This window comes from Synechococcus sp. 65AY6A5 (assembly GCF_002760415.1).
Taxonomy (GTDB): Bacteria; Cyanobacteriota; Cyanobacteriia; order Thermostichales; family Thermostichaceae; genus Thermostichus.
The window spans coordinates 1794974-1849802 of sequence record NZ_AXUW01000001.1; the positions used below are offsets into that span (position 1 = coordinate 1794974).

The 54829-nt window shown below is 59.7% G+C and carries 54 protein-coding genes, 2 pseudogenes, 1 CRISPR repeat array and 1 riboswitch (1 of these 58 only partly in view); of the genes and pseudogenes, 32 read left to right on the plus strand and 24 right to left on the minus strand.

Annotation, left to right across the window (positions count from 1 at the left end; translation table 11 throughout):
* Positions 1-1096: nucleoside recognition domain-containing protein (locus tag SYN65AY6A5_RS08575; protein WP_276307412.1), on the plus strand; the 1096-nt coding region annotated here is incomplete at its 5' end.
* 339 nt (positions 1097-1435) lie between these two features.
* Here the strand turns inward: SYN65AY6A5_RS08575 and SYN65AY6A5_RS08585 are convergent.
* From SYN65AY6A5_RS08585 to cobA, 3 genes are all read right to left on the minus strand, one after another.
* Positions 1436-2047, minus strand: a complete 612-nt coding sequence (locus tag SYN65AY6A5_RS08585) for a DUF1614 domain-containing protein (RefSeq protein WP_240527735.1) — start codon at positions 2045-2047, stop codon at positions 1436-1438.
* Positions 2048-2098: 51 nt separating this feature from the next.
* Positions 2099-2282: direct repeats of the CRISPR family, unit length 31 nt; unit sequence GTCGCTTCCCTTCGGGGAAGTGGAATTAATG.
* 7 nt (positions 2283-2289) lie between these two features.
* Entirely contained in the window at positions 2290-3114 is an 825-nt protein-coding gene (gene menB / locus SYN65AY6A5_RS08590; RefSeq protein ID WP_011432215.1) for a 1,4-dihydroxy-2-naphthoyl-CoA synthase, read from the minus strand.
* 117 nt (positions 3115-3231) lie between these two features.
* Positions 3232-4734: a uroporphyrinogen-III C-methyltransferase gene (gene cobA / locus SYN65AY6A5_RS08595; RefSeq protein ID WP_099812435.1), complete on the minus strand. Its 1503-nt coding sequence runs from the start codon at positions 4732-4734 to the stop codon at positions 3232-3234.
* A gap of 175 nt (positions 4735-4909) precedes the next feature.
* Between cobA and SYN65AY6A5_RS08600 the strand changes: the two genes are divergently transcribed.
* Positions 4910-5920: an ABC transporter substrate-binding protein gene (locus SYN65AY6A5_RS08600; protein WP_099884247.1), complete on the plus strand. Its 1011-nt coding sequence runs from the start codon at positions 4910-4912 to the stop codon at positions 5918-5920.
* Here SYN65AY6A5_RS08600 and SYN65AY6A5_RS08605 read toward each other — a convergent pair.
* On the minus strand, positions 5917-6444 hold the full coding sequence (locus SYN65AY6A5_RS08605; protein WP_099812440.1) for a phycobilisome rod-core linker polypeptide: 528 nt from the start codon (positions 6442-6444) through the stop codon (positions 5917-5919). The two genes, SYN65AY6A5_RS08600 and SYN65AY6A5_RS08605, sit on opposite strands and share 4 nt — an antisense overlap.
* 610 nt (positions 6445-7054) lie before the next feature.
* Between SYN65AY6A5_RS08605 and SYN65AY6A5_RS08610 the strand changes: the two genes are divergently transcribed.
* The 6 genes from SYN65AY6A5_RS08610 to SYN65AY6A5_RS08635 all read left to right on the plus strand — a co-directional run bounded on the left by SYN65AY6A5_RS08610 (position 7055) and on the right by SYN65AY6A5_RS08635 (position 11027).
* Positions 7055-7540, plus strand: coding sequence for a 2Fe-2S iron-sulfur cluster-binding protein (locus SYN65AY6A5_RS08610; RefSeq protein ID WP_099812441.1), 486 nt, complete (start codon positions 7055-7057; stop codon positions 7538-7540).
* A gap of 172 nt (positions 7541-7712) precedes the next feature.
* Positions 7713-8396, plus strand: coding sequence for a V4R domain-containing protein (locus SYN65AY6A5_RS08615; protein ID WP_011429429.1), 684 nt, complete (start codon positions 7713-7715; stop codon positions 8394-8396).
* A gap of 408 nt (positions 8397-8804) precedes the next feature.
* Complete coding sequence (locus SYN65AY6A5_RS14040) at positions 8805-9329, plus strand: hypothetical protein (protein ID WP_168173316.1); 525 nt, start codon at positions 8805-8807, stop codon at positions 9327-9329.
* A 31-nt stretch (positions 9330-9360) separates the two neighbouring features.
* The gene (locus SYN65AY6A5_RS08625) at positions 9361-9831 is read left to right on the plus strand and encodes a phycobilisome protein (RefSeq protein WP_240527736.1); all 471 of its coding nucleotides are present in this window, start codon (positions 9361-9363) and stop codon (positions 9829-9831) included.
* A 16-nt stretch (positions 9832-9847) separates the two neighbouring features.
* On the plus strand, positions 9848-10537 hold the full coding sequence (locus tag SYN65AY6A5_RS08630; RefSeq protein WP_099812444.1) for a V4R domain-containing protein: 690 nt from the start codon (positions 9848-9850) through the stop codon (positions 10535-10537).
* Positions 10538-10847: 310 nt separating this feature from the next.
* Positions 10848-11027, plus strand: a complete 180-nt coding sequence (locus SYN65AY6A5_RS08635; protein WP_011429425.1) for a hypothetical protein — start codon at positions 10848-10850, stop codon at positions 11025-11027.
* A 194-nt stretch (positions 11028-11221) separates the two neighbouring features.
* Here the strand turns inward: SYN65AY6A5_RS08635 and SYN65AY6A5_RS08640 are convergent, their stop codons facing one another.
* The gene (locus SYN65AY6A5_RS08640; protein WP_099812445.1) at positions 11222-12802 is read right to left on the minus strand and encodes an NAD(P)H-quinone oxidoreductase subunit 4; all 1581 of its coding nucleotides are present in this window, start codon (positions 12800-12802) and stop codon (positions 11222-11224) included.
* 220 nt (positions 12803-13022) lie between these two features.
* Positions 13023-14024: a pyruvate dehydrogenase (acetyl-transferring) E1 component subunit alpha gene (gene pdhA / locus SYN65AY6A5_RS08645; protein WP_099812446.1), complete on the minus strand. Its 1002-nt coding sequence runs from the start codon at positions 14022-14024 to the stop codon at positions 13023-13025.
* Between the two features lie 319 nt (positions 14025-14343).
* Here pdhA and SYN65AY6A5_RS08650 point away from each other — a divergent pair, with 319 nt between their 5' ends.
* Positions 14344-15165 (plus strand): phosphatidate cytidylyltransferase, encoded by an 822-nt coding sequence (locus SYN65AY6A5_RS08650; RefSeq protein ID WP_011429420.1) that lies wholly within the window; start codon positions 14344-14346, stop codon positions 15163-15165.
* 139 nt (positions 15166-15304) lie between these two features.
* On the opposite strand, the gene SYN65AY6A5_RS08655 is transcribed toward SYN65AY6A5_RS08650, so the two are convergent.
* Complete coding sequence (locus SYN65AY6A5_RS08655) at positions 15305-15766, minus strand: copper chaperone Copz family protein (protein ID WP_049749709.1); 462 nt, start codon at positions 15764-15766, stop codon at positions 15305-15307.
* Positions 15763-16185 carry a heavy metal-responsive transcriptional regulator gene (locus tag SYN65AY6A5_RS08660; protein ID WP_011429417.1) on the minus strand — a complete coding sequence of 141 codons (423 nt, stop codon included), beginning with the start codon at positions 16183-16185 and terminating at the stop codon, positions 15763-15765. The genes SYN65AY6A5_RS08655 and SYN65AY6A5_RS08660 overlap by 4 nt, the downstream gene beginning before the upstream one ends.
* Before the next feature lie 153 nt (positions 16186-16338).
* On the opposite strand from SYN65AY6A5_RS08660, the gene SYN65AY6A5_RS08665 reads away from it, so the two are divergent.
* The gene (locus tag SYN65AY6A5_RS08665; RefSeq protein WP_099884249.1) at positions 16339-19077 is read left to right on the plus strand and encodes a valine--tRNA ligase; all 2739 of its coding nucleotides are present in this window, start codon (positions 16339-16341) and stop codon (positions 19075-19077) included.
* Positions 19078-19331: 254 nt separating this feature from the next.
* Entirely contained in the window at positions 19332-19646 is a 315-nt protein-coding gene (locus SYN65AY6A5_RS08670; protein WP_011429415.1) for an RNA-binding protein, read from the plus strand.
* Between the two features lie 91 nt (positions 19647-19737).
* On the opposite strand, the gene cobN is transcribed toward SYN65AY6A5_RS08670, so the two are convergent.
* The 5 genes and pseudogenes from cobN to SYN65AY6A5_RS08690 all read right to left on the minus strand — a co-directional run bounded on the left by cobN (position 19738) and on the right by SYN65AY6A5_RS08690 (position 24242).
* The gene (gene cobN / locus SYN65AY6A5_RS08675; protein WP_099884251.1) at positions 19738-21942 is read right to left on the minus strand and encodes a cobaltochelatase subunit CobN; all 2205 of its coding nucleotides are present in this window, start codon (positions 21940-21942) and stop codon (positions 19738-19740) included.
* A gap of 389 nt (positions 21943-22331) precedes the next feature.
* The gene (locus SYN65AY6A5_RS14445) at positions 22332-22481 is read right to left on the minus strand and encodes an SBBP repeat-containing protein (RefSeq protein WP_228375497.1); all 150 of its coding nucleotides are present in this window, start codon (positions 22479-22481) and stop codon (positions 22332-22334) included.
* A gap of 24 nt (positions 22482-22505) precedes the next feature.
* Positions 22506-22881, minus strand: a pseudogene (locus SYN65AY6A5_RS08680) (hypothetical protein); the annotation flags it as partial.
* Positions 22872-23219: a hypothetical protein gene (locus SYN65AY6A5_RS14150; RefSeq protein ID WP_206336911.1), complete on the minus strand. Its 348-nt coding sequence runs from the start codon at positions 23217-23219 to the stop codon at positions 22872-22874. The gene SYN65AY6A5_RS14150 and the pseudogene SYN65AY6A5_RS08680, both read right to left, overlap by 10 nt.
* A gap of 489 nt (positions 23220-23708) precedes the next feature.
* Positions 23709-24242, minus strand: coding sequence for a DUF4079 domain-containing protein (locus SYN65AY6A5_RS08690; RefSeq protein ID WP_011429413.1), 534 nt, complete (start codon positions 24240-24242; stop codon positions 23709-23711).
* Between the two features lie 189 nt (positions 24243-24431).
* Here SYN65AY6A5_RS08690 and SYN65AY6A5_RS08695 point away from each other — a divergent pair, with 189 nt between their 5' ends.
* The 5 genes from SYN65AY6A5_RS08695 (at position 24432) to SYN65AY6A5_RS08715 (ending at position 30965) form a co-directional block, all read left to right on the plus strand.
* Positions 24432-24923 carry a phycobilisome linker polypeptide gene (locus SYN65AY6A5_RS08695; protein WP_099812449.1) on the plus strand — a complete coding sequence of 164 codons (492 nt, stop codon included), beginning with the start codon at positions 24432-24434 and terminating at the stop codon, positions 24921-24923.
* Positions 24924-25111: 188 nt separating this feature from the next.
* Positions 25112-27475 (plus strand): polysaccharide deacetylase family protein, encoded by a 2364-nt coding sequence (locus tag SYN65AY6A5_RS08700; protein ID WP_240531019.1) that lies wholly within the window; start codon positions 25112-25114, stop codon positions 27473-27475.
* A 323-nt stretch (positions 27476-27798) separates the two neighbouring features.
* The gene (gene hisIE, locus SYN65AY6A5_RS08705; protein WP_099813255.1) at positions 27799-28431 is read left to right on the plus strand and encodes a bifunctional phosphoribosyl-AMP cyclohydrolase/phosphoribosyl-ATP diphosphatase HisIE; all 633 of its coding nucleotides are present in this window, start codon (positions 27799-27801) and stop codon (positions 28429-28431) included.
* Positions 28391-29059 (plus strand): DUF1997 domain-containing protein, encoded by a 669-nt coding sequence (locus SYN65AY6A5_RS08710; protein WP_228375414.1) that lies wholly within the window; start codon positions 28391-28393, stop codon positions 29057-29059. Before hisIE ends, SYN65AY6A5_RS08710 begins: the two co-directional genes overlap by 41 nt.
* Positions 29060-29104: 45 nt before the next feature.
* Positions 29105-29205, plus strand: a riboswitch (Fluoride riboswitch).
* 119 nt (positions 29206-29324) lie between these two features.
* Entirely contained in the window at positions 29325-30965 is a 1641-nt protein-coding gene (locus SYN65AY6A5_RS08715) for a cation:proton antiporter (RefSeq protein WP_041438822.1), read from the plus strand.
* Between the two features lie 72 nt (positions 30966-31037).
* Here SYN65AY6A5_RS08715 and SYN65AY6A5_RS14155 read toward each other — a convergent pair whose 3' ends face one another.
* Positions 31038-31394, minus strand: a complete 357-nt coding sequence (locus SYN65AY6A5_RS14155; protein WP_049749708.1) for an IS200/IS605 family accessory protein TnpB-related protein — start codon at positions 31392-31394, stop codon at positions 31038-31040.
* A gap of 42 nt (positions 31395-31436) precedes the next feature.
* Positions 31437-31646: a transposase gene (locus tag SYN65AY6A5_RS14795; protein WP_206336864.1), complete on the minus strand. Its 210-nt coding sequence runs from the start codon at positions 31644-31646 to the stop codon at positions 31437-31439.
* Between the two features lie 280 nt (positions 31647-31926).
* Between SYN65AY6A5_RS14795 and SYN65AY6A5_RS08725 the strand changes: the two are divergent.
* Positions 31927-32058: pseudogene (locus SYN65AY6A5_RS08725) on the plus strand (IS200/IS605 family transposase); the annotation flags it as partial.
* Positions 32059-32283: 225 nt separating this feature from the next.
* Here the strand turns inward: SYN65AY6A5_RS08725 and gshA are convergent.
* Positions 32284-33420, minus strand: coding sequence for a glutamate--cysteine ligase (gene gshA / locus SYN65AY6A5_RS08730; RefSeq protein ID WP_099884253.1), 1137 nt, complete (start codon positions 33418-33420; stop codon positions 32284-32286).
* Positions 33421-33550: 130 nt separating this feature from the next.
* Between gshA and SYN65AY6A5_RS08735 the strand changes: the two genes are divergently transcribed.
* The 6 genes from SYN65AY6A5_RS08735 (at position 33551) to SYN65AY6A5_RS08760 (ending at position 39344) form a co-directional block, all read left to right on the plus strand.
* On the plus strand, positions 33551-34990 hold the full coding sequence (locus SYN65AY6A5_RS08735) for an NAD(P)/FAD-dependent oxidoreductase (protein ID WP_011429406.1): 1440 nt from the start codon (positions 33551-33553) through the stop codon (positions 34988-34990).
* On the plus strand, positions 34987-36264 hold the full coding sequence (locus SYN65AY6A5_RS08740) for a hypothetical protein (protein WP_011429405.1): 1278 nt from the start codon (positions 34987-34989) through the stop codon (positions 36262-36264). The genes SYN65AY6A5_RS08735 and SYN65AY6A5_RS08740 overlap by 4 nt, the downstream gene beginning before the upstream one ends.
* Before the next feature lie 108 nt (positions 36265-36372).
* Entirely contained in the window at positions 36373-36774 is a 402-nt protein-coding gene (locus SYN65AY6A5_RS08745; RefSeq protein WP_240530346.1) for a hypothetical protein, read from the plus strand.
* 117 nt (positions 36775-36891) lie between these two features.
* The gene (locus SYN65AY6A5_RS08750) at positions 36892-38193 is read left to right on the plus strand and encodes a gamma-glutamyl-phosphate reductase (RefSeq protein WP_011429403.1); all 1302 of its coding nucleotides are present in this window, start codon (positions 36892-36894) and stop codon (positions 38191-38193) included.
* A 132-nt stretch (positions 38194-38325) separates the two neighbouring features.
* Positions 38326-38967: a hypothetical protein gene (locus tag SYN65AY6A5_RS08755; RefSeq protein ID WP_011429402.1), complete on the plus strand. Its 642-nt coding sequence runs from the start codon at positions 38326-38328 to the stop codon at positions 38965-38967.
* A 2-nt stretch (positions 38968-38969) separates the two neighbouring features.
* The gene (locus SYN65AY6A5_RS08760) at positions 38970-39344 is read left to right on the plus strand and encodes a DUF3493 domain-containing protein (RefSeq protein WP_011429401.1); all 375 of its coding nucleotides are present in this window, start codon (positions 38970-38972) and stop codon (positions 39342-39344) included.
* Positions 39345-39363: 19 nt separating this feature from the next.
* On the opposite strand, the gene SYN65AY6A5_RS08765 is transcribed toward SYN65AY6A5_RS08760, so the two are convergent.
* Positions 39364-39741 (minus strand): hypothetical protein, encoded by a 378-nt coding sequence (locus tag SYN65AY6A5_RS08765; RefSeq protein ID WP_011429400.1) that lies wholly within the window; start codon positions 39739-39741, stop codon positions 39364-39366.
* Between the two features lie 238 nt (positions 39742-39979).
* Between SYN65AY6A5_RS08765 and psaC the strand changes: the two genes are divergently transcribed.
* Positions 39980-40228 carry a photosystem I iron-sulfur center protein PsaC gene (psaC, locus tag SYN65AY6A5_RS08770; RefSeq protein ID WP_011429399.1) on the plus strand — a complete coding sequence of 83 codons (249 nt, stop codon included), beginning with the start codon at positions 39980-39982 and terminating at the stop codon, positions 40226-40228.
* Between the two features lie 160 nt (positions 40229-40388).
* Here psaC and nadD read toward each other — a convergent pair whose 3' ends face one another.
* Entirely contained in the window at positions 40389-41012 is a 624-nt protein-coding gene (gene nadD, locus SYN65AY6A5_RS08775) for a nicotinate-nucleotide adenylyltransferase (RefSeq protein ID WP_099812452.1), read from the minus strand.
* The gene (ruvA, locus tag SYN65AY6A5_RS08780; protein ID WP_011429397.1) at positions 41009-41623 is read right to left on the minus strand and encodes a Holliday junction branch migration protein RuvA; all 615 of its coding nucleotides are present in this window, start codon (positions 41621-41623) and stop codon (positions 41009-41011) included. Before ruvA ends, nadD begins: the two co-directional genes overlap by 4 nt.
* A 116-nt stretch (positions 41624-41739) precedes the next feature.
* Between ruvA and SYN65AY6A5_RS08785 the strand changes: the two genes are divergently transcribed.
* Positions 41740-42675 carry an alpha/beta fold hydrolase gene (locus tag SYN65AY6A5_RS08785; RefSeq protein ID WP_011429396.1) on the plus strand — a complete coding sequence of 312 codons (936 nt, stop codon included), beginning with the start codon at positions 41740-41742 and terminating at the stop codon, positions 42673-42675.
* Between the two features lie 9 nt (positions 42676-42684).
* Here SYN65AY6A5_RS08785 and SYN65AY6A5_RS08790 read toward each other — a convergent pair whose 3' ends face one another.
* The gene (locus SYN65AY6A5_RS08790; protein ID WP_099812453.1) at positions 42685-43221 is read right to left on the minus strand and encodes an HNH endonuclease; all 537 of its coding nucleotides are present in this window, start codon (positions 43219-43221) and stop codon (positions 42685-42687) included.
* Positions 43222-43690: 469 nt separating this feature from the next.
* Between SYN65AY6A5_RS08790 and SYN65AY6A5_RS08795 the strand changes: the two genes are divergently transcribed.
* Complete coding sequence (locus SYN65AY6A5_RS08795) at positions 43691-44008, plus strand: metallophosphoesterase (RefSeq protein ID WP_240527739.1); 318 nt, start codon at positions 43691-43693, stop codon at positions 44006-44008.
* 36 nt (positions 44009-44044) lie between these two features.
* On the opposite strand, the gene SYN65AY6A5_RS08800 is transcribed toward SYN65AY6A5_RS08795, so the two are convergent.
* The gene (locus tag SYN65AY6A5_RS08800) at positions 44045-44959 is read right to left on the minus strand and encodes a cation diffusion facilitator family transporter (RefSeq protein WP_011429393.1); all 915 of its coding nucleotides are present in this window, start codon (positions 44957-44959) and stop codon (positions 44045-44047) included.
* Between the two features lie 141 nt (positions 44960-45100).
* On the opposite strand from SYN65AY6A5_RS08800, the gene SYN65AY6A5_RS08805 reads away from it, so the two are divergent.
* The 3 genes from SYN65AY6A5_RS08805 to SYN65AY6A5_RS08815 all read left to right on the plus strand — a co-directional run bounded on the left by SYN65AY6A5_RS08805 (position 45101) and on the right by SYN65AY6A5_RS08815 (position 48484).
* Positions 45101-46519 carry a UDP-glucose/GDP-mannose dehydrogenase family protein gene (locus SYN65AY6A5_RS08805; protein WP_099884255.1) on the plus strand — a complete coding sequence of 473 codons (1419 nt, stop codon included), beginning with the start codon at positions 45101-45103 and terminating at the stop codon, positions 46517-46519.
* Positions 46516-47463: a UDP-glucuronic acid decarboxylase family protein gene (locus tag SYN65AY6A5_RS08810; protein ID WP_099812455.1), complete on the plus strand. Its 948-nt coding sequence runs from the start codon at positions 46516-46518 to the stop codon at positions 47461-47463. Before SYN65AY6A5_RS08805 ends, SYN65AY6A5_RS08810 begins: the two co-directional genes overlap by 4 nt.
* A 139-nt stretch (positions 47464-47602) precedes the next feature.
* Positions 47603-48484: a GGDEF domain-containing protein gene (locus tag SYN65AY6A5_RS08815; RefSeq protein ID WP_240531020.1), complete on the plus strand. Its 882-nt coding sequence runs from the start codon at positions 47603-47605 to the stop codon at positions 48482-48484.
* Between the two features lie 3 nt (positions 48485-48487).
* Here SYN65AY6A5_RS08815 and gcvH read toward each other — a convergent pair whose 3' ends face one another.
* Both gcvH and SYN65AY6A5_RS08825 read right to left on the minus strand, forming a co-directional pair.
* Positions 48488-48877: a glycine cleavage system protein GcvH gene (gene gcvH / locus SYN65AY6A5_RS08820; protein ID WP_099812456.1), complete on the minus strand. Its 390-nt coding sequence runs from the start codon at positions 48875-48877 to the stop codon at positions 48488-48490.
* A 78-nt stretch (positions 48878-48955) separates the two neighbouring features.
* Positions 48956-49861 (minus strand): alpha/beta hydrolase, encoded by a 906-nt coding sequence (locus tag SYN65AY6A5_RS08825; protein WP_099812457.1) that lies wholly within the window; start codon positions 49859-49861, stop codon positions 48956-48958.
* A 119-nt stretch (positions 49862-49980) separates the two neighbouring features.
* Here SYN65AY6A5_RS08825 and SYN65AY6A5_RS08830 point away from each other — a divergent pair, with 119 nt between their 5' ends.
* Positions 49981-50913 carry an NAD(P)H-dependent glycerol-3-phosphate dehydrogenase gene (locus SYN65AY6A5_RS08830; RefSeq protein ID WP_011429387.1) on the plus strand — a complete coding sequence of 311 codons (933 nt, stop codon included), beginning with the start codon at positions 49981-49983 and terminating at the stop codon, positions 50911-50913.
* Positions 50914-51224: 311 nt separating this feature from the next.
* Entirely contained in the window at positions 51225-51590 is a 366-nt protein-coding gene (locus SYN65AY6A5_RS08835; RefSeq protein WP_099812459.1) for a response regulator, read from the plus strand.
* An 81-nt stretch (positions 51591-51671) separates the two neighbouring features.
* Here SYN65AY6A5_RS08835 and SYN65AY6A5_RS08840 read toward each other — a convergent pair whose 3' ends face one another.
* A complete protein-coding gene (locus SYN65AY6A5_RS08840; protein ID WP_011429385.1) occupies positions 51672-52724 on the minus strand; it encodes a VOC family protein in 1053 nt (350 codons plus the stop codon).
* A gap of 397 nt (positions 52725-53121) precedes the next feature.
* Between SYN65AY6A5_RS08840 and pflB the strand changes: the two genes are divergently transcribed.
* On the plus strand, positions 53122-54829 hold the 5' portion of the coding sequence (gene pflB, locus SYN65AY6A5_RS08845) for a formate C-acetyltransferase (RefSeq protein WP_206336814.1). 599 nt of this gene lie beyond the right edge of the window; the window shows 1708 of its 2307 coding nt (coding positions 1-1708); the start codon lies at positions 53122-53124; its stop codon lies beyond the right edge, outside the window.

Genomic DNA, 54829 nt, shown 5'->3' on the forward strand with positions numbered 1-54829 from the left:
CGCCATTATGGCGACCCGTACCCTGGAAAATCGGCGGGATCGGTTGATGACGATTCTGATGAACCCGTTTATGTCCTGCGGGGCGCGGCTGTCCGTGTATGCCCTGTTTGGGGCGGCGTTTTTTCCGAAAAATGCCCAAAATGTGGTGTTTCTGCTTTACCTGATTGGTATTGGGGCGGCGGTGTTTACGGGTTTGGTGATGAAAAGCACCCTGCTACAGGGGATAGCGGCTCCCTTCATTATGGAATTGCCGCCCTACCATTTGCCCACGCTCAAGGGGGTAGCCATCCACGCCTGGGGACGGTTGCAAGCGTTTATTACCAAAGCGGGGCGGATGATTATCGTGATGGTGGTGATTTTGGGCTTTTTAAATTCGGTGGGAACGGATGGTTCCTTTGGGAAACAGGACAGTACCGATTCCCTGCTCAGTGCGGTTGGGCGGCAGATTACGCCGGTATTTGCACCGATGGGCGTGCGACCGGAGAATTGGCCGGCAACGGTGGGGATATTTACCGGGACGTTTGCCAAGGAGGTGATGGTGGGAACCATGAATTCCCTCTATGGGCAGTTGGCGCAGGCGGAAGCGGCAGATAGTGGGGAACCACCGGCGGCATTTGACCTGTGGGGTGGTCTCCAGGAAGCAGTTGCCAGCATTCCCCAAAATTTTGCCGCCCTAGGGGAGCAGTTGCTGGACCCGCTGGGGATGGGGGTAGTCCGCAGGAGTGGGGATGAGGAGGCAGTGGCGGAGGAGTTGGGGGTGCAGACGACTACCTTTGGGCAGATGGCTTCCCGCTTTGGCAGTACTACGGCGGCGATTGCGTTTCTGCTGTTTGTCCTGCTGTATTTCCCCTGTGTGTCGGCAACGGCGGCGGTTTATCGGGAAACCAATCTGGGCTGGACGGTGTTTATCGCTTGTTGGACAACCGGGCTAGCCTATTGGGTTGCCACCTTTTATTACCAGTTCATGACTTTTAATGAACACCCCGCACGTTCCCTGTTGTGGGTATTGGGACTCATGCTGGTACAGTTGGGGGTTTTGTGGGGATTGCGTGCCGTCAGTAGCCCCCGTTTGCGGCGGGTACCCTCCGGGAGGTAAGGGATGCTCTTGCAAGACCTACAACGTTATCTGCAAACGCACCGGCAAGTTTCGTTGACCAAATTATGTCAACACTGGCAAATGGATGCGGATGCCCTGCGTCCGATCCTGGATGTATTAATTCGCAAAGGGCGGGTGCGCCCCGTACACCAGCGGAAGTGTGGGGGCTGTCACTCCTGCGCCTCAACGGATTTAGAACTGTACGAGTGGGTAGAAAAACCATCTTAATGGGGGATCAATTTTAGGGATAAGTCGTGTTGTTCAGAACGTTTTTCAGAATAAATTACGAGCCAACCGAATGTACCAATTAAGTGAATTGTTGGAATTTCTGAGTAATTTCTAAGTCAGCAAAACGGCGAATAAACCGCACAGCGCAATACCATCAAAAACCCCAGCCCCACCAATACTAAGAATGCCTGGAGTCATCCGCTCAATTTGGGGCAGGTGTAACAGGTCAGCCCCAATTAGTGTTGCCAATACACCGCCAGCAAAGGCAATCGGTGCTGCCACAACATCAGACCCCGCCGTTAATAGCACAGAAGTCATCGCCGCCGTTAGGGGAGCAATCAAGGCATTCATTTGAATCCCAATCCCCGGCACCACCTGGACAGAATAATAACTAACTATTGTCACCACAGCCGTGACAAGCACAATCAAAATTGGCGAAACACAGGTAAACTGATAAATGGCCAATAGGGTTGGAATCAGACCACCCCCGACATTCAACGCCACAATCGTTTTCTGTTCAATTCGCCTTAAGGGAATACCCCAAAAGAAGCGCATCGTCCACAATCGATCCAAATCAGGTACCATAGCTACTTTGGAAACTCTCTCATAAAGGGGGATATTAATCGTACTCTCAATAATTACTAGGGTCAGCAGCACAAGAGATAGGTTAGGAGAAAATTCGAGCTTTGCAACAGCAACTTGAACCGCATCTAGGGTAACCACCAACCAGAGAAACGGGAAGGCTAAGAGCAGGAGTAAAAAGAGTAGATAGGCAGTCGCTTCCCTTCGGGGAAGTGGAATTAATGGAAACTCTGGTCGTACAGCCGCTGAATCGCACAGCACAGGCGGGTCGCTTCCCTTCGGGGAAGTGGAATTAATGGAAACCCTCCTGTTTCCCCCAGAACAACAAAATTGGGGGCAAGTCGCTTCCCTTCGGGGAAGTGGAATTAATGAAAACAAACAAACTATGGCAGCCAGGGAAACTGGCGAAAGTTAGGTGGGCGCTTTTCCAAAAAGGCGCGTTTGCCCTCAGCAGCTTCTTCGGTCATGTAGAACAGCAACGTCGCATCTCCGGCCAGCTCCTGCAGCCCCACCTGCCCATCGCAGTCGGCATTGAAGGCGGCTTTGAGGCAGCGGATGGCCAAGGGGCTGTGCTGGAGAATCTCTTGCGCCCAGCGGATCCCTTCAGCTTCCAGCTCTTCCACCGGCACCACGGCATTGACCAGACCCATCTCCAGGGCTTGGGCTGCGGTGTATTGGCGGCAGAGGAACCAAATCTCGCGGGCTTTTTTTTGCCCCACCACTCGCGCCAGGTAGGCGGCCCCAAAGCCCCCATCGAAGCTGCCCACCCTAGGGCCGGTTTGCCCAAAGATGGCATTATCGGCGGCAATGGTCAGGTCGCAGATGAGATGCAAAACATGGCCACCCCCAATGGCGTAGCCTGCCACTAGGGCAATCACCACCTTGGGCAAAGAGCGGATGATGCGCTGCAGATCCAGCACATTGAGACGAGGGATCCCGGCCTCATCCAGGTAACCGGCCTCGCCCCGTACGCTTTGATCCCCGCCGGCGCAGAAGGCATACTTCCCATCGGTATGGGGCCCGGCGCCTGTTAAGAGCACTACTCCAATCCTGGGATCCTCTCGCACATCGGCAAACGCATCAATCAGCTCGGCAATGGTCTTGGGGCGGAAGGCGTTGCGCTTGTGGGGACGGTTGATGGTGATCTTGGCAATGCCATCCGTTTTTTCGTAAAGAATGTCTTCGTAGAGCTTGGCCGTCTGCCACATGGTGTCTGGGTGTATCTATTGGGATGCCGGGCCAGGAGAGTTCCGTTTGGCTGATGGGGGCTCACTATGAGGAGCACCTGGGTACTCTGCACCGCTACCGCGAACGGCCTGAAAAGGCTAGGTAGAACGGTTGGTCGCTTGGATGAGGGCTTCCACCAATCCTTCCAAAGTATACTCCTGGGCTGCGATGTCCACTCGACCAAATGCAGCCTTGCAGGTTGCGGCCGTCTTGGGGCCAATGGCGGCAATCTGCACGGGTGGATCCCAGATCTCAGGGCCTAGCCCTGCCTGCTGGATCAAGTGGGCAAAATGCTGTACTGTCTTGGAGCTGGCAAAGGTGAGGATGTCCACCTGGTGGGCTTTAAGAGCTTCCAGGACCTGGGGATCCGCTGCTGCTGGACAGGCGGACTGATAGGCGGCCACCTCCACCACCTCTGCTCCTCGCTGCCGCAACCCCTGTACCAGCTCCTCCCGCCCTCCTGACTCAACGCGGGGAAAGAGGATGCGCTGCCCCTGCACTGGCTGCGGCCAAATGGGTAGCAGGGCTTCGGCCACAAACTCGGAGGGCATCAGATCCGGGCGAATGCCGTACTGGGCCAGCACGGAAGCGGTTTTGGATCCCACCACCGCCACTTGCAGGGAGTGGAGTGCTCGGCTATCTCGCCCCTGCCGCTGCAGCCGCTCAAAGAAAGCCTGCACTCCATTGGCAGAGGTCAGCAGCAGCCAGTCGAATTGTTCCAGGTTGGCAATGGCTGTATCCAAGGGATCCCAGCTCGTGGGCGGCTGGATCACCAGGGTCGGCATCTCCAGCACCCGCGCCCCCTGGGCCTGCAGCAACTCACAAAAAGCTGGTGATTGCCCCTCAGAACGGGTAACCAGCACCGTCTTGCCTGCCAGGGGAGCCGGCGGAGGCAAAGGAGGGATCCCCGGCAAAAAGTCCTGCCGCAGCCGGATCACCTCCCCGACCACCAGCAGACCCGGCAACTTCGCCTGACCCGCCTCCTGCTGCAGCTCCGCCAAGGTGCCCACCCACACCTGTTGCTCTGCCTGCCCCGCTCCCCAGATCACAGCCACCGGTCGGTCTGCCGGGATCCCAGACTCCACCAGCCGTGCGCCAATGTGCTGTCGCTGCCGGGATCCCATCAAAATCACCAAAGTATCCAACTGGGCCAGGGCGCTCCAGGGCAAGGCCTCCAGCTCGTGGGCAGTCAGCACGGCAAAAACGCGGCTTAAGTGCTTATCGGTCAGGGGGATCCCTGCCCAAAAGGGGCCAGCCAGCGCCGAAGACAGCCCCGGCCAAATCTCAAACGGACAGCCCGCCTCCCTAAGGGCTTGGATCTCCTCGCGAGCGCGGCCAAAGATCAAGGGATCCCCTGACTTGAGGTGAACCACCTGTTTGCCTTCTCGGCAGCGCTGGATGAGCCAGTGGATGCCCTCCTGGAGGCTTCCTGGCCCAGAGCGTCGCCACACCTGCGCCTGCGGCGGCAACTCTGCCAACAAGCGCTCATCCACCAGCTCGTCGATCCAGATAGCCTCAGCCTGCCGTAGGATCTCCAGTGCTCCCTGCGTCAGGCCCGCCCGCCCGCCCAGCCCCGCGCCCACCAGATACACCTTGCCCATGCCCTACCCCTTGGAATGTCGATCTTGCCCCTTGTAAGAAGGGGATCCCGCTTGCTTTGCAAATATAAATCGAAGACGCCTCCCAACAGCTCCTCTTCCAAGGGGTGGCCAGCCTGAGGAAAAACTGGTCTACTTGCGAGATACTGAAAGCGTGGCCGCCTGAGGATCCCTGCCTATGTCCGGTGTAACTCCAGAGCCTTGGCCGCGGCGGCGTTTTTTGGCCAGTGGAGCTGCTCTGCTAGCAGTAGGAGCGGGCTCCCGCCCCTCTTCGGCCAGATCCCGGCCCTTGCGACTGGTCACCAACTGGTACGCCCAGGCCGAACACGGCGGCTTTTACCAAGCCCTGGCCACCGGCATCTACGCCGACTACGGTCTGCAGGTGGAAATCCGCATGGGGGGAACGGCGGTTAACGTGCTGCAACTGCTAGCCGGGGGAGCGGCAGATTTTGTGCTCGGCGGCAGCCCCGACGCTCTGGCGGCTCTGCAAGCTGGGATCCCTGTTCTCACCGTGGCCGCCTTTTTCCAGAAGGATCCCCAGTGTCTTTTGGCCCATCCGGGGGTGGGCATCGAGCGCCTAGAAGACCTGCGGGGCAAGCCCATCTGGGTCTCTCCAGGGGCCAACCTCACCTACTGGCCTTTCTTGCGGGCCAAGTTTGGCTTTACCGACGAGCAGAAGCGCCCCTACAACCTCAGCCTCACGCCCTTCTTGCTGGACAAGTCTTCTGCCCAGCAGGGCTATGTGACCTCCGAGCCCTTCCGCGTGCGCCAGGAGGGGGGCTTTGATCCCGTCGTTTTTCTGCTGGCCGACTACGGCTATTCCCCTTATGCTACCACCCTGGAGACCACCCGCCCCTTTGCCGAACGACACCCTGAGGAGGTGCGAAAATTTGTGGCCGCCTCCATCCAGGGCTGGCAGAGCTACCTAGAGGATCCCCGCCCCGGCAATCGCCTCATCCGCCAAGACAACCCCAACATGAGCGAGGCCCTCCTGGCCTACGCCCACCAAGCCCTAAAAGACTACGGCCTTCTCACCAGTGGAGATGCCGCCACGCTGGGGATCGGCGCCATGACCCACCAGCGCTGGCAAACCTACTTTCAGGAGATGGTGGCCCTGGGGATCGGCGCAGCGGGTCTGGAGGTTCGCCAAGCCTATACCCTCGACTTCCTCCCCGGCCCCACTGCCTAAGGGATCCCCACTTCCATCGCCGCCAAACTGTGCAAAAGCGGGGATCCCTGCATCCCCAGCTCATGGCGCCGGTGCATTTGGTTTGTCAGCAAGTAGGCCAAAGGTGGGTGGCCGCTCAGCCGTTGGCGGGGGTGGGGCAGATGGTCGTTGCCGAACTGGTGGCGGTATTCCTCCGAGTCGATAAAGGCATTGACCATGGCTTGAAAGCCCTGGCGCACCAGAATGTTGTGATAGGCCGCCACCTCCTCCCTGCTGGCCGGCGCCCGTCCCAAAAAGTGCTTAAAAGCCTGCTCCACACAGCGGGTGTTGCAGCCGGCACTGAAAAAGAGCTGCCGGTAGAGCCGGGATCCCCCAATTTGGCGAACCAAGCGCTTGATCCCAATTCGGCCCCGCAAGAAGTCCTGCTCGATCTTCTCCAGCTCTCCCGCCTTCTCGTGCTGGTAGGGCTGGCGTTCCAAAAGCTGTTGGTAGGCAGCCCGCAACAGGTTTTGCAACGTTTGCGGATCCCGCTGGCGTGGTTCCATGGCAATAGCTCCCAATCGACAGAACTGACAAAAACAGACAAAACGAGGGGCTACTTTAAAGAAATGGCCAAGAGAGTAGCGAATGGCTCAATACGCTTTTACGGCAAACTTCAGCACATCCTTCTGTAACAAAATTGCCAATAAAAGACCGTGAAGGTTCTACTTAAGATTTACCTTGCCGACAGAACGACCGGGGGAGATCTGCGATAAATATTTACGAAAGGGTTGTCATTTTCTCCAATTTACGTGATTTCACTTTGTAACTTTCTAGCCGATAAAAAAAATTCCGTGTTTATTCGTAGTTAAGTATTATGACACTTCCATAAGTATTATGACACTTCCATCCAGAATAACCTGCTCCAGATAGATCCAGAATATAAGTTAAGTAAAGAATGCAGTCTCTCCCAGGGTCACAGGTGCAGGGCTCATCATTTGAAGTGCTCTGGTGAAGTGCTCTGGTTTGATTGACTGGGGACTCAGGTGTTGCTGTAGACCTGCAAGGGGGCTGCAGGGGAAGGGATCAATCAATTTTTGTGATTGGTTTGCGTTGCTTATGCAGTAGATCCTGCCCGCCGGGGTTTTTTGTCTGCCCTTAATGTGGATCCCGTCTATGGTTAAACAAATCCGGCTAGAGCCTTTATCTCGTGTCTCGGAGGTCGATACCTACAGCAATCTTCTGTCGGCCATTTTGTCGGAGGAGCTGCAGGTTTCGCGGGAATGTAACGGTCGCGGCCTCTGCGCCACCTGTCATGTTTACGTCAAAGAGGGAATGGAAAGCCTCACTCCCATCACCCCCCGCGAGGCGAAAACCCTGGAGACAATCACCAGCGCCCGCAGCAATTCCCGGCTGGCCTGTCAGGCGCGGGTGGTGGCCGATGGGGTGGTGGTGGAGCTGCCGCCGGGGATGTACGTGAACTCGCTCAGGGATATCGAAGTGCTCATCGGTCGGCGGGCCGAACAAGATCTGCTCCACCCGCGGACGGGGCGCGTTTTGGTGGAGCAGGGCAAGATCATCACTCGCTCCACCGTCAAGCAACTGGAAAACGAAGATTTTCGCATCATCGGCAGCACCCTTGCCCAGACCAGCGAGGCCTAAGGGATCGCGGCAGCTTAGCTAGGCCGCTGCGGGGGCGCAATCCCCGTGGCTCACAGGCAAAAAAGGCCAGGCTAGAGGCTCAATAGATTGAATTTCAACAAGAAGGCAGCCCATCAAAGCTAGGGACTTTTCCGATTACTTTGCCGTCTAGATTGCTCCTTAGGAGAAAGCCATGGTTAGCACCACCACTCGATCGGATCCCCGTCCCGCAGTCACCATGCCGGTGGGCCGCGACAAGCACGCTCACTACAGCTACCGCGATTTCTTCCGCTTTAACCGAGAGCAAGGCACGATTATCGACTGGAATAACACCCAAAACCTGCTGCTTAGCGAAGACTTCATTGTCGGCCTGCAGGCCGGCCTAGAGCGGGAAGTGGGCGATGCCTCTGCGGCGGTGATGTACACCATCGGCAAGGAGTGGGGCGTCCGCGATGCCCAGCACTTTTCCCAGTGGTACGAGCGGGAGTACGGGGTTGGGGTCAAGCAGTCCAACCTTTTGTTTTTGCTGGAGACCTGGTGGTGGCCCTTTACGGCGCAAGGGTGGGGCAAGTGGGAGGTGGAAACCGAATCCAAACAAAAAGGGTTCTTGTTCATCAACCTGTTTGACTCGATGGTGGCCCGCACCCTGGGCGACGTGGGCAAACCGGTTTGTCACCTCTATGCCGGGCTGTTTGCCGGATTTTTCTCTGCCATGACCTCCCGTGAGCTGGCCTGCATCGAGATCCAGTGCTACGCAATGGGCGAAACCTACTGCAAGTTTTTGCTGGGCAGCCAAGAGCGCATCGATGCCGCCAATTTCTGGATGAGCGAAGGGGCCAGCGCCCGTGAGATCGAGCAGCGTTTGCGCCAACTGTGAGGCCTGCCTGTGGCTTTTGCAGTCCCTCTCTTCGGCATTGTGGGGAGGATGCCTATGCTTACTTCCAACCTCAACCCCAATCTGGACTTAGGGCAACCGCTAGCAGTTTTTTTGCAAGGGTTGAATTGGGATAACCGTCCCTCAGTCCAGACCTTTTTCTCCTCAGAAGTGTTGCCGGAGTTCGGCGCGTCCCTGCTTTTGGCCCAGTCGGTGTTTTTGCCGGCTGCAATTGGTCGGGCATCTGCCTGCGCCCAGAGCTGCCGCCAGAGGATCCCTTTACCCTTGAGGATTTTGCCGCTTTGTTTGGCGGAGCTTTGCTTTAGCCCTGCTTGGCCCCAACTTAGGCCTTGCTTCCTCGAGCCGCTCGATCTTTTGACTCGTATCGCGTTTTTTAAGGAGACCTCACCCATGAACGACCTTCGCCCTTGGCCGGAGCGCATTGCCGATCGAGAAGGGGATTACCTGACACCCGACGATCTGCAAGATCTCATCCGCTACGCCCTCTCGTTTCCAGAGCGGCTGGATCTCTACCAAGTCTTGCAACAACAAGAGCGGGCGTGGATCGAGCAGGTTCTGCAACAGCACGGGTACACCGGCGGGGCAGAATCCTCTCTTACCCCCGCTCAGCGCCTCTTGGCCCGGCAACTGGCCTTCTGCCTGCGCTCCCTGGGCTTGAGCCTGTTGCTGGGGGATCCCACCCCTCTGCAGCAGGGGACCCTTGGCGCGATGGAACAGTATTTGGGGCTGCCGCAGGCGCTGGATCAACTAGGTGCAGTGGTGCAGGGATCCCTGTCAGCAGAGCAATGGGAACTGCTTGCCCCCTACTGGCAACTCCTGCGGGCTACTGGGGATCCCTCTTCTGCCCCTTTGCCTAAAGCCAAGGCAGAAGGGGCCTCGGAACCGGCACCTACCCTGATGGAAATGTTCGCGTAAGACCAGCCAACGGAGGCTCCCGATGATGCTGATGAATTCAAGCGTGGCCGAGCTGATGCAGCAAAGCGAGGGTCGCTATCTGCGCCCAGATGAGTTGAAAACCCTACACGCCTACGTGGAAGGGATCCCCAAACGAGTCCGCCTGTATCAAGTCCTGCAGGCCAAGGAGCAGGAGCTGGTGGATTGGGTGATGGAAAAGTTCCAACAGATGATGCCGAATTTGCCCCGCCAACATGGGCACCTGGCCTGGGAGCGCTGCCGCCGCGACCTGATCATGGTGTGGCGCTACTGCTGCCTGGCTATGCTGCTCAATGACGAGGATTACCTGCGGGATAAGTTGCTCTACTGGCTGGAGACGATCCTGAAATCTTTCAAGATGCGCGACCAGTGCCAGCCCGCCTACAAGTTGATGCTCGACTCCCTCAGCGCTGTTTTCGGCCCCGAAGAGAGCGAGTCCATCCGCCCCTACGTGCTCTTGGCCAAGTCGATGCTGGTCAACTAGAGTCCAGAGGACAGCCATGACCACCCTGCAAGAGCTCCTGCAAGACCAGATCCTGCCCGGCCACTGCTTCAGCCCTGCCTACTACATCCGCCCCGACATCCACAGCGGCCTGCTCTACAGCCGGGGAGGATACCGCCTGGCGGCCTTTCCCATGCCCCTCTTGGAAGCCATCTACGCCGGCTTGCGCTACGAAACCGGCCAAGCCACCCGCGTCATCCTCTACAACTGTGGTCGCGAGTGGGGAGAGGCGTTTTTCCGCCGCATTGAAGACGAACTCTCCCGCTACTACCAACAGCCGTTGCAGGAATTGCCGATGGGGATCTTCCTCGATGCCCTCAGCGATCTCTGGGCCACCCACGGCTGGGGCCGCCTGGAGCTGGATTTTTCCGCCGCCGACCGCGGCCTGGTTCAAGCCAAGATCCGCAACTCCGGCTTTGCCCTGGCTGCTCGTGCCAGCCTTAGGCCGGAGGAACTGTCTGCGCGGCGGGAGCCGGCTGGCCATCTGGAGGCGGGCATGCTGGCCGGCCTCTTCTCCTTGCTCTCGGAACGGGATCTAGTCTGTGTGCAGACCACCTGCGAGTCCCTGGGGGCCGACCTCAACCGCTTCCTCATCGGCACCGCCCAGCGCCTGCACAATTGTGAAGAATGGGTGCGCAAAGGCTTCTCCCACGAGGAGATTTGGGATCGGCTGGCCGCCGGTTCCTAGGGAGGGATCCCTGCTGAAGACCCATGTTTCCAGGCTGGCAGAGAAGGAGAGAATTGAATTTTTCTGGGTCTTAAGACTTGTAAAGACAAAGACAAATCTCCCTGCTCAATCTTTCATCTTTTGCAAAGTTTTTTGGGCTCCTCGGCCAGTAGGTCCTCAACTGAGCAGCCGTCGAGATCCCAATTGCTAAGAAAGTTAGCTGTCCTTAGGGATCCCTGCGTAATATATTTTTTCACACGCTCCCCTACAAATTCGCCATCCTAAATATTAGCTATTCCAAGTCTTGAGCAGTTGCGAAGGGGGAGAGGCAATGAATGCTCAGCAACGGAGCCAAATCATCGCTTCGGAGTGGATGATCGACAGCCAAAATCCGGTTCATTCCATTTCCCGGCTGAAGCGGCGGGCAACTTACTCCGACGTTACCCTTTGGTGGCTGGTGGTGCAGCTCAATCTGAGCGAGCACAACTCCATTCATTCTGATCCTCGCTAGGATTGACAGCCCAAGGAGAGTCGGTTAGAAGGGAATTCCAGCCCAAAACATCCTCACTCACGAGTCCAACTCGAAAGTTAAAGCAAGCTAAAAAAACAAAAGAAGAGCTGAAACTTGAGGTAAGCAACTTCTCAAGCAACAGCTCTTCCGTTCAAGGCGAGACCAATAGAGAGAAGCGGGGATCCCGATGCTCCCTAATCTGTCGGGGGCAAAGCCGCCACCTGAGCCGGTTGCACCGGCAGGAGGGGCCGTTGCACAATTTCCGTCGGCAGGGCACTGCGCAACTGAGCAGCTACCGCCACCGTTGTAACGTCGTAGGTTTGGGTAGCCAGCCGCGGGTAGAGGCCAATGCCGAGAATCGGCAACAGCAGACAGAGAGCCACCGCCATTTCTCGCGGGCGCAGATCGCCCAGGTAGTCTTCCAACACCAAGCCGGGATCCTGAGCCCCATAGAACACCTGCCGCAGCATAGAGAGCAAGTAAATGGGCGTCAGAATAATGCCCACTGCCGCCAGCAGAGCAATTCCTGCCTTGAAGGTCGGCGCATAGGCATCGCTGGTGATCAAGCCCAAGAACACCGTCAGCTCGCCCACAAATCCGCTCATTCCGGGTAGCGCCAACGAGGCCAGGGATCCTGCTGTAAACAGGGCAAAGGCCTTCGGCATTTGCTTAGCCAACCCGCCCAACTTGTCGAGGGCAAGGGTGTGGGTGCGCTCGTAGGTGATCCCCGTCAGGAAGAACAAAACCGCAGCGATCAGACCGTGGGAGATCATCTGCAAGAGGGCGCCGTTGAGACCTAGCTCCGTAAAAGCGGCAATGCCGATCAAGACAAAGCCCATATGGGCAATGGAGGAATAGGCCAAGCGCCGCTTGAGGTAGTTTTGCCCCAGGGCGGCCAGGGCTCCGTAGACGATGTTCACTGCCCCCAGCACCGCCAGCACTGGCGCGAAGTACACATGCGCCTCCGACAAGATGCCCACGTTTAGGCGGATCAGGCCGTAGCCCCCCATCTTGAGCAGCACCCCGGCCAGGATCATGGAAATGGGCGCCGAGGCTTCGCTATGAGCATCCGGCAGCCAGGTGTGCAGCGGAAAGACCGGCAGCTTCACCCCAAAGGCAATTAGGAAAGCTGCATACGCCAAGATCTGGAGAGCCAGCGGATAGGACTTGGCCCCCAGCTCTGCCATCTCCAAGCTAAAGCCCTCGCTGCCAAAGGCCATCGCCAGGGATCCCACCAGAATGAAAATAGAGGCGGCAGCGGTGTAGAGGATAAACTTGGTGGCGGCGTACTGGCGCTGTGGCCCACCCCAGATGGCAATCAGGAGATAAACGGGCACCAGCTCGATCTCCCACATCAAGAAAAACAGGAGCAGATCCTGCGCCAAGAACACGCCCACCTGGGCGCCGTACATCAGCAGCAGCAGGAAGAAAAACAAACGCGGCTTGTGGGTGAGATTCCAAGCCGCCACGATCGCCAAAGTCGTAATCAAGCCCGACAGCAGCACCAGCGGGAAGGAGAGGCCATCCACCGCCAGCGACCAGTGGAACCCAATCTGGGGAACCCAGGCGTAGCGCTCCGCCAGTTGCAGCGAAAAATCCCGCAGGTCGTAGCGCTGCCCGAAGACATAGACCATCAGGCCCAAATCCAAAGCCCCCACAGCGAGGGCATACCAACGCGCCCAGCGGCTCTGGGGGAGCAGGGGGATCCCAAAGGCTGCCAGCAGCGGCAAGAGCACCAGGGCCGACAGCCAGGGAAACTCAAGAGAATTGCTCATGACCGGGAATAAATACTCATGCTCGATACCCCAATGATATGAAGCTATGTAAACAAATGGAAAGCGATTTTTACAGATCTGCGCTCTTGCGCAGATCTGGAGAAGGTTTCTCTGAGGCTAAGCCGGGAGGATTGCCAAGGGAGCGGCGATGGCAGCCCGGGTGGAAAGTTGCGCGGAGTTGGGCCCCCGCACTCCCTCGACACTGGGAACCAAGCAGGATCTACTCGTCTTCAGCGAAAACGAAGCGGTGCAACTCGTCCAGGGTAGGCTCAGGGCTTTCCAGCGCGAAAAGGACGGCATCCTCAATCACGGCGCTCACCTTTTCCTGAATGGCCTGGAAGTCCGCTTCAGTCATCAAGTTGTGTTCCAAGGCGTAGCGCTCCAGTCGTTTGATGGGATCCCGCTGCCGCCAGAATTCTTTTTCTTCCGGGCTGCGCAGCTCGTCGGGGTCGGCCAAAGAGTGGCCGCGGAAGCGATAGGTGAGGCACTCCAGCAAGGTGGGGCCTTCCCCGGCGCGGGCACGGGCAATGGCCTGCTGGGCTGCCTCCCGCACCGCCAGCACGTCCATACCGTCTACTTGGTAGCCGGGCATGCCAAAGGCGGGGCCCTTGAGGTAGATGTCGGTTACCGAAGTGGCACGCCTGTGGGCCATGCCAATAGCCCAGAAGTTGTTCTCCACCACGTAGACGATGGGCAACTTCCAGAGGGCGGCCATGTTGAGGCATTCATAGAACTGGCCGTTGTTGCAGGCCCCATCCCCAAAAAAGCAGACGGTCACCTGGTCGGTGCCGCGGTACTTGGCCGAAAACGCTGCTCCCGTCGCCACCGGGATCCCTTCGGCCACAAAGGCATAGCCCCCCAAAAAGTTGTGCTCTGCCGAAAACAGGTGCATCGAGCCGCCGCGGCCCTTGCTGCAGCCGGTAGCCTTGCCAAAGAGCTCCGCCATCACTGCTCGTGGGGGAATCCCGGTGCTAAGGGCATGCACGTGATCCCGGTAGGTGCTGCAGACGTAGTCGGTGGGCTTGAGCGCCTTGATCACCCCCGTGGACACAGCCTCCTGCCCGTTGTACAGGTGCACAAAGCCGAACATCTTGCCCTTGTAGTACATCTCGGCGCACTTGTCCTCAAACAGGCGGCCCAGCACCATGTCTTCGTAGAGCATGCGGGCTTCTTCGGCAGAGATGCGAGCGCTAGCCACGGGGGACGTCAGTTCCTGAACCATGCTGGAATCGGGTCGAGGGTAACCAATTTTTGCAGCTTTTCAATTATCCCATGCTCCGCGACATCTGAAGCCCCCAACCCAGGGATAGGTAGGGATCCCAGTTCCAGAGAGGGGTTCCTCTGGGATCAAGAAGAGTAAACTGGAAGGCTAGGGCAAGAGGCATTTTCGTTGCAGCAGCCGCAGCAGGACTTCATCGCGCAGACGCAAATCCTAAACACCAAGAGCGCAAGGCTGAGGGCTGCTTCTGCCTTCGGCGTGGACTTTGACCTGGAGCCGCGGGCAGGAGGTCTTTGGCCAACCAACGTGACGGGGTGTGCCTATGGGAGCCCGTTGGGTTAGCGGTTTTGCGGCGGTCCTGTTTGCCCTGACGGTTACCCTGCTAGGGGGCTGGTACTTCACAGCAGCCATGGGGCTGATCATTTTCCTGGCCCAACTGGAGTTCTTCCGCCTGGTGCAGGCCAAGGGCAATGCGCCGGCCATGCGCACCACCATGTTGTCTAGCCAGGTGCTGGTGTTTTTGCAGCAGGCAAAGCCGGAATGGACCAGCCCTGCTTTTATTGTGGCGGGATCCATCATCTGTTTTTATTTGCTCTTTAAGCCCAAGGTGGCCACCATTGCCGACATTGCCACTTCGATTTTGGGGTTGTTTTACTGTGCGCTGTTGCCCAGCTTTTGGATCCGGGTCAGGGCCCTGTCTTTTTCCCAAGAGCTTGGGGAAGGACTGTGGATTACGCTGCTGGCCATCGGCTGTGTCATAGCAGCGGATGTGGCCGCCTATCTCTGTGGGCGGACCTTTGGGCGCACCAAGCTCTCCATCCTCAGCCCCAAGAAGACGGTGGAAGGGGCCGTAGCGGGGATTGCCGCCAGCATGGCCCTGGCTGTGGCGGGAGCCTACTACCTCAAGTGGCCGTGGAGCTGGCTGAGCGGCGGGGTGTTGGGGTTTTTAATTGGGCTGACCAGCCTGCTGGGGGATCTGACCGAATCGCTGATGAAGCGAGATGCCGGCGTCAAGGATTCCGGGGATCTCATCCCCGGCCACGGCGGCATTTTGGATCGGGGAGATAGCTACGTCTTTACCGGGCCCCTGGTGTTTTACTTTATGCAATGCCTGGAGTGGCTTAGCGCCTATTTCAATCGTTGACATACTTTAGCCGCATCTCTCAGGGCTGAGGGTATTGCGATAGCAGCGCGGAGCTGTGGGTCGGCGGCAAAACTCTCAACTGGGTTTGAGATAGCTAGAGTTGCGGGCAGAGGTCCGAGTTATTTTGTTCCTGAGCTTTTCATTGTTGCACTTCAGAGATAAACTGCCTAACATTTTCCAGACAGCAAAACCCCTGCGGGTTGTTGACCTGGCAGCCGCAGCGCTTGGCTTTGATGTGGGCGGCAATTTCCTCCAGAATGGCCTGGGGCGTTTTGGATCCCTTCAGCTCTTGCCGGATGCGCTGGCGCGTCCAGCCAAAACAGTAGCAGACGGGCACGTCCTCGCCACTTTCTTTTTGAAAGACTGGAACCTTGAGGTCGTCAACCCCAAAGCTCTGACCTTGCTCAGAAAAATAAACAACAGGACAAATGGGATCCCGACAAAACGCATAGCTGCTGTCGGCATCCAATTGTGCCAAAGCTGGAGGAGATAGCAGGCTCTTCAGGGTAATCAGTTGAATTGAGATCCCCTGCTCCCCACTTCTTGGGCACAAGGGCTGCCAAGCACTAGCAGAAAATGGTACAAGGGGTTCTCTTGTCATGAGTTATCAAGCTGTTGTTGAAAGATGGCGCAAGAAGAGCTTTTCTCTTGCTCAGAAAATTTTTGTTGACACTTTTCAATGAGTGTTGACAACTCCCCTCTGAGTTCCTGCAGATGGGCAATTGACTTATCGATTTGTCTGAGCTTTTCGGTTAGCTTTACGTACACCTGCCAACAGGGCAAAGCCTGCCCATTCTCCTGAAGCAAGAGCAGTTCCTTGATCTCGGCTAGGGTAAGTCCCAAAGCCTTGGCGCGGGCGATGAAAGCCAGCCGCTCCAGCTCAGGCTCCCCGTAGAGGCGATAGCCCCCCTCCGTCCTGCGCGGCTTGGGAATGAGCCCCAGGCGCTCGTAGAAGTAGAGGGTTTGGGGGGTGATGCCCAGTTTCTCGGCTACCTGACCCACCCGCAGCAGTTCAGACATGCCCGGTTGATTCCCTCTCTCCAGAAGCTCTCTCAGCCTAAACCCTATAGCTAACTACAAGGTCAAGAGGGATCCCTAGCAAGAGCCCGCCGGCTTAAAGTAAGCCTGCTAACCTATAGGGTAGTCCTTTAACAAGCCTGGCCTGGATTCTGCATGACTGCTGCACCTTCCCTCGCCCACCTGCCCAGCCAGTACAACCCCTTTGAGACCGAGCCGAAGTGGCAGCGCTTTTGGGAGGAAAAGGGGTTTTACGTAGCGGATCCCAAGGCGCCGGGAGAAGCCTTCAGCATGGTGCTGCCCCCGCCCAATGTCACCGGCAGCCTACACATGGGCCATGCCTTTGCCTTTACCCTGCCCGATGTGGTGGTGCGCTACAAGCGCATGCGCGGCTACAACGTCCTCTGGCTGCCGGGCACGGATCACGCCAGCATTGCCGTGCACACCATCCTGGAAAACCAACTGCGCCAGGAGGGCAAGAGCCGCTTTGAGCTGGGCCGCGAGGCTTTTCTGGAGCGGGCCTGGGCCTGGAAGGAGCAATCGCAGGGCACCATCAAAAGCCAACTGCGGCGGCTGGGCCTGTCGCTGGACTGGACGCGGGATCGCTTTACCCTCGACGAGGGCCTGAGCCGGGCAGTTACGGAAGCCTTTGTCCGCCTCTACGAAGCAGGGCTGATCTATCGGGGCGAGTATCTGGTCAACTGGTGTCCGGCCACCCAGTCAGCAGTCTCCGACATCGAGGTGGACAACAAAGAGGTCAAGGGCCACCTCTGGCATTTCCGCTACCCCTTGGCTGCCGATCCCGGCCAGTACCTGGTGGTGGCCACCACTCGCCCGGAGACGATGCTAGGGGATACAGCCGTGGCGGTCCACCCCCAAGACGAGCGCTACCGCCATCTCATCGGCCAGTTTGTGCGGCTGCCCATCAAGGATCGCCTCATCCCCATCATCGCCGACGAGTATGTGGATCCCACCTTTGGGTCTGGCTGCGTCAAGGTCACCCCGGCCCACGACCCCAACGACTTTGAGATGGGCCGGCGCCACCAGTTGCCCTTGATCAACATTCTCAACAAGGACGGCACCCTCAACGAGAACGGGGATCCCTTCACCGGCCTGGATCGCTTTGTGGCCCGCGAGAAGGTGGTGCAGTGGTTTGCTGAGCACGGCCTGCTGGAGAAGGTGGAGGAGTACACCCACAGCGTGCCCTACAGCGACCGCGGGGGTGTGCCCATTGAGCCGCTGCTCTCCATTCAGTGGTTTTGCGATGTTTCCGGGATGGCGGCCCGCTGCTTGCAGGAGGAGCGGGAACACCACAACCCCCGCTTTATTCCGGAGCGCTGGACCAAGGTTTACACGGGCTGGCTGGAGAAGCTGCGCCCCTGGTGTATCTCGCGGCAACTGTGGTGGGGGCACCAGATCCCGGCCTGGTATCCGGTCATCGACGGCCAGCTCCCTGAGGATCCGCAGGCTTTTGTGGTGGCCCGCAACGCCGAAGAGGCGTGGGCCAAGGCGCGGGAGAAGTTCGGCCCCGACGTGGAGCGGCTGGAGCGGGATCCCGATGTGTTGGACACCTGGTTTAGCTCGGCGCTGTGGCCTTTTTCCACGCTGGGCTGGCCGGAGGAGACGGAGGACTTCAAGCGCTACTACCCCACCTCCCTGATGTCTACGGGCTTCGACATCATCTTCTTCTGGGTGGCCCGCATGGCCATGATGGGAGTGCAGTTTACCGGCCAGATCCCCTTCAAAGATGTCTACATCAACGGCCTGGTGCGGGACGAGCACGGGGCGAAAATGTCCAAGTCCAAGGGCAACGGCATCGATCCCATCGAGCTTTTGGACAAGTACGGCACCGATGCCCTGCGCTACGCTCTGGTCAGGGAAGTGGTGGGGGCCGGGCAGGATATCCGCTTGGCTTACGACCGCAAAACCGGCGAGAGCGCCAGCGTCGAGGCGGCCCGCAACTTTGCCAACAAGATCTGGAACGCCTCCCGCTTTGTGCTGCTGAACCTAGAGGGGCAAACCCCCGCCCAACTGGGATCCCCGGCTCCGGAGGCGCTGGAGCTGGCCGATCGCTGGATCCTGTCGCGGCTGCACTCCACGGCCACCCAGGTTATTGAAGAGCTGGAAGCCTACGGCCTGGGCGAGGGGGCGCGGCTCTTGTACTCCCTGATTTGGGACGACTTTTGTGACTGGTACATCGAGCTGGCTAAACCCCGGCTGCGGGGAGAAGACCTCGCTTCCAAGCGCACGGCGCAGCAGGTATTGGCCACCGTGCTGGAGACCATTCTGCGGCTGCTGCACCCCTGGATGCCCCACGTCACCGAAGAAGTCTGGCAACTCCTCACCCAGGCCAACCAAGCCACCTCCATCTCCGTCCAGCCCTATCCCACCCCCGACCCCAGCTGGGTTAACCCGCAACTGGAGCGGGAGTTTGGCCTGGTGATCCAGACCATCAGCAGCCTGCGCAACCTGCGGGCAGAGGCTGGCCTTAAGCCGCATCAGACCATCGCCGCCTTTCTGGTTACCGCCGATCCGGACGAGCAGCGGATCCTCACCACCGCCCAGGCCTACATCCGCGAGCTGGCCAAGGTGGAGTCCTTAGAAATCACGGGATCCCTGGCCAGGGATCCCAAGCAGGTGGCGGCTGCCGTAGTGGGCACAGTGCAGGTGCTGGTGCCCCTGGCAGGGCTGGTGGATGTGGAGGCGCTGCGGGCCAAGGTGCAAAAAGATCTGGCCAAGCTGGAAAAAGAAGCCCAAGGGATCCGCGCCCGCCTGGAGAACCCCAATTTCCTCAGCCGGGCCAACCCCGAAGTGGTGCAGGCCAGCCGCGAGCAACTGGCGGAGCTGGAGGCCCAGATGCAGCTTTTGCAAGCCCGCATGGAAAAGTTGGGCTAGAGCAGTGGGGAGCGCTCTCCTTGGCGGCTCTTGCCCTGGGCAGCCGACTTTCGTAGCCTCGAGCTTAATGGCACCGGCTATTTTTGCGAAATTGCAGTGGCCATTCCCCATCTCTGTGTTACGATAAGGCTTAGCTCGAGATAAATGTCGGTTGTAGCGTTCGGTTCTTCCGGTCTGGACGGGTTTTCACGTTTTGTATTGGCAGACGGCTCTCCGAATATCTCGCTTGTTCCTCTCTCTTTCGGAGATCGTCGATGTCGATTTATGTAGGTAACCTTTCCTTTAAGGTGACGGAAGCGGAATTGACCGCTGTGTTTGCCGAGTACGGTTCTGTGAAGCGGGTGCAGATCCCCACCGACCGCGAGACGGGCCGCATCCGCGGCTTTGGGTTTGTGGAAATGAGCTCTGAGGCCGAAGAGCAGGCTGCCATTGCCGCTCTGGATGGCGCGGAATGGATGGGCCGCGACCTCAAGGTCAACAAGGCTCGCCCGCGGGAAGAACGCCCCACCTCCGGTTTCCGCTCTGGTAACGGCGGCGAGCGGCGGCGCAACTTCCAATCTCGCTATTAACTCGCTATTAAAACGTCAACCCCTCACCCCCGGCCCCTCTCCCAGAGGGAGAGGGGGGTTGGGGATCGAGACAACGAGCCTTTTCTTGCAACTAAGCCGGCGGTTTGTCCGGCCAGGGCTCTGTCAGGTCAACGGCTAGGGGATCCCAGTCCCAGCCCCAGTCGCGGGCAATGGCCTGGGTGAGGCCCAACTGGCCAGCGCCCGGGTAGCGGGCCAGGGCCAACAGGAGATCCACCAGTTGCTCGCCAGTGGGGGTGCGGCCAAAAATGTGCAGCCCATCCCGGATCTGGGATTCTTTGAGCTCGCAGAGGTAGCCATCGAGGCGGCCCCAGTCTTCCTCTTTCTCCAGGTTGAACTGCCAGTCCAGCTGCTCTCGGCGAACCAGCTCTTGGATCTGGGCGCGAATCAGGGGGCAGCGGCCCGGATCCATCTGCTGGGCCTCGTAGTACTCGTCCATCAGCCGCTCCAACTCTGCCAAGGGGCCGTAGAGCTCGGCGCGGGTCAGGGGCGGGGTGAGGTGGTCGAGGATCACCGCTTGGGCCCGCCGCTTGGCCTGGGATCCTTCGCCGGGGTCGTTGACGATGAAAGGATAGAAGTGGGGCAGAGGCCCTAGGGCAATTTCTGGGTAGCAGGTGGCGGAAAGGGCGGATCCCTTGCCGGGCAGCCACTCCAGGTTGCCGTGCTTGCCCACATGCACCACCGCGTGGACGCCGAACACCTGGCGCAGCCACAGGTAAAAGGCCAGGTACTCGTGGGGTGGCACCAGATCCGGAGCGTGGTAGTTCAAAGAGGGATCCCGGTCGTAGCCCCGCGGCGGCTGGATCCCGACAAAAACGTGCTCCAACTGCAGGCCGACAATGGGGATGTCGTGGGCAGGCGGATCCCCCCACTGCCGCAGCAGATCGCCTTGGACAGCGGCAGGCAACTGGGCAAACCACTCCCGATAGAGGGCAGCCGGCAGCACCTGCCGCGCCGGGCGTAGGGATCCCAGCGGATCATAGGTTTGGCCCTGGGTTAGCCAGCGGATGAGCTCATCTCCGCTCTGGGGCAGTGGACAGGCGCGGTAGCGGGCTTGCGCCAGGGCTTTGAGGATCTCGACGCAGCTTGCCGGTGTATCCAACCCTACCCCATTGGCCAGCCGCCCATCCCGGCTGGGGTAGTTGGCCAAAATCAAGGCCAGACGGCGCTGCTCGGCAGGGGTGCGCCGCAGCTTTACCCAGTTGGCCGCCAGCTCGGCCACAAACGCCACCCGATCCGGCACGGCCTCATAGGCCATGATCTCCGTCTGCAGGCGGGGATCCCACTGTTGAACCGTCTTGAACGAGATGGCCCGGCTGAGGATGCGCCCGTCCACCTCTGGCAGCACCACGTTCATGGCCAGATCCCGCGCCCCCAAGCCTCGCGTGGCGTTCTCCCAGCGCTCCCGCGACCCGCTGCTCAAGACCACCTGCACAACCGGCACATCCAGCTCCTGCCAAAGGCGAACATCGGGCTGCTCGCTCTCCAGCCGAGCGAGGGAAAAACTGGTGGTGTTCAACAAAAGTTCAATTTGGCCGCCGAAGTGCTCCCGCATGGCCTGGGGCAAGTCCGGCTCCTGCAGGCTGTAGGTATAAAGACACAGCGGCTGCAACCCCCGCTCCTGCAGGGCTTCGGCCAGGGCATCTATGGGCTGCGTATTCCCCGCCAAAACATGGGCCCGGTAGAGCAGGATCCCTACCTTGGGGGCGTGGGGATCCCTGGGCAGGGGGGGATAGTAGATCCCCAGGCGGGGCAGCACCTGCGGCTCCGGCACGGCGTACTCCTGCCCCAGGAACTCCCTGGCCAAGAGTTTCAAGCAGGCCGCCACATTGGCCGCCCCCCCTTCCAGCCAGTACTGCCACACCCGGTCTGCCACCGCTAGGGGCACGGTGGAGTGGCTGACCAAATCCCAGTCGGGGCGGTCATCCCCAGGGATCACAATCAGGGTGGATCCCGCTGCTGCCGCTACCTCTTTGGCCACCTCCAGGCCATAGCTCCAGTAGGCCCTTCCCCCCAAAAGGCGAAGGAGCACCACCTGGGCCCGCCGCAACACTTTCTCGGCGTAGTCGTCGATGCTCAGGGGCTGTTGCAACTGCAGCAAATTGGCCGCCCGCACCGCTGGAAAATCAGCCGGCAGCAGCCGCATCGCCGCGCTCAAGGCCGTCAGATCCGTGTCGGCTGCCGACAGGACAACGATGGGGGCCGGATCCTGCTCCAGGAAAACGACCCCGCCTTGCGAAGGATCCCATCCCCCTGGCAAAGCGGCTATCCGATGCATAGAGCCAGCGCCAAGCGCTCCGCCAGTAACTTCTCCTCAGCGTACACCTCAGCTTAGCGACCGTACTTAAGCACAAAAGCAGCCTGCCCGCCGGCGCTGGTCTGGCCGGGGAAAGTTCCCTGGTTGACACTCCCACCCAGGGGATTCTTACGCAGCCCAAAATGGACTCGCGAAGGCGCTGTCAAGACGCCCCTAGACAGTCCTTTGAGGCATAACCTCAAAGTTCTGCTTACTTCGGACTTAAGTTCCTCCAGGTTAGTTATTGCCGCGCGGGTTTTGCACCGCAGTAGGTTGTTTTCCTGGAGAAGCTCTGTACTAACTATAACAAAGAAACAACTAAAGTTGCTCAAGGGCTTTTCCGCCCCGCACTCAAGTACGGGGCTACCAAGCTATCCTCTTGTGTACTTGCGCAAGAAAACATCGCTGCTCCCCGCCGAGCTTTGGCCAAAAAAGTTTCCCTCGGTTACCCCTGCCACCCAAACATTTCCCTGGGCATCAATCGCGATGGCGCGGGCTTCGTCAGAGGAAGGGGTGCCCAACTGGCGCAGCCAAGGGCCGCGACCACACCCAAAACCTAAGCCGACACAAGCTAAGCCGCCCAGAACTGCTCTAGCCAGTGCCTGTCTCCTGCTCATAGGCCCTCTTTTCCGAGCTACTCCCCGTTTCATTCCCTCCCACACCCCTGTCTGGTCGAGGGCAATCAAATCCTCCGCTGGAATATCCCTGACTTCTTGACTATAAGCTAGTCGTTCTCTTTGCACCTCTTCTTCTTGGTCTCTCGCACTGCGGTAAGTCTTTTTTTAGAGTCATTCCTTGCTTTTTCAAGAGATTGTGTATCGTGACGGTACTCACATCAATCGCTAAGCCCTCCCGCAAGAGTTCTTGATACTGCCACAGGTAGAAGTCTGGTTGTTCCGCAATAATTGCCATCACTTTCTTGAGAATCTTCCCTCAAAGCGATCCCCGCCCGGAAGGGCTAGGAAGAGCTGAAAATCCTCTTCCCTACCATTGTGGGAGGTAGCTGTCATTAGCAAGAAATGGCGCGTTAGCTGGGAGAGCAACTTACCTAGCTTATAGCGCTTGGTTTCCTTGACTTCTCCGCCGAAAAAAGAGGCCGAGAGCTTGTGAGCCTCATTGACAGCAATCAAATCCCAATCTGTTGCCTTCAGCTTTTCTTGCAGCGCCTCATCTCGGCTCAGTTTATCCAGCCGGGCAATCAGCAAAGGGATCTCTTGAAACAAATTTCCCGTTCGCGCAGCTTCAATCCGCTGCAGCACTAGGCTGCCAGGACAGACAATGAGACAACGGTGCAGATTGCCGCGAATCAAGAGCCCCGCCATAACTCTCTTGCCGGCGCCGGGATCTTCAGCCAGCAAAAAGCGCAGCGGCTGCCGCGTCAGCATTTTTTCATAGACGGCGCTAATCTGGTAGGGCAGAGGTTCCGCCAGGGAGGTATGAACTGGAAGTAGGGGATTGAAAAGTGGGCTAGACGAATTCGTTAGGCTTCGGAAACCAGCGGGAACAGAGCCTCATCTCCCTTGAAGTTCCAGAAAAATCCCTCGGCTACAACTTCTGGGGCCGTCTCTTTGTCCCGAAACACTCCCCCGACTAAAGTCGGGGGATTCCTACGCAGTCCACAAGCGGACTCATCAAGTCGTTGTCAAGACGCCCCTACACAGTTCTCTAGGGCAAAGCCCTAAGGTTCTGCTTACTTCGCTGAGCAACGCCCCCACCCCAGGCACTGGAAGGAAGAAAGCCGGGATCGCCTACAGAGATAGGCCCAGCTTCAGTCCCAGCAAAGCATGGGCGAAGAGCACGCAGAGGATGAGGCTGCCTAAGTAGGCATGGGTGGTGCGCAGGGCCTCGCGGTTGCCCCCAAAGCCACTTAGGGACAGGGCACCGTTGGCTGCCAACAGCAGCAACACCAGGGATCCCGTCCAAAAATGGGGGCTGCTCAGCAGGGGCTGGCCCTGCATGACCAAGGAGAGAAGGCCGCCGGTGTAGCCTAGGGCAATGAAGGTGGCCATCCAAGGGGCCAGCTTGCGGTGATCCCAAAGCGGCTTTTGGGCCGATTCCGGCAGGGATCCCTCGGCTGCTAGGCGCAAGACCCGCCCCCGCCAGCCGGTCAGGCCGACAAAGCTGCCCATGACCACTACTACAATGCCCATCATCAAAGGATGTCCCCATTGCACGATTGGCTGGGGCAGGTTGAAGCCGGCAAAAAACTGGGCCACCGGCTGCAAGGCAGCCGTCAACCTCTCCGAAGTTGCCGACAGATCGGGCAGAGCCACACTCAGCATAGGGATCCCTCCACCTTCGGGACAACTACAACTTCTTAACAAATCTACAACAAACCCACTTTCGATGACAGATGCCGGCGGGAAGCTTCAGGGGGTGCAGCCGCAACGGTAAAATGTCTAGCGGTGAAGCCGTGGTCGGCCACAGATCTTCGGCTGCCGCCTGCTGATGAGCAAAACGGAGTTATTCACATGGCCAAGTTGTTGTTGGGGGATCAGTCCTTTGAAGTTGAGCTGCTGACGGATGTGCCCACCAATTGGCCTGGAATTAAAGTCATGTCCAAGGGCGCCAAACTGGATATCCCAGCAGGAACAGTGGTGAGGGTGGAGTCGGAAGATGACCATGTAACCGGCTCTTACAAGGTGGTTTATCGTCTGGCTCCCGCCTATCCTCGCAGTTGGCGGCTGCTTCTGGAGCGGGAGAGTGCCGCTGCACCGCAAGCGGAAGCGGCTCCAGCGACCAAACCTGCTCAGGTTGCCCCTTCGGCAGCCTCGTCCCTGCCCAACAGCGACAAGATCTTCACCATCAAGGTAGCCGGTCTGGTGGGAGGGGGCGTGCGCAAAAGCGTTGTCGAGTACAAAGTGCCCTTCAGCCGCCTTTCTCAAGAAGTAAAGCGGATTACCCAAAGGGGGGGCAAGATCGTCAGCATTACGGAGTCCAATTTGTTGAGCAACCTCGACTAACTTGCCTGGAAGGCATCTGGGGCGGTGGGCTTTGGCTCTGCTGCCACTTCTATGGGCTGGGGTGCTACCTGGGCGAGGAAAGGGATCCCTGGGCGTTTTGGAGGGAACCACGGGCAAGGGCTTCCCTATCCCCAACCAGGAGATGGGGGTGGTAGGCTGACGTTGGTTTTGCCGGTGAGGAGGAGGACATGACGTCTCGACAGCCGCCGACGCGCCGGGGCGGCCATCCAGTTCCTAGGGCAAAAAGGGGATCCCCCTTCCTGGGCCGAAGTCTTTCTAGCTCTGCGCAGCGACCGCCAACCCAGTTGCGCTTCCGGCTGCTCCGCTTCTTGGCTTTGTTGACCACAGTGCTGGGATTTGGGACGGGAGCCCTGGTGGCCTGGGCCACTGCCCATCCTGCTTGGGTGAGCCGCCTGTCGGGGCTGCTGCCACCCCCAGCCGAGTTGCCAGCGCCTCGGGCCGAGGCCAAGGCAGCCCGACAGCGCCCGCCCCTCCCCCAACAGCCGCAACTGCAGCGGGATCCCTTTGCGTTGGATCCCTTGGCCAGCCTCTCCTACGTGCCCGCCATCATGTATCATGATGTGGTGGCCGGCCGCAAAGAGGTTTGGTTTGACACCACGGCGGCGGAGCTGCGACAGCACTTTGAAGCCATCAAGCAGGCGGGGCTGATTCCCATCCACATCGACCAGCTTTACAAACACCTGCGAGATGGGGATCCCTTGCCGGAAAAGGCCATTTTGCTCACCTTTGACGACGCCTACCTTGGGCTTTACGAAAACGCCTACCCGCTTTTGAAGGAGTACAACTACCCCGCCACCTACTTTGTGCAGACCGGCTTTGTCGGCGTGCCCACCAGCAAAGATCACTTCACCTGGGATCAGATGCGGGAGATGGATGCCAGCGGGTTGATCGACTTTGCTGCCCACACCGTCAACCATCCCCCTGACCTACGGGTGCTAGACGATGCCCGCCTGCGGCGAGAGGTGTTTGACTGCAAGACCAAGCTGGAAGAGGAGCTGGGCCACCCCATCCACTACTTCGCCTATCCGGAAGGCAATCGGGACGAGCGGGTAAAGCAATACCTGGCCGAGGCGGGTTACTGGATGGCCTTTACGATGGATCCCGGCTTTACGGGACAGTCGCCCAACTTGCTGGAGGTACGGCGCTTTAACCAGTTTCGCATCACCGAGGCCATCATCGGCGCCCGCACCTTCACCCTCAGCCGCAGCCCCGACTACTGGCTGGATGTGACTCAGCCCCTGGCCCCGACCGATGAGGTCATTGACGGGGTGAGGATCCTCACCATCCGCGGCGGACGGGCAGCCACGGTGCACGCGGAGCGGCGCTACGAGGTGAGAACCTTGGCCCAGCGCTACCAGGCCGATGCCGGCATCAACGGCAGCTTCTTCTCCATTCCTTGGATCAACTCCGCCAGCAACGTCATGGTGGGACCGGTGATGGCCGCCAACCACAAGACGTTCATCCCCGGTCGCCCCGAAGACGACAAGGTGGTGCGCGGTCGCCCCCTGGTGCTGCTGGGCAGGGATCGGCTGCGCTTTGTGCCTTTTGATCCCGACACGATGACTCAGCTCGACAACCTTCGCCAGCTCATGCCGGATGTCACGGACCTGTTTGTGGCGGGCTTGTGGCTGGTCAAGGATGGCCGGGCCCTTTCGCCAGCGGAGATTGACTCGTTTCGCCTCTCTAGCGCCGCCGAGTTCCGACCCCGCGCCTTTTTTGGGGTGGACGACCAGGATCAGGTGGTAATCGGAGTTACCAAAACCCACGTCAACGCCGCCATCCTGGCTAGCCTATTGCCCAAAATCGGGATCCGCGAGGCGGTGCTGCTGGACTCTGGCTTTAGCACTTCGTTGGTTTACCGAGGAGAAATTCTGGCCACTGGCCATGCCGGCCCCAACCAGCCCAGCCGCCCGGTGCCCCATGCCATTTTGCTCTACGACCTAACCCGTTTGTGGAGGGAGGATCCCCAGCAGCAGGCAAGCGCCAACTCTCCCGGCAGCCGGCTGGAGGGGCTGGTGCAGTTGCTCCCCAGCGGCGACCAGGAAGTGGCCAAGGCGCAGCTGGAGAGCATCCTGGCCGGCCAGCGCACCCTCAAGCGGGGGGAGCGGGGCCCGGCCGTGGTGGCGGTGCAACTGGGCTTAAGCCGCCTGGCCGCTCAGCAGGGACGGCTGGATCTGCTCCCCTCTGGCCCCGATGGGGTGTATGGCAATGAGGTGGCCCAGGCAGTGGCAGAGTTGCTGTTGACCGATCGCGTCAGCGGGACGGAGTCCTTAGCTGGGGGCGGTGAGACGGGATCCCCGCAAACAACCCCCACTCCCCTGGTGGCGGGAACGGCAACCCTGTCCCGATCGCGTCCGTGGGACGGAGTCCTTAGGGTGGATGCCATCGATGCTCAACTGCTGCAACGCTTACTGGAGCGGGTTAATCTCGCCCCAGCCTCTGTGTTGGTGGATACCCGTCTGGAGCGGCCAACTTGGCCTCTGGAGCGCAAGCCGACCCGGAAGCTGCTGCCGAGAGCGGCTCTGGATTGACATACTCCCCACAGCCATAGCTGCAAAGAGTTGGTGAGCGCAGCGATTTAACCTCAAGCTGAGGCCAAAGCCAGGCTAGGCCCCCCTGGTTTGCAGGGTGAAGTTTCTCCCGGCAGAAGCCAGGCTGGTCGCGACTGTTGCGCGTGAAAGTGGCCGAGCGGGGTTGGGATCTGGGGGGAGTGAGAGATATCCTTTCTGGGGCGAGTTCTGCTATCCTGCTTTCAGGAATCTTTAACCTTTCTGATTTTCTGCCGCCTTTGATGGTTGTTGCTTTGGCCTCTCTTGCTTCAGCAAATCTGCCCCGCACTCTTCTGCCGGCGGAAATCGCCCATCTAGACAACCTCAGCTACAACGAACAGGGTTTGATCCCGGCCATCGTGCAGGACTACCTGGACGGGACGGTGCTGATGATGGCCTGGATGAACCGCGAGTCGCTGCAGAAGACTCTGGAAACGGGCCGCACCTGGTTCTGGAGCCGCTCCCGCCAGGCGCTGTGGCCCAAGGGGGAAACTTCTGGCCACGTGCAGTGGGTCAAGCAAATCCGCTACGACTGCGACAGCGACGCGCTGGTTATCTTGGTGGAGCAGGTGGGAGAGGCGGCCTGCCACACAGGGGCGCGAAGCTGCTTCTTCCGCACTCTCCCCGAGAAGGAAGGGGATCCCATGCCGGCCGCCGATACCCTGTCGCAGGTGTTTGCCGTGGTCAAGGCCCGCCAGGCGGATCCCCGGCCCGATTCCTACACCAGCAGCCTGCTGGCCAAGGGAGACAACGCCATCCTGAAAAAACTCGGCGAGGAGACGGCTGAAGTGGTGATGGCGGCAAAAGAGGGAGACAAGGCAGCCCTGGCCCGCGAGGTGGCGGATCTCTGGTACCACTGCCTCGTGGCTCTTGCTCATCATCAGGTGGATATTCGGGATGTCTATCGCCAGCTCCAAGCCCGCCGTTCCCCTCAGTGAAGGTGCTCTGTCCGAGGAGGGGGAGCTGCCTTTGGAGGAGATGGAGCAACCCCCCGCCAAGACCTACCTAGATTTACAGGCTGCGCGACGGGGCCAGGTGGATCTGGAAACCGACCGGGAGACTTTGGCCCGTTACCTGCGCGGCCATGGCCAGTGGATCCAGCGCTGCTTCCGGCCACTCCAGGTGGAGCCCCTCTCTGCCGAAATCTATAGGCTGCAGTTTTTCCGCATGGGCGGGCTGGGGTTTGAGCTGGAGCCCAGCTTTGGGGTGAAGATCTGGCCAGAGGAAGATTACCTGTTTCGGCTGACTTCCATTGAGCTGCCGGGGGATGCCGCCCTGCCCTACTGGGTGGATTGTCGGGCCAGCTTCCGGCTGGAAGAACTACCGGGATCCCTGGCCACCACCCGCGTCCACTGGGATCTCCAGCTGAATATCCGGCTGCATTTGCCCAAGTTTTTGCAGGTTCTGCCGCGCAAGTTGGTTCAGAAAGTGGGCAGCCAGGTGGTGCAGCAGGTTACCCGCGGCCTCAGCGATCGCTTTACCCACAATGTCTGCAGCGATTTCTATGGCTCCATTGGCCGTTCCCATCACCCCTATCGCTTGGTTGCGGTGGAAGATGGGGCGTGATATGGTAAGGGGCACATGTGTTGCGGGCAGGCTGCTTGGTCCTTCCCGGCAACGGGCGATGGGGTTCGCCGCAACCGCCTCAGGCAGATCCTAGGGATAAAGTTTCTCTAAGACTTAGAGCTGGGGCTGATGACTCCTACTCTTCTGGGCAGATCCAGGGGGTGGGAGTCTTTGATGTTGAGTTCTCACCCCGCAGAAACGCGAACGGCTTTTTCTCCCTGGGCTGCCCTTCAACACGCGGACGGCGAGGAGAGAGGTTTTGTTGATGCTGGGCAGTTGGCTGTGGATCTTGGGGATGGGCTTTTTTGTCGGCCAGATCCTGGGCCGGCTGGGAATGCCGCCGCTAGTGGGGATGATCCTGGTCGGGATCCTGTTGCAAGAGGTCTTGTCCCCAGAGCTGTTGGCGGCAGCCGGGGATCTGCGCTTGGTGGCCGTCACGATTATCCTGATGAAGGCCGGGCTGGGGCTGGATCGGGAAAAGCTGGCCCAGCAGGGATCCGTGGCGCTGCGGCTGGGGTTTTTGCCGGCAGCCTGTGAGGCGCTGGCGGTGGCGCTCTTGAGCCGCTGGATCCTGGGGTTGGACTGGGCGACGGGGCTGCTTTTGGGCTGTGTAATCGGGGCGGAGTCGCCGGCGGTGATCGTGCCGGGGATGTTGCGCCTCAAGAGCTTGGGCTGGGGGGTGGCCAAAGGGATCCCGGACGCCATTTTGACCGGCAGCGCCCTTTCCGACGTGCTGCTGCTGTTGGGCTTTAGCCTGTTGCTGAGCTTTTTGGGGCAGGGATCTCCAGAGGGCCTTCGCCTGTTCGGCCTGGAGCTGTCGCCGCTGCAGTGGCTGCCGTTCCAGGTGGGGATGGAGATCCTGCTGGGGGTGGTCATCGGCTACCTGGGGGCGCGGCTTTTGGTGGCGCTCCTGGTGCAGCAGAACTGGACGCGCAACAGCACGCAAGAGGTGTTGCTGGCAGCCTGCCTGGCGCTGGGCCTGGTGTTGGCGTCGCAGGTGTGGCCCTATTTTTCCGGCTACCCGGCGGTGATGGCCCTGGGGTTTTTTCTCGTCCAACTGGATGGGCCGCTGGCGCGGCGGCTGCGGCTTGGGTTCGACGCCCTCTGGACGGTGGCGGAGATCGTGCTGTTTGTCCTGCTGGGGGCCTCTTTGGATCTGCAGGTACTGGGATCCCTGCTCTTGCCCGGCTTGCTGCTTTTGACCCTGAGCCTGCTGTTGGGCCGGGGCCTGGGCTGGTGGCTTTCCACGGTAGGGAGCAACTGGAACTGGCGGGAGCGGCTCTTTTTGCTGCCGGGCAACATGGCCAAGGCCACGGTGCAGGCGGCCATCGGCGGCATCCCCTTGGCCCAAGGGATCCCTGGCGGAGAGACCATCCTGGCCATAGCGGCCTTGTCGATTCTGGCCACAGCACCCCTAGGGGCTTGGCTGACCCAGGTCTTTGCTCCTCGCCTGCTGGAAAAAGGGGAGGTGGATCCCACCAAGGTGGGCAGCCAGGGCAAGGTGAGCTTCTTGGCAGCCGTCGATACTTCTCCCTTGGCCGAGGCAGTGCTGCGCAAGGCAGCGGATCTGGCGCGGCGGCTGGACGGGGAAGTGATTGTGCTCCATGTTACCGACGAGCCGCAGGGGAAGAGAGTAGAACAGTTGCGGCAGCTGGCCCAGCGCCTCTTGGCCGACATTCGCCACGAATTTTGCCTGGCCTCCGGGCCTTTGGCAGAGACCATCGTGGGCCTAGCCCAGGAGCGTCAGGTTACCGATATAGTCATGGGCAAGCGGGGCCAGCGCGGCTGGGAGCAAGTATTGCTGGGATCCACTTCGCAAGCGGTGTTGGAGACCAGCCCCATCCCGGTGATTTTGGTGGAAGAAGAGGAGTTCGGGAAAGCCAGAATTGACACTCCCACCGCCTAAAGGCGGGGGATTCTTACGCAGTCCACAAAAGAACCCGTAACGGCGTTGTCAAAGCGCCTCTAGACAGTTCCTTCACGCAAAGCCCCAAGGTTCTGCTGACTTTCTTAAGTAGGTTGGTGGCAGCATTCGCCTCAGCCTAGAGGGTCTCCACCCGTCGGGTTTTTCACCATAATTAGGTAGCTCATCTCCATCTAGGAAGCTTGCCTGCGAGCTGTACGCCTCCTCTACCTCAATAAACTCCATGCCATAATGCTGACATAATTGCGCAATACGCTCCTTGAACCGACCTGTTGGAATGAAAACAAAGTTTTGGTTAAAGCCGCATTCTTGTTTTTGTTCTTTGTTCCAACCAAAGACGATTCTCCCAATTGAGTGGTGTAAACAGAAGTCAATGACCTTGCGCGCAGCTTTGTGGATTGCATCCCGCATCCGCCGGTTTCTTTTTTCCGTAATTCGACCAAGCTTTTGCAATCAAAACCCCGGCAGCTTGTGAGTCTTGAGCCTAGCCAGCTCCTTGTTGTACCCCTGGTTAAAGGACTTGACTTTGCGGCCGTCAATGATGAAGCTATGTCCTAAGTTGCTAACGCACGTAAGCCAGTTGTTGACTCCGTGGTCAATTGCTAAAGCTTTTCTCGGATCCAGCGATTGAGGTCGAGCAGGCTTGGCATAGACCCACTTCAGCTACAGACTTGCAGGTCTGTTGCGCGGCGGAAACATACATTGCGATGAAGTGCTTGCTTTGGGTTCTCCCCATCTCAGCGCAAAGCTCACCATAGCTTGCCCATCGCTTCGTTTTGAAATAGACTTGTCTCGCATAGTACAAAGCACAGTTGCTTATTAGACTGTTGACACACTAATAGGGGGACTAGCTCTCTGTTCCTGACTATAACCTGCTGACAGCCGTACTCCATCATTGTTGGCAAGCGGCATGACAACCGCAGTCTGACATGGGCAAGCGATAGTGCGAGAGGAAAGTCAACGGTACAATCACTACAACCATGGTGTGGGGCTAGCGGTTGTTTATCTTATTTTTTGGCTAAAGAGAAGGAAAGAGGTCTTGGTAGGAGAAGTCAGGAAGAGGTTGTTTGAGCTATGAAACTATATCAACGACCCCCATCATGGGTAAGCGACCAAAGTCGCTAGCGGGCTTTTCCGCCCCGCACTCAAGTGCGGGGCTACCAAGCTATCCTTTTGTGTGGCTCGGCAAGCCCTAGGGGAAGTGGTGGAGCCTGTCTAGGCGAATCTAAGTCAGGTTTGAACTGGGGATCTGGTGGGGGGCAGGCACCGGACTGAGAAGCGCCCACCGTTGGGCAAAGGCTTAGCCAACAAGCTGGCAGAGGGTCTCTTGTCTTTCTCGGTCTTGTTCGGCCAGCTCCTGAATGGCCCGTTGGTACACCTGGGCGGGTGTGGATCCCTGGTCGACCTGCTTCAGCCAGCGCTGGGCCTCGTTGCCCTGTTGGAGCAGAGTTTGCAGGGGAGCCAAAAAGCAGCCCAGGCCCTGGGGTTGGCCGAGGCGCCACGCTTCGGTCAGCAGCTCTTCAATCCACTCCTGGGCCACCCGTTCTCGGCCCGTGCGCCAATCGACCAGACGGGCTCGCAAGGACTCGCGAGCAGCGGCCTGCTCGTTGGCCTCGCAAAGGCTCTCCAGCTCCGTCGGTGTCAAAGGCCCCCGCAAGGGATCCAGCGCTTCTGGCTGGGCCAGCAACTGCCAGAGACGGGCCTCTACCAAGGCAGTGATGGCCAGGGTCATCACCGGATCTGCCACCAGGTCGCAGATGCGCAGCTCCACCCGGTTGAGATGGTAGGGCCGCTCTGGGCCGTTGGGCCGCACAGAGGCCCAGAGGTGGCGCACATTCTGCATCGTGCCCAGGGCCAGTTGCTCCCGCATCCAGGCGATGTAATGGGCGTGATCCCGGAAGAAGGGCACCTGGGCCGGCGTTTTGGGAAACACCTGCCAACGGCTGGAATGGTAGCCTGTCACCTGGCCGTCCAGAAACGGAGAAGAAGCGCTCAGGGCCAAGTACAGGGGAGCTTCCGCCCGCAGCAAACGGCAGGCAAGAAAAATGGCCTCGCTATCCGGCAGGCCAACATTGATGTGGATGCTGGCGGTCACCACCCGCGTGCCGTAGGTGCGCTCGATGTAGTCGTGGTAGGGGTTGTCCGGATCCGAGCGCTCAAAGTGGTCGCTGCCGCCCAAAGCCAGCGTGCTCCCCGGCAACAGGGTGTAGGGGCCAAGGCGGCGCAAAAATTGCCGCAGTTGCAGCCGAGGCCGCAGCAGGGCACAGAGCAGATCCTCGTAGCGGCGAAGGGGCGGGGTGATGTACTCCACGTTGCGCCGATCTGGTTCTCGCATGAACCCCGGCAAGGCCCGGCAGATGCGCTCCGACAGCCCCACCACTTCCCCGGCGGCGGTGCCGGTGTACATTTCTACCTCAAAGCCCTTGGTCAACAGCACAGGCCAGCCTCCAGCCGCAGCCTCCTCAGTCTAACCTCTACCCATTTTCCCAGGGTTGTGTAGGAAAGGGTTTCTCGCACTACCGTACAATGTCGGCAACGCTTGAAGACGATCGTGGGGAAGGGGCGGCGTGCGGGATCCCATCTACATTCTGGGAGCAGGGCCGGCGGGCATGGCGGCTGCCTACCGCTTGACCCAACTGGGCTTCCCTGTGGTGGTAGTGGAACGGGAAGACAGGGTTGGGGGCTTGGCCAAAAGCATTTGCTACCGGGGGTTCATTCTCGACTATGGCCCGCACCGCTTTTTTACCAAGATCCCAGCGGTGCTGGAGCTGTGGAACCAGGTTTTGGGATCCGAACAAGTGACTGTCCGGCGGCTTACCCGCATCTACTACCGCAAGCACTATTTTCAGTACCCCATTCAAGCCTGGGAAGTCCTGCGCAAAGTTGGCTGGTGGGAAAGCCTGCTCATTGTTCTTTCCTACCTCTGGGCCCAACTTATCCCGCACCCAGCTCCCCAGAACTTTGCCGACTGGGTCAAGGGAAAATTTGGTAGCCGGCTTTTTCAGATGTTCTTCAAGAGCTACACGGAAAAGCTCTGGGGGATCCCTTGTACCGAAATCAGCGCCGATTGGGCTGCCCAGCGCATCAAAGGTCTCAGCCTTGGGCAAGCCATCCGCAAGGCCTTGGGCTGGAAGCGCGGTTCGGTCAAATCCCTGATCGACCAGTTTCAGTTTCCCCGCCTGGGATCCGGCCAGCTCTACGAAAAAATGCAGGAGTTTTTGCTGGCTGAGGGTCAAAAGGTTTGGCTAAATACAGAAGTCATCGCCCTTAGACATCAGGGATCCCGGATTGTCGAGCTGCAATTGCGCCATCTCCAGGATGGAAGGGAAACTTGGGTCTCCCCCTCCCACGTCATTTCTTCCATCCCTTTGACAGTGTTGGTGCAGAGCCTGCGGGAACTGCCTCCCCCCCAAGTGCTGCAGGCAGCTCGCAAGCTCAAGTTTCGCAACACCGTTTTGGTTTACTTGATTGTGCAGGGATCCCAGCTTTTCCCCGATAACTGGCTGTATATCAATGAACCAACAGTACAAGTTGGTCGGGTAACCAATTTTGCCAATTGGTCGCCGGCTATGCTCCCCAACCGAGAACAAACCCCCTTGTGCTGTGAGTATTGGTGCAACTTTGAGGATCCCTTGTGGCAAGCCCCTGAGGAGGAATTGCTGGCTTTGGCTGAGAGGGAGCTGCGCCAAATTGGCCTGCTCCAGGATCAGAAGATCTGCGGTGGCTTTGTGGTGCGCCTGCCCCGCACCTATCCCATCTACGCCGGCAGCTACAAAGAAGACTTGGCCATTTTGCAGAGGTATCTTGGCGAGTTTGAAAATCTGCAACTGGTAGGCCGCTACGGCTCGTTTAAGTATAACAACCAAGATCACAGTTTGCTGATGGGCCTGCTGGCTGCTGAGAACATTCTCCAACCCGGCAGCCACGATCTCTGGCAGGTGAACTCCGATGACGATTACCAAGAGGAGATTAAAGTGCCATCCCCACCCGCAAAGGTGCGACAATGAGCTTCCCTCCTAGCCACCTCTTGCAGCACAGCCGGCAGCATCTGGTCTCTTTTGCCGTCCAAGTTTTGCTTCCCGCTGTGGCTTTGACGCTGCTGCAGATTTTCTTGATCTCCTTTTGGAGCCAGGAGGATGACTATGCTTCCATCTTCAAGGGTTTAACCCAGCGCGATAGCTACTGGTACCTGAGCATTGTGGAGCGGGGGTATCAGTTTGTGGGCTTTGACAAGATTGCCTACGAGCAGAGCAATGTGGCCTTCTTTCCAGGCTATCCCCTGGCGGTGGCCGCCATGAGCCGCCTGTTGGGAGTTGACCCTGAACTGGGGCTTTATCTCACTGCCCAGCTCTTTTGCTGGCTGATGTGGATTTACCTTTTCCTGTTTTACCGCCGCTGGCAGATCCCCACTCTTTGGCAAGTTTTGGCAAGTCTGATTATCTTGGTCTATCCCAGCAGTTTTTACCTTGTCGTGGGCTACAGCGAATCCCTCTTCATGGCCAGCTTGTTGGGTTTTTTCTACTGGTTGGCCTGCTTGAATTCGATGAAGGCAGGGCTCCTGGCCGGGATCCACGGTTTTGCGATGAGTGCCACCCGCATTGTGGGTTTGCCGGTGGCGCTGGTTCCCCTGCTGCGGCTATCCCGCCGTTGGTTTTGGACGGCAGGCGCCGTTGTTTTGGCCTTGTTGGGGGGGCTGAGTTTTTTCCTCTACTGTCAGCTCCGCTTCGGTCGCTGGGATCTCTACATGGAGATGCAGCGCTACTTTACCGGCGTCCAGGCCAATTACCAAGCCCTTTTCCAGGCTCATACCTATGTTCTTTCCCCTGAGCGATGGCAGGTCTTGCTCTCTCCTTCTGCACCGCTGCAGGATCCTGGCCTGTGGTCTGATGCTCTCAGCCAACTGTTTGTGTCTGTTACGCTGGGATCCCTAGTTGTTACAGGCTTGCTGGATGGTTTGAGTGTCGTGGCCGGTAAGAGCCGGCGCTGGCAGGAGCGGCTGGGGTTTCACCTAGCTGCCTGGGCTATGTTCTACATCGCTGTAGCCGGCATGAGTCCCCTAGGCCAGCGAAGCATGATTCGCTACTGCCTACCGGTTCACCTCGTGCAAGTGCTGGCCCTCCTGCACTGGGCCAAGCACACAGATTTCGGCTTCCTTCCCCTGTGGGCGCGCCCCCACCTAAGCAGAGTTCTCAAGCTGGGCTATGGGCTTCTGGGCCTGATCTTCCTCGTCCTCAACCAGATCTTGACCTGGCGCTACGTCCACCATCTCTGGGTGGCTTGACCCTGCTTTCTTGAGGATAGGATGTGAGGGATCCCGACTTCTCACCGACTGAGAGCTGTGGCGTTTTCCTCTCCCCACAAGTGGCCTCGGCAGAAATCGTCCCTGCGAGTGGCTCAGCCCATCGAGCCCACCAAAATTTACCCCTGCCCCTGTTGCCACCAAGGTCAGTTGCGCCTGATTACCCTGACTGAGGCTTTTGGCTGCAGCCGTTGCCAGCATATTTTCGCCATCACCCCCGACCGTTTGCACATTGAGCAACTGGCCGTCTCCTACCCCTACCGTAAAATCTGGTTCTGGAACGGCCATCAGTGGGTGTTGCACCGGCAAAGCACTTTCCAGGGATCTGCGCTCTTGGGCCTCACCCTCAGCCTGGGGGTTGCTTTGGCGGTGGGGTTTCTGGGCGTGTTGCTCTTCCCCAGCCAAGCCCAGTTGCTCAGTTGGTTCCTGATTCTTTGCCTGTTGCTGACGCTGTTGATGGTGACGGCGATCCTGCTGCTGCGGCGGCCTTGAGATGCTTGGGATCGTTGCCAGGGATCCCTAGTTTCAGCCCTTGTGGATCTAGCCATTTCTTGTTAGCAGTGGTCAGGAGCAGGTCTGTCGTCGGTCAGCCGGGCAGGAGGGAAGCGAGTGACCGATTTTGGTTCAGCCTTTGACCTCAGCACCACCCTGCGCCAGGTGCGCCGCTTGCTGCCTCAGCTCCAGCGCTTGAGCGGCGAAACCAAACGCCAGGCCCTGCTGGCTCTCTCGCGCCGTTTGCTGGAGCGCTCCGATCTGCTGTTGGAGGCCAATACCCTCGACCTGGAAAGCTGCCGCGAGCAAACCCTGCCGGAGTGGATCCTCAACGGCCTCAAGCTTACCCCCGAGCGCCTGCAGCGATCCGCCCAGTTGCTTGCTCTCCTGGCCCAACAGCCGGATCCCATCGGGAGCCTGGAGAGGGGGTGCCGTCAGGACAACGGGCTGTTTATTGGCCGCTACCGCGTCCCTTTGGGGCTGATCGCCTTGGTCTACGAGATCTACCCCGAGTTTGCCTTGAATGGCATTGGCATGTGTCTCAAGACGAGCAATGGCGTGATCTTGGCCGGCAGCGGCCCCATCCAGAAAACCCATCAGGCCCTGGTCAACCTGTTGGCAGAGACCGCCTACGAGCACGGGATCCCGGAAGGGGCCATTCAAACCCTCCCCGCCCAAGACCAAGCGACCGATCCCCAGGCCGATTCCCCACTGTTGCTGTTGTTGCAGCAAACCCGCTATGTGGATCTGGTGATCCCCTGCGGTCGCCCCGGCTGGGTGGAGTTCCTGTTGCAGGCCAGCAAAGTGCCGACTCTGGTCACGCATCTGGGGTACGGCCACATCTATGTGGATCGCACCGCTCCTTGGCCTTTGGTGAAGTCGGTTTTGTTGGATCCCTTGGCTCGCTATGGCCCAGAAGGGATCCCGATCTATCAGCCCCTCACCCTTTGGCTGCTGATCCACACCGATTGGGCCGCCCATCATCTGACCGCCCTGATTGAAGACTTGCTGGGTCAAGGGATCGATATACAGGCAGCAGCCCCCATTCTGGAGCGATTCCCCCAGCTTCAGCCGCTGGGGGAAGGCTTTGACTCCACAGAACGGCCTCATCTGCGCCTCCAGCCCGTTGCCGACCTGACGGAGGCGATCGCCTGGATCAACAAAAATGGCTGTCGTCAATCGGAGACGATCCTCACCGACAGCCAATCGGCAGCCCAGCGCTTTCTCCAGGAGGTGGATGCCGCCCTGATCCACATCAACACCTCTCCCCTCTCGGCAGGCCGGGGAGCCGGGATCCCCACCTTGGGAGCGTTTCGCGACCTGTCTTTGGGCATTTCCACCCAGCGGCTGCACGTGCGCGGGCCCATCGACCTGGAAGCCTTGACAACGGTGAAGGTAGTGGCTCAGGGTGACCTGTAGCAGGGGAAAGTTGGGATACCGAACTGCTGTTCTCCCCAAAAGCCAAGAGATGGCGTGAGACTAGAAAGGGAGGAATGCCGGCCCCGTCGTCCGACGTCCAACCCAGCCCAACAGACAGGGGGGAGAACTCCTTTGGGGATTGACCTGCGCAGTTACGTGTTTTTGGATCGGCTCCAGCCCCAGTACGCTGCTTATCTGGGCACGGTGGCCCAGGGCTTTTTGCCTCTGCCAGGGGATACTTCCCTCTGGGTCGAGATTTCCCCCGGCATCGAGATCAACCGCGTTATGGACATCGCCCTCAAAGCCACCTCGGTAAGGCCGGGGCTGCAGGTGGTGGAGCGCCTCTACGGCCTTTTGGAGGTACACTCCAGCAACCAGGGGGATACCCGCACTGCCGGTCGGGCCATCCTGGCGGCTTTGGGGGTGAGCGAAAAGGAGCGCCTCAGGCCGCGCATCATCTCCAGCCAGATCATTCGCAACATCGATCCCCACCAAACCCAGTTGATCAACCGTTTCCGCCGCGGCCAGATGCTCCTAGCCGGCCAAACCCTCTACATCCTGGAGGTGCAGCCGGCAGGCTATGCCCCCCTGGCCGCCAACGAGGCAGAAAAATCGGCCCGCATCAACATCCTCGAAGTGATGCCCTTTGGCAGCTTTGGCCGCGTCTACTTGGGCGGGGAAGAGCAAGATATTCTGGCTGCCTGTCGGGCTGCCGAGGAAAGCTTGGCGGCGATTTCTGGCCGGGATCCCCTACTATTGCCCGAGGAGGTGTAGCCGTGGCAACATCGGAGCCCAAACCTTCCCCAAAACCTGGCTCGCCCCTGCCCCCAGGTCGGGATCCAGCGGCAGATCGGGTGAGGCTGCTCACGGAACTGGCCGCCCCCTACCGCAGTCTGCGGCGCTTTGTCTACCTGGCGGTGGGTTTTTCGGCCACCATCGGGGCATTTGTATTTTTCTTTCGAGCCTTGGCAGGGCGGGATCTGGAGACCACCCTGCCCAGCTTGGCCTTACAGTTAGGGATCCTGGCCGGCGCCCTCGGCCTCAACAGGCTGGAAAGCCACTCCCAGCAAAAGCTGGTCAGACGGATGAAGCAGCGCCTTAGCAGCCAAAAAGACTCGCCCCGTCCGCCCGAGGGCGATGCCCCGCTTTAGGGCAGGGACGGCTAGCCTGTCAATAGTCCCAGTCCCCTTGGCGGGGATCGGAGTCGTCTTCCTCGTCGGCGCTGGGAAGATAACGGCGGGCTTCCTGGGGCCACTTTTGGGCTATTTGGATGGCAAGAAAGGCCGCGAGAGCCACTAAAACTGCCAAGGTGAGAATTGGAATCGCCAGGATCACCACTGCGCCCAACACGTAGATGGCCACCTTGGGCAAGGAAGGATCCACCCTCCAGCCACGCCTGTACACCCAGTCGGTGAGCTGCCGATCCCAGCGGCGCAGGCGAGGTATGTTCTCCGCATAGATTTCCTGGAGAATGCCGGCCAAAACGGGCCCCAGGCGGTGCATTTGGCTTCGAGTTTGCCTTCTCCAATTCCGCAGCGAGCGTCCCATTCGTAGGATCCTTGCCCTGTCCTTCCTCAGGCAATCCTAGCCCAACCGCGAGGGCGACCTTCCCGTCGGCGCGGCAAGGGATCCCTGGGGATGTAAATTTGTTTGAACATTTGGATCGCAGATCGGGGTGGTTTGGCAGGACTACAGTACACTGAAGCCACCCGTGCAGTGGTGTTGCTGCCACGCCCTTCGGTAAACCTTTTTTTAATCTTTCAAACAGCTCGACTGGAGAACGCTAATGGCTCACACGGTCAAGATCTACGACACCTGCATCGGCTGTACTCAGTGTGTGCGGGCCTGCCCTACTGATGTGTTGGAAATGGTGCCCTGGAAGGGGAACAACAAGGCCGGCATGATTGCCGCAGCCCCCCGCACCGAAGACTGTGTTGGCTGCAAACGCTGTGAGACTGCCTGCCCCACGGACTTCTTGAGCATCCGCGTCTACCTTGGCCCCGAAACCACCCGCAGCATGGGCTTGGCTTACTAAGCCATCGGCAGGTTGGGTTGCAATTTTCATTTGAGACAAGCCTTCCTACTTTCAGCGAAACAGCCTCTCTTCAGCCCCTCCTGGCTGGGAAAAAGTTGGGCGGGCTGTTGCTCTAGTGAACGGGTTTATCGGAGAGGAGGGATCCCTCCTCTTTTTTTCTTCAAGGGTTGAGGTAGAGCCGGTGTTGGCGAATGTAGTGCTCCACAGCAGGGGGCACCAGGTAGCGGATGGATCCCCCCTTTTGGATTTGCTGGCGCAGGTAGGTGGAAGAGAGCGTTAGGGTGGGGGCGTCCAGGATTGCTGCCCGGATGGGCAGCTTTGCGGCCACCGACCGCAGCACTTGGGCGGCGTCGCCGGCATCGATACGGGGGGCAACAATCCAATGGCAGAGGCGGGCCAATTCTTCCGCCTGGTACCACTGGGGCAGATCCCGCAGGGCATCCACGCCGATAATCCAATACCACTGGGTATCCGGCTGCTCTTGCATCAGGCTGCGCAGCGTCTCGATGGTGTAGGAGGGGCCGGGACGGCGGATCTCCAGGTCGGAGCAGGCAAAGCGCTCGTGGTCGGCAATGGCCAGCTTCACCATGGCCAGGCGATCGGCTTTGCTGGCGCCGGCGGCCAAGGGCTTGTGGGGAGGATCCCCTGCCGGCATCCACAGCACCTGATCCAGGTTGAACTGCCAGAGGGCCTGCTCCGCCATGATCAGATGGCCGTGGTGGACGGGGTTGAAGGTGCCGCCCAGAATGCCAATGCGGCGCTGCTGGGGATCCGGAGGGCTCATGGCTGCCGGCTGAGGTAGGTGATGGCATCCCGCAGCCACTCTTCCGTTGGGCGGGGTTGGGAGGGCAAAGCTTGCAGGGCCGCTTGAATTTCTTGGAGGCTGTAGCCGAGGGCCAGCAAGGCCATTTCCACCTCTTCCCGGATGGCCGGAGGCGGCCCGCCGGCCAGGGGGCGATCGGCGTTCTCCAGGCCTTGTCGCCAGTGGGCCAGCTTGGTTTTCAGCTCCAAGGCTAGCCGTTGGGCCGTTTTGTGCCCTACCCCTGGCGTGAGGGAAAGTAGGCGCACGTTTTCGGTCACCACTGCCTGAACCAGCTCCGGCAGGCCGAAGGTATTCAGCAGAGCCAAGCCCAAAGCCGGCCCCACCCCCGAAACTTTGATGAGCTCCACAAACACATCGCGCTCGGCTGGCGAGCCAAACCCGTACAACACCAGCTCGGTCTCTCGCACCACCAAGTGGGTAAACACCCGCACGGGCTCTCCGATGGGGGGCAGTTGCTTGAGAAAACGCGCCGGGGCCTTGACCCGATAGCCGATCCCCTGCACCTCAACGGTGAGGCTACTGCGCTCTCCCCATTCGATGGCGACGAGGTGGCCGCTCAAAAACGCGATCATGCTGCGAGTCCAATCCGTGTTTAGGATACGCTGCTCGCCTACAGCTCCAGAGTCGGCCGAGCAGAATCTAAAAGAATCTAGAATACTTAAATAACAAAAGCTTACAAGCGACCTCTATGGCTTCAACATCGGCATCGGCCACTCCTATCTCGGCACGCTGGATTTGGCGGGGGCAATCCGTCCATTACGTCAAACAGGGCGAGCAGGGGCAGCCTTTGCTTTTGGTGCACGGCTTTGGGGCTTCCACCGACCACTGGCGTAAAAACATTCCCGAATTGGCTCAACACTACCAGGTCTATGCCATCGATTTGCTCGGCTTTGGCCGTTCGGCCAAGCCCAACTGGGACTATCGCGCCGAGATCTGGCGGGATCAACTGCGGGATTTCTGTCAACAGGTGATCCGGCGGCCTGTGGTGGCCATTGGCAACTCCCTGGGCGGCTATGTGGTGCTCAGCCTGGCGGCAGAGTGGCCGGAGTGGGTGCGGGGGGTGGTGCTGCTTAACGGGGCAGGCGGCTTTTCCACGGTTAAGGGATCCCCATCTGGCTGGCGGCAATGGCTGGGTGGCCTGGTAGGCTGGGGCCTGCGCCAGCGCCTGGTGTCTTACCTATTGTTTCAGTATTTGCGGCAGCCGCGGGTGATTCGCTCCAAGCTGAAGCAGGTCTATTACGACCCGGCGGCAGTGACGGATCAACTGGTGGAAGACATTCATCGCCCCACGCGGGATCCGGGGGCTGCCGATGTGTTCGTGGCCCTGATGCGGGGCGGGCAGAAGGGGCGCTATGTGGACGAGCTGCTGCGCAGCTTGGTGCGCCCCCTGTTGTTGATTTGGGGCGAACGGGATCCCTGGATGCGGGTCCGCGAGCGCTCTAAGCTCTACCGGGCTCACTACCCTCAGGCGGTGGAATACTTCCTGGAGGCCGGCCACTGCCCTCACGATGAGCGCCCCGAAGAGGTCAACGCCCTGATCCATCGCTGGATCGAGCTGGGGATCCCGGCCACCACCTCTCCTCCCCTTTCCAAAGCAGCGCCGGTCTCAGACCTGCATCCTTAGCCTTGGGAGCTAGGCGGGCTTGACTGCCAGCTCCGGCGGCGGATCCCCTTCCAGGCCGATGGCGTACTTCAGCCATTCCCGATGGGATCCGCTGCCGACGGCTTTGGAGATTTCAAAGTAAAGGGTGCTGTGGGGGCGGCGGGGCTGGCGGAGCAAGGGCATGCCGGCCTCCCAAGGGGTGCGATTCCCTTTTTTCACGTTGCAGCGCACACAGGCGCTGACTACATTCTCCCAGGTATCTTCACCGCCGCGGGAGCGCGGGATCACGTGATCCAGGGTTAGGTCTTCGCCGTAACAGCCGCAGTACTGGCAGCGGTGCCCATCGCGGTAGAGGACATTGCGCCGCGTCAGGGGGATCTCCTTGTGGGGAACGTGAACGTAGTGGCGCAGGCGGATGACGGTGGGCAGAGGGATGTTGCCGTAGACTACTTTGCCATTGTGCTCGATTTGCTCGGCCTTGCCCTTGAGCAAAAGGACAACAGCTCTGCGCCAACTGGTGATGTTGAGCGGCTCGTAGGAGGCATTTAAAACCAAAACCTTGCCCATAGTGCTACGCACCGCTGACGAAATCCCCTACCGGATCTGAAAGGCGCCAGCTCTCTTGAAGTTACGCAAAATCTTAACACAGCTTTAGAGGCGAGGTAGCCCACTTCACTCCGGTAAAACCTCGGGTTCCCTTCCCTCTGCCGGCTCAGCACAACAGGATCCCGACGTGGTGGATCGAGATCCCGAGGCACTTTCTAGCCCTTGCTGTTAGAGCCGGCCCTAATCCCAGGCAGGGTGGGCTTCGGCTGCTGAGGCTGCTCCGGCTCGCGGCCGAAGTTGGTAATCAGAGTTAGAGATTGGGCTTTTTCAGCTCGATTTGCTCCCCGTCGGCCTCCCCAGCCGTCACCTGTAAGGTGGCCTTGCCGAGGTTATCCCGGAGATCCTCTGCCAAAAGACCGGAATCCCCCCAGGGGCAATCGGGCCTTGCGCCGGATCTGTCCTTTGGGATCATCTCAACCGGTTTCATTTGGTGAAGCTAAGCATCCCGGCTCTGGAGCAGGTTTTGCAACACCGGATGCAGTTGCTCTTGGATTTTTTGCTGCTGCCGAGGGATCTGACCCAGCACGGGGAGCCAGAAAACCACGCTTGGTTGGCAGAGCGGCTGGCCCGTTTACCTTTTCCGGCTTTTGTGGTGCCCGGCAACCACGACGTGCCCCAGCCCGAGGCATTGGCAGAGTTTCCCCGCTACTACCGAGCTTTTGGCTATGAGGACGGGCTTTCCACTTTCTTTCCACTTTCTTTCCACTTTCTAGGAACCCCCCCGAAGGGGGAAATCTACCCCCATTAAACCCACGCAGAGCAAGGAATGCAAGGCCCATTGTGGCTAGGAACGGGATCCCTCGATGTGGGAGTAGGGCTCCAGGTGGATGGTGACCCGCACCGGCCCGTAGCGCTGCTGCAGCAGTTGCTCCACCGCTTCGGTAAGGCGATGGGCCGACTCCACATCCAGCGGCTCCACCACCATGTGCATTTCGATAAAGATCATCTGCCCCGGGATGCCGCGGGAGGTGATGTCGTGGCAGTCGAGGATCCCGGGCAGGCTGAGAACCAGCTCCCGCAAGGTTTTGGGGGGGATAGCCACCCGGTCGGTTAAGAAGGGAACGTTTTCCCGCAGCACTTCCCAGCCGCTCCAGAACACCAGCAGCCCCACCGGCACCGCCAGCACCTGGTCCAGCCAAGGGATCCCCCAGAAGTGGATCCCGGCCAGACCCAGCAATACCGTCAGGGTTACCCAGACATCGCTGAGGGTATGGCGGGCATCGGCCAAGAGCAGCGAGCTGGCCAGCGCCCTGCCCCAGAAACGTTCATAGACGGCCACGAAGAGGTTGATCCCCAGCACGCCCAGCATCAGCGTCAAGGTCAACCCCTCGATCCGGAGCTGCGGCGGCTGGGGTGCAAAAAACCGCCCCACCGCTGCGCTGAGGATCTCGAAGCTGGCCACTCCCAAAAAGGCGGCGATCCCCAGCGCTCCAATGGCCTCAAACTTGCTGCGGCCATAGGGATGGTCTTCGTCCGGCTCTGGCGAGGAAAAGCGGGCTGCCAGCAGGGCAAGAATGTTGCTGGCGCTGTCGGTAACACTGTGCAGGGCATCGGCCACCAAGCTGAGGGATCCCGTCGCCAATCCCAGGATCAACTTGACCGAAAACACCAAAAGATTGAGCCCCAGGGTGACATAGAGCACCCTCTGCACCTGGCGCTGACGGCGGCTGGCTATGGCAGCAGAATCGGGGAAGCTCACCGCTGGGGAGCCTCAGACCAAGCCGGTTCAGCTTTATTTTGCCACCGACTCCCCCTAGGGGCCGACCTTCTTCGAGGGGATAGGGAATGCGGGCCGGCGGGGTATTTTAGAACCAAGCACCGACGCGAGGGGGAGGCGGCCATGGACATGGCGGTCGTGGGAGCTGGCTATGTGGGGTTGGTAACCGGCGCCTGTCTGGCCCACCTGGGCCACAGCGTTATTTGTATAGACAACAACCCTGTCAAAATCGAAAACCTGCAGCGAGGTCGTCTGCCCATCTACGAGCCCGGCCTGGAAGAGCTGGTGCGGGAAGGCGCCGAGGCTGGCCGGCTGCACTTTACCACCGACCTGGGCCTGGGGGTGAAGGCCAGCGAAGTGATCTTCATTGCCGTGGGCACCCCGGCTTTGCCCAGCGGCGAGCCAGACCTGCGCTACGTAGAGGCCGTGGCGCGAGGGATCGGCCAGCACCTGGACAACCGCTACCGCGTCATCGTCAACAAGTCCACCGTGCCCATCGGCTCCGGCGACTGGGTGCGCATGCTCATCCTCGACGGCGCCGCCGAGGCTGTCCAGCAGCGCCTAAGCAGCCAACAGATGGCCCTGGCTGGGGGGGATCCCACCCCCTCCTCCCTGGCTACCTTGGACAGGTCTTCCTGGGTGCCGCCCTTCGACGTGGTGAGCAACCCCGAGTTTCTGCGGGAGGGCAGCGCCATCCACGATACCTTTTACCCCGACCGCATCGTGATTGGCTCCAACAGCCCCCGGGCCATCGAGATCCTGCGGCAGCTTTACGAGCCCATCCTCAGCCGCCAGCAGGGCTTGGGCGGGGATCCCGTGCCCTTGCTGGTCACCGACCTGGCCTCCGCCGAGATGATCAAATATGCCGCCAACGCCTTCCTAGCCACTAAGATCAGCTTCATCAACGAGATTGCCAATATCTGCGAGCGCACCGGCGCCGACATCCTCCAGGTGGCCGAAGGGATTGGCCTCGATAAGCGCATTGGCCGCGCCTTCCTCAACGCCGGCATAGGCTGGGGGGGGAGCTGCTTCCCCAAGGATTTGGCCGCTTTGATCCAGACGGCGGCTGACTACGGCTATGAGGCCAAGCTGTTGCGGGCTACTGTCGAGGTCAACCGCGAGCAGCGGCAGCGCCTGCTGGAAAAGCTGCAGCAGGCCCTCAAGGTGCTCAAGGGCAAGACCATCGGCCTTCTGGGCCTCACCTTCAAGCCCCACACCGACGACCTGCGGGATGCGCCGTCTCTAACCTTAATTGAGCAGCTCCACCGCCTGGGGGCCAAGGTAAAAGCCTATGATCCCATTGTGTCGGCTTCGGGGATGCGGGAGGGCCTGGCCCACGTGGTGGTGGAAACGGACGTGTTCCGCCTGGCCCAGGATTGCGACGCCCTGGTGCTGGTGACCGAGTGGCCGGAGTTTTTGTCGCTGGATTACCGGCGCCTTGCCGAGCTGATGCGGCGGCCCCTCATCCTCGACGGCCGCAACTGCCTTGACCGGCAGGCCGTTCAGCAGGCGGGCATTACCCTGATTGGAGTGGGCTGGTGAAGATCCTGGTTACGGGTGGTTTGGGGTTTATCGGCTCCCATCTGGTCAGCCGTCTGCTGCAGGAGGGCCACACGGTGATCTGCCTCGACAACGGCTACACGGGGCGGGAGGAGAACCTGCAGGCCCACTGCAACAACCCTGCCTTGACCTTGCTGTGGCACGACGTGGCCGAGCCGCTGCCGCCGGAGCTGGAAAAAGCTGGCATTGAGCAAATCTACCACCTGGCCTGTCCCGCCTCGCCGCCCCACTACCAGGCGGATCCCATCCGCACCATCCGCACCGGCGTCTGGGGCACCTACCACCTGCTGGAGCTGGCCCAAAAGACGGGGGCCCGCTTCCTCCTAGCCTCCACTTCGGAAGTGTACGGGGATCCCCAGGTGCATCCCCAGCCGGAGGACTACTGGGGCCATGTCAACCCCATCGGCCCGCGGGCCTGCTACGACGAGTCCAAGCGCCTGGCCGAAACCCTGACCTTTGACTGGCAGCGGCAACACCAAACCGAGATCCGCGTGGCCCGCATCTTCAACACCTATGGCCCGGCCATGCGGGAAGACGATGGCCGTGTGGTCAGCAACTTCATCGTCCAGGCGCTGCGCGGGAATCCCCTCACCGTCTATGGAGATGGCTCCCAGACCCGTAGCTTCTGCTACATCTCCGACCTCATCGAGGGCCTGGTGCGCCTGATGAACAGCCCTTATCCCGGCCCCTTTAACCTGGGCAACCCGCAGGAGGTCACCATTCTAGAGTTGGCTCGGCAGATTTTGGCCCTCACCGGCAGCTCTTCTCCCATCGTCCACCGGCCTCTGCCCACAGATGATCCCAAGCAGCGCCGGCCCGATATCGGCAAGGCCCGCGCCCTGCTGGGCTGGGATCCCCAGATTCCTCTGCAGCTTGGCCTGGAGCTGACTATCCCCTACTTTCGCCGCCGGCTGGGCCTGGAGTAGAGGATCCCTCTTGTCCTGGCGGGGCAGGCAGGAGGGTGGGCAGAGCTCGACAAAACCGTCATAATACGGAGAGAGGCCGTCTTAAGCCTTCCATAACCTCTGCCTAGGTGGGATCCCTGTAACTTTGGATACTTACCCTTTGTCTCTCGAAGAGCCGACCACCTGCATCTCCCTGGAGTGCTATGGGCTGGGAGTGGAGAGAGAGCCTGTGGGCGCCTTTTTGACCGTGCTCTGGGGGGCCAATATGGGCATGACCTTTCCCTTGGGGGAAACAGCGGTAGTGGGGCGCAGCTCCCAGGCTGACATTCAGCTCTGGGATCACGCCGTTTCTCGGCAGCACTGTCGGCTGGAGAGAGAAGGGGGAACCTACATCCTCACCGACCTAGGCAGCCTCAACGGTACCTATGTCAACTGGCAGAGGGTAACTCGCCTTCCCTTGGCCGATAGGGATCGCATCCAGCTGGGGAATAGCCTCCTGCAGTTTGCCTATTATGACCGGCTGGAGGAGGCTTTCTTTTTCCAGGTCGCTGCCGCCGCTCTCTACGACCCGCTCACGGGGCTGCACAACCGTCGGTTTTTCCTAGAGCACCTGCAGAGGGAGATGGCCTTTGCCCGCCGCCATAGCTTTCCCCTCCACTTGCTTTACCTGGACTTGGACAACTTCAAGCTCATCAACGATCGCTGGGGGCATTTGGCCGGGGATCAAGCCCTGATCCAGGTGGCCCGCCAACTGCAGGACCAGGTTCGCCAAGAGGATCTGCTGGCCCGCATGGGGGGCGACGAATTTGCTCTCCTGGTGCGCGGGATCCCAGACTCTCAGATCCTGCAGTTGGCCGGGCGCCTGCAGCAGGCCGTCCAATCCCTTCCCCTACAGGGGGGAATTCCCCTCACCTGTAGCATCGGTGTCGCCTCTTTGCTCCGGCTTCCAGCAGAGACTTCCGTCCAAAGCTTTCTAGAGGCAGCCGACCAAGCCCTCTACCAGGCCAAAAGGCAGGGGGGCAGCCGGGAAGTGTTGCTGTAGGTCTTAGGATCCTTCTACCAAGCTGGCGTAGGCCTCGGCGCTCATCGTGTCGTCGAGATCTTCCGGGTTGGTCATGCGCACCTTGATCAGCCAGCCATCGCCATAGGGATCGTCGGCAATGCTCTCTGGGCTGTCCACCACTGCTTTGTTCACTGCCACCACTTCCCCCGAAACAGGGGCATACAGATCCTCTACGGCCTTGACGGACTCCACCGAGCCAAAGCTTTCGCCCTTTTCAATCTCTGTTCCTTCCTCGGGCAGGCCGACAAAGACAATATCCCCGAGCTGATCGACGGCATAAGCCGTGATCCCAATCACCGCAATGTCATCCTCAACGCGGATGTACTCGTGGGTGTCCACATAGCGCAGATGGGGCGGATACTCCAGGGCCATGCCGTTTCCCCTGCTAGAATTCAGTGGATTATTCTAGGGTGAACCCCTGGGGCTGGTAAAGCTCTCCCAACTTGACACCTAGAGGAACTCCATCAGCAGCCGATTCACGGTTTGCGGCGCCTCCTGCTGCGCCCAGTGGCCGCACTCGGGGATGTATTCTTTGCGAATGCCGTTGGGGAAAAAGGGATCCATTCCCTCGGTCAGCTCGCGGCTGAGGGCAAAGTCTTCCTCTCCCCAAATGAGCAGGGTGGGGGCGAGGATCTGCCGCAGGGGCTGTAAAAACAGGTTCTGCAGAGTGGGCAGGCTAAACAGGTGGCGGTAGTAGTTAAGGGCAGAGGTGAGCACCTTGGGTTTGGCGAGAGCCTCTTGGTAGATCTTCAGGTCGTGTCGGGTGAAGGCGCTTTTGCGCACCGAGGTCTCTCGGAAGATGCGCTGCACCCAATCGCCCAAGTTCCACTGGAGCACCCACTCCGGCAGCCAGGGCAACTGGAAGAAAAACAAGTACCAACTGCGGCGCATCTGGTCCAAATTGGTCAGGAACTCCCGGCGAAAGCAAGCTGGGTGAGGAGAGTTGAGCACGGCCAGCTTGCGGATCTCGTCGGGGAAAAATTGCGCCCAGTGCCAGGCAATGGCTCCTCCCCAGTCGTGGGCCACCACTACCGCCCTCTTGGCCCCAAAGTGATCCAGGAGGCCGCGGACATCCGCCGTGAGGGTATCTAGGTCGTAGCCGTGATCCGGCTTGTCGGAATCGTTGTAGCCGCGTAGATCGGGGGCCACCACGCAAAACCGCTGCGCCAACACCGGGATCTGGTGCCGCCAGGAGTACCAAAACTCCGGGAAACCATGCAGCAAGATGGCCAGCTCCCCTTCCCCCTGGGTGACGTAGTGCAGTTGAATACCATTGGTGAGGGCATAGCCGTGCCGCCAGCTCCCCATCTTGGCGGCTACCTCAGCAGGAAGGCGTCGGATCCCTGCTTCTGTCATCTCGTCTGCTCTTTGGCCGAACCCATGATTTGGTATCCAACCATACTAACCTTTGTCGCTCTCTTGCTAACGGGGAGTTTAAGGCATCCTGGGAGAGAAGCTGCGGCTGCAAAGGTCAGATGAAAACTAACACAACATCCCCCCAGAAGATCGCCATTCTAGGGGCGGGAGCCTGGGGAAGTACGCTGGCTCTGCTGGCCCAGGCCCAGGGGCACCGAGTGCAGGTTTGGGACCGGCGCAAAGATCTGGATCTCAAAGAGGTGCTCCAGGGATCCCAAATCCTCATCTCGGCAGTCTCGATGGCAGGGGTGCGCCCCGTGGCCGAGGTTGTGCGCCAGGTGGGGATCCCACCGCAGGTTATTTTGGTCTCAGCCACTAAGGGACTGGATCCGCTCCAACTTTTGACTCCTGCCCAAATCTGGGGGGCTGCCTTCCCCAACCAGCCGTTGGTGGTGCTCTCCGGGCCTAACCTTTCCGCCGAGATCCGCCAGGGTTTGCCGGCAGCAGCAGTGGTAGCCAGCCGGGATCTCTGGGCAGCCGTGCAGGTGCAGCATGCCCTGGCTTCAGAGCGCTTTCGCCTCTACACCAGCAGCGATCCGCTGGGGGTGGAGCTGGGAGGCATCCTGAAAAATGTTATCGCCATCGCCGTGGGGGTGTGTGATGCGCTGCACCTGGGCACCAATGCTCGGGCTGCCCTGGTTACCCGCGGCTTGGCAGAGATGATCCGGGTGGGATCCCGCTTAGGGGCGCGGCCTGAGACCTTCAACGGCCTCTCAGGCCTGGGGGATCTGCTGGCCACCTGTCACAGTCCTCTGAGCCGCAACTACCAGGTGGGCTACGGGTTGGGCCAAGGTAGGCCTTTGTCCCAGGTTCTGGCTGAAATCGAGGGCACTGCCGAAGGAGTTTACACCGCTCCTGTCGTGGTCAAGATCGCCGCCCAACACAACATCCGGGTGCCTATCACCCAGGAGGTGCATCGGTTGTTGCAAGGACAGACCACCCCCACTGCTGCCCTGGCCAGGCTGATGGAGCGACAACTCACCTCGGAATAAGACCCTCACCCCCCTGCCCCTCTCCCTCTGGGAGAGGGGAGTTAGGGATAAACGTTGCATTGCTATTTGAAATGACCATAGCCGCAAATCCGCGGATGAGGAAAGGGGTTCTGCACCGTATCAGGATTTTTGCAGAGGGTTAGGGTACCAGAATGAGCCATTTGGCGGAGCTTTTTTCCCCAGAGTTTTTCTATGCTGTCTCTGTAGCTTCCCTGTTCGTTCCCGCATCAACTCGGCTCTCGGTTGTTCCAGGAAGCCGACGGCCAGCCCAAGGGATTGGGGGTTTCTTGTTTGCTTTTTTACGAAGCCACATGTCCAAACGCATCTTGGTGATTGAAGACGAACCCGCCATCCGCACCTATTTGCAGAAAGTGTTGCAACGAGCTGGGTACGACACTGTCGCGGCCAGCGATGGGGAGGAAGGATTACAGATGGTGCACGCTCTCCTGCCGGATTTGGTGTTGTGCGATGTGGTCATGCCCAAGCTGAACGGCTATGGAGTGTTAGATGCCGTGAGATGGGATCGGTCCACTGCCCACATCCCCTTTGTCTTTCTCTCCTCGAAAACCAGCCGAGAAGACATGGAAGAAGGGCTGCGGCTTGGCTCTAATGCCTACTTAACCAAGCCCATCGACCAAAATCACCTGTTGAGAGCAATCGCCGCCCAACTGCTCTGAACTCTTAGCTATAGCCATTTACTATTGGGATAAAACTTCCAGGGAACCGAGAAAAGTTTTCCGGATCCCTGCCGGCTGTAGCTAAGGGGTCAGCGCCTGGTGTCGCTGTCGCTGTTGCCGTTCCAGGGCCTCGAACAAAGCCTGAAAATTGGCCTCGCCAAAGCCCGTGGCCCCGCCTAGCCGTTGAATGACTTCAAAGAAAAAGGTGGGCCGACCAAAGAGGGGCTGGGTAAAGGTCTGCAGCAGAAGGGGGCGATCCTGGCCATCAGAAGCGGGCAGGGTAGCATCCAGAAGGATCTGCTGCTCCACCAGGTCTTGCCAGGAGATGGCCTGCCCAAGGGCAGAACGGAGCGCCAACCCCAGCTCCCTTTCCAGGCTGGTGTAGTACTGCGGCGCCACTTGCAAAAAGTCCACTCCCCCCTGCCGCAACCGGCGCAGGCTGGCAACAATGTCTGAGCTGTGCAGCGCCGCGTGCTGAATGCCCGGGCCGCCATGGGCATGCAAAAACTCCTGAATCTGGGAAGCGGCACAGGTGGGCTCGTTGATGGCCCATTGGATCCCCGCTTCCGGATCCCCCACCACCACGCTTTCCAGGCCGGAGGTGGCGGTGCCGATGCTGTAGCGGTACAGCCGCCGCCAGCCCAGCACCCGCCCATACCAGTCGGCTGCCGCCTGCAGGGATCCCTGCTCCACGTTCAACACCACGTGATCCCAGTGGGAAAACAGGCCCGCTTCGGCAGGGGCGGCATCCAAGGGGCCAGGGATCAGAGAATGCCGGATCCCGTAGGGGGTGTGGAGGCAGAGCGCCGCTGCTGCCGGGATCCACGCCAGTTGGGCGCCTCGGCCCCGCAACAGCTCCGCCAAGGCCGGTAGCTCCTGCTCTCCCACCGCCAAGGCCACATCCACCACCCCCGGCCCATGCCGCTGCAAATGGCGGTCCACCTCGTCCCCCGCCCGTGCCGGCTGAGACAGGCGCAAGCGCAGGGATCCCTGCTCCAGCTCCAGGGTGTTGCCGGCGTCGCTTGCCACCCGGAAGCCCCAAACCCGACAAAAGTGTTCCCGCCAACGGGGCAGATCCCAAAGGTAGAAGTGCAGGTGGTGGATCCCTTGGACAATTCGAATGGACGGGTTCATAGAAAACTTCATAGAAAACGCACTGCTAACGCGAACACCAGGTCTTCTGGTGGGGCAACCGGGGCTGCCCTACCTCAGCATAGGTCGGCCCTTCGGCGAGGGAAAAGGTCAAAACTCTTTCCAGCAAACTCTTAAGACAACATTAAAAAACACGGTTAAAAATGCGCCCACAAAAACATCTTCCCAGGGCAAGAGACTAAAATTGAAGTGGGCGAGGTGTAGGGCCAACATCTAAAAAAAGAAACAGCAGAGTTGCTAAAAGCTGTCCCTCAAGTGAGTGGCTAGACCTTCCCTTTTGCAAAGATTGTTGTAGCTTTTGGCAGCTGCTGAGGCGTCGCCTCGCCCTGTCGCCAGCCTATTGGCGGAGTTGTTAGGCGTAATAGCCGGGAGGATTGTTATGATAGCAAGCGCGCAGCGTTCTGTAGCTTTATCTACAGAATCGAAGGCCCAAAAAACCACAGAACGCAAAGTATCCGATCAAACGATTGGGAGAGATTTTCTGCCGGGACGGTGGCAACGCTGCATTGATGTCCGAGATTTTATTCAGCGCAATTACACTCCCTACACCGGCGACGAAAGCTTCTTGGCGCCGGCCAGCGAACGCACGCAGCGGCTGTGGGCCAAGGTTAAGGATTTGATGGCGCTGGAGCGGGAGCGGGGGGTTTTGGATGCCGACACGGACCTTCCTTCCAGCATCACCAGCCACCCGCCGGGCTATATCGACCGGGAGCTGGAGCAAATTGTAGGCCTACAGACCGACAAGCCCCTGAAGCGGGCCATTATGCCGTTCGGCGGCATCCGCATGGTGGAGACGGCCCTCAAGGCCTACGGCTACGAGCTGGATCCAAAGGTTAAGGAAATCTTTACCAAGTACCGCAAGACCCACAACGACGGGGTTTTCGACGCCTACACGGAGGAGATGCGCCGCTGCCGCCGCTCTGGCATCATCACGGGCTTGCCGGACGCCTATGGGCGGGGCCGCATCATCGGCGACTACCGGCGGGTGGCCCTCTATGGGGTGGATCGGCTGATTGAGGACAAGGAGGCGCAAAAAGCCAGCCTCGACCTGGACACGATGGATGAAGAAACCATCCGCCTGCGGGAGGAGCTCTCGGAGCAGATCAAAGCCCTACACGAGCTCAAGGAAATGGGGGCCAGCTACGGCTTTGACCTGGGCCGTCCGGCCAGCAACGCCCGCGAGGCCATCCAGTGGCTGTACCTGGCCTACCTGGCAGCCGTCAAAGAGCAAAATGGCGCTGCCATGTCCCTGGGGCGGGTCTCCACGTTCCTAGACATCTACATCGAGCGGGATCTGCAGGCCGGGATCCTCACCGAGGAAGAGGCCCAAGAGCTCATCGACCACTTTGTCATGAAGCTGCGCATGGTCAGGTTTTTGCGCACGCCGGAGTACAACGAGCTCTTTAGCGGGGATCCCACCTGGGTAACCGAGTGCATCGGCGGCATGGGGCTGGATGGGCGGCCTCTGGTTACCAAGACCAGCTTCCGCATGCTGCATACCCTCTACAACCTGGGGCCGGCACCGGAGCCCAACCTGACGGTGCTCTGGTCGGAGCGGCTGCCGGAAGCCTTCAAGCGCTACTGCGCCAAGGTCTCCATCGAAACCAGCTCCATCCAGTACGAAAACGACGACTTGATGCGCCCCTACTGGGGGGATGACTACGGCATCGCCTGCTGTGTGTCGGCCATGCGCATCGGCAAGCAGATGCAGTTTTTTGGGGCGCGGGTCAACCTGGCCAAGTGCCTACTCTATGCCATCAATGGCGGCCGGGACGAGATCTCCGGCGAGCAGGTGGCCCCGGCCTATGCCCCCATTACTTCTGAGGTGCTGGAGTATGACGAGGTGTGGCCGCGCCTGGTGCAGATGATGGCCTGGCTGGCCAAGACCTACGTCAACACCATGAACATCATCCACTACATGCACGACAAGTACTGCTACGAGCGCCTGGAGATGGCCCTGCACGACCGGGACGTGCTGCGCACCATGGCCTTTGGCCTGGCCGGCCTGTCGGTGGTGGCGGATTCCCTCTCGGCCATCAAGTACGCGCGGGTGCGGGCTATCCGGGACGAGCGCGGCCTGGTGGTGG

Excerpts from the sequence above, each read along its gene's own strand:
- menB (WP_011432215.1), bottom strand. The coding sequence starts at position 3,114 with ATGTGGCAGACGGCCAAGCTCTACGAAGACATTCTTTACGAAAAAACG.
- cobA (WP_099812435.1), bottom strand. The coding sequence starts at position 4,734 with ATGGGCAAGGTGTATCTGGTGGGCGCGGGGCTGGGCGGGCGGGCGGGC.
- SYN65AY6A5_RS08600 (WP_099884247.1), top strand. The coding sequence starts at position 4,910 with ATGTCCGGTGTAACTCCAGAGCCTTGGCCGCGGCGGCGTTTTTTGGCC.
- SYN65AY6A5_RS08605 (WP_099812440.1), bottom strand. The coding sequence starts at position 6,444 with ATGGAACCACGCCAGCGGGATCCGCAAACGTTGCAAAACCTGTTGCGG.
- SYN65AY6A5_RS08610 (WP_099812441.1), top strand. The coding sequence starts at position 7,055 with ATGGTTAAACAAATCCGGCTAGAGCCTTTATCTCGTGTCTCGGAGGTC.
- SYN65AY6A5_RS08615 (WP_011429429.1), top strand. The coding sequence starts at position 7,713 with ATGGTTAGCACCACCACTCGATCGGATCCCCGTCCCGCAGTCACCATG.
- SYN65AY6A5_RS14040 (WP_168173316.1), top strand. The coding sequence starts at position 8,805 with ATGAACGACCTTCGCCCTTGGCCGGAGCGCATTGCCGATCGAGAAGGG.
- SYN65AY6A5_RS08625 (WP_240527736.1), top strand. The coding sequence starts at position 9,361 with ATGAATTCAAGCGTGGCCGAGCTGATGCAGCAAAGCGAGGGTCGCTAT.
- SYN65AY6A5_RS08630 (WP_099812444.1), top strand. The coding sequence starts at position 9,848 with ATGACCACCCTGCAAGAGCTCCTGCAAGACCAGATCCTGCCCGGCCAC.
- SYN65AY6A5_RS08635 (WP_011429425.1), top strand. The coding sequence starts at position 10,848 with ATGAATGCTCAGCAACGGAGCCAAATCATCGCTTCGGAGTGGATGATC.
- SYN65AY6A5_RS08640 (WP_099812445.1), bottom strand. The coding sequence starts at position 12,802 with ATGAGCAATTCTCTTGAGTTTCCCTGGCTGTCGGCCCTGGTGCTCTTG.
- pdhA (WP_099812446.1), bottom strand. The coding sequence starts at position 14,024 with ATGGTTCAGGAACTGACGTCCCCCGTGGCTAGCGCTCGCATCTCTGCC.
- SYN65AY6A5_RS08650 (WP_011429420.1), top strand. The coding sequence starts at position 14,344 with ATGGGAGCCCGTTGGGTTAGCGGTTTTGCGGCGGTCCTGTTTGCCCTG.
- SYN65AY6A5_RS08655 (WP_049749709.1), bottom strand. The coding sequence starts at position 15,766 with ATGACAAGAGAACCCCTTGTACCATTTTCTGCTAGTGCTTGGCAGCCC.
- SYN65AY6A5_RS08660 (WP_011429417.1), bottom strand. The coding sequence starts at position 16,185 with ATGTCTGAACTGCTGCGGGTGGGTCAGGTAGCCGAGAAACTGGGCATC.
- SYN65AY6A5_RS08665 (WP_099884249.1), top strand. The coding sequence starts at position 16,339 with ATGACTGCTGCACCTTCCCTCGCCCACCTGCCCAGCCAGTACAACCCC.
- SYN65AY6A5_RS08670 (WP_011429415.1), top strand. The coding sequence starts at position 19,332 with ATGTCGATTTATGTAGGTAACCTTTCCTTTAAGGTGACGGAAGCGGAA.
- cobN (WP_099884251.1), bottom strand. The coding sequence starts at position 21,942 with ATGCATCGGATAGCCGCTTTGCCAGGGGGATGGGATCCTTCGCAAGGC.
- SYN65AY6A5_RS08690 (WP_011429413.1), bottom strand. The coding sequence starts at position 24,242 with ATGCTGAGTGTGGCTCTGCCCGATCTGTCGGCAACTTCGGAGAGGTTG.
- SYN65AY6A5_RS08695 (WP_099812449.1), top strand. The coding sequence starts at position 24,432 with ATGGCCAAGTTGTTGTTGGGGGATCAGTCCTTTGAAGTTGAGCTGCTG.
- SYN65AY6A5_RS08700 (WP_240531019.1), top strand. The coding sequence starts at position 25,112 with ATGACGTCTCGACAGCCGCCGACGCGCCGGGGCGGCCATCCAGTTCCT.
- SYN65AY6A5_RS08710 (WP_228375414.1), top strand. The coding sequence starts at position 28,391 with ATGTCTATCGCCAGCTCCAAGCCCGCCGTTCCCCTCAGTGAAGGTGCT.
- SYN65AY6A5_RS08715 (WP_041438822.1), top strand. The coding sequence starts at position 29,325 with ATGCTGGGCAGTTGGCTGTGGATCTTGGGGATGGGCTTTTTTGTCGGC.
- SYN65AY6A5_RS14155 (WP_049749708.1), bottom strand. The coding sequence starts at position 31,394 with ATGCGGGATGCAATCCACAAAGCTGCGCGCAAGGTCATTGACTTCTGT.
- SYN65AY6A5_RS08740 (WP_011429405.1), top strand. The coding sequence starts at position 34,987 with ATGAGCTTCCCTCCTAGCCACCTCTTGCAGCACAGCCGGCAGCATCTG.
- SYN65AY6A5_RS08765 (WP_011429400.1), bottom strand. The coding sequence starts at position 39,741 with ATGGGACGCTCGCTGCGGAATTGGAGAAGGCAAACTCGAAGCCAAATG.
- psaC (WP_011429399.1), top strand. The coding sequence starts at position 39,980 with ATGGCTCACACGGTCAAGATCTACGACACCTGCATCGGCTGTACTCAG.
- nadD (WP_099812452.1), bottom strand. The coding sequence starts at position 41,012 with ATGAGCCCTCCGGATCCCCAGCAGCGCCGCATTGGCATTCTGGGCGGC.
- ruvA (WP_011429397.1), bottom strand. The coding sequence starts at position 41,623 with ATGATCGCGTTTTTGAGCGGCCACCTCGTCGCCATCGAATGGGGAGAG.
- SYN65AY6A5_RS08785 (WP_011429396.1), top strand. The coding sequence starts at position 41,740 with ATGGCTTCAACATCGGCATCGGCCACTCCTATCTCGGCACGCTGGATT.
- SYN65AY6A5_RS08790 (WP_099812453.1), bottom strand. The coding sequence starts at position 43,221 with ATGGGCAAGGTTTTGGTTTTAAATGCCTCCTACGAGCCGCTCAACATC.
- SYN65AY6A5_RS08805 (WP_099884255.1), top strand. The coding sequence starts at position 45,101 with ATGGACATGGCGGTCGTGGGAGCTGGCTATGTGGGGTTGGTAACCGGC.
- gcvH (WP_099812456.1), bottom strand. The coding sequence starts at position 48,877 with ATGGCCCTGGAGTATCCGCCCCATCTGCGCTATGTGGACACCCACGAG.
- SYN65AY6A5_RS08825 (WP_099812457.1), bottom strand. The coding sequence starts at position 49,861 with ATGACAGAAGCAGGGATCCGACGCCTTCCTGCTGAGGTAGCCGCCAAG.
- SYN65AY6A5_RS08830 (WP_011429387.1), top strand. The coding sequence starts at position 49,981 with ATGAAAACTAACACAACATCCCCCCAGAAGATCGCCATTCTAGGGGCG.
- SYN65AY6A5_RS08835 (WP_099812459.1), top strand. The coding sequence starts at position 51,225 with ATGTCCAAACGCATCTTGGTGATTGAAGACGAACCCGCCATCCGCACC.
- SYN65AY6A5_RS08840 (WP_011429385.1), bottom strand. The coding sequence starts at position 52,724 with ATGAACCCGTCCATTCGAATTGTCCAAGGGATCCACCACCTGCACTTC.